31 protein-coding genes and 2 pseudogenes are annotated in these 43,069 nt (G+C 71.6%); 20 read left to right on the top strand and 13 right to left on the bottom strand.

Translation table 11 applies throughout. The features are described 5' to 3' along the window. Positions 1–80: 80 nt before the first annotated feature. Positions 81–332, top strand: coding sequence for a hypothetical protein (locus Q5425_RS26825; RefSeq protein ID WP_308675078.1), 252 nt, complete (start codon positions 81–83; stop codon positions 330–332). Positions 333–1,017: 685 nt separating this feature from the next. Here Q5425_RS26825 and Q5425_RS26820 read toward each other — a convergent pair. The 4 genes from Q5425_RS26820 to Q5425_RS26805 form a co-directional block, all read right to left on the bottom strand. Beyond that, the gene (locus tag Q5425_RS26820) at positions 1,018–1,266 is read right to left on the bottom strand and encodes a hypothetical protein (RefSeq protein WP_308675077.1); all 249 of its coding nucleotides are present in this window, start codon (positions 1,264–1,266) and stop codon (positions 1,018–1,020) included. Between the two features lie 331 nt (positions 1,267–1,597). After that, positions 1,598–2,590, bottom strand: a complete 993-nt coding sequence (locus Q5425_RS26815; protein ID WP_308675076.1) for a DUF6114 domain-containing protein — start codon at positions 2,588–2,590, stop codon at positions 1,598–1,600. A gap of 42 nt (positions 2,591–2,632) precedes the next feature. Then, a complete protein-coding gene (locus tag Q5425_RS26810) occupies positions 2,633–3,241 on the bottom strand; it encodes a DUF6230 family protein (protein ID WP_308675075.1) in 609 nt (202 codons plus the stop codon). Further along, positions 3,238–5,751, bottom strand: coding sequence for a hypothetical protein (locus tag Q5425_RS26805; protein WP_308675074.1), 2,514 nt, complete (start codon positions 5,749–5,751; stop codon positions 3,238–3,240). Before Q5425_RS26805 ends, Q5425_RS26810 begins: the two co-directional genes overlap by 4 nt. Positions 5,752–6,111: 360 nt before the next feature. Between Q5425_RS26805 and Q5425_RS26800 the strand changes: the two genes are divergently transcribed. Next, positions 6,112–6,585, top strand: coding sequence for a response regulator transcription factor (locus Q5425_RS26800; RefSeq protein WP_308675073.1), 474 nt, complete (start codon positions 6,112–6,114; stop codon positions 6,583–6,585). Here the strand turns inward: Q5425_RS26800 and Q5425_RS26795 are convergent. From Q5425_RS26795 to Q5425_RS26765, 7 genes are all read right to left on the bottom strand, one after another. After that, positions 6,569–8,398, bottom strand: coding sequence for an acyclic terpene utilization AtuA family protein (locus tag Q5425_RS26795; RefSeq protein ID WP_308675072.1), 1,830 nt, complete (start codon positions 8,396–8,398; stop codon positions 6,569–6,571). The genes Q5425_RS26800 and Q5425_RS26795 overlap by 17 nt on opposite strands. 62 nt (positions 8,399–8,460) lie before the next feature. Next, the gene (locus Q5425_RS26790) at positions 8,461–9,972 is read right to left on the bottom strand and encodes an alpha/beta fold hydrolase (RefSeq protein WP_308675071.1); all 1,512 of its coding nucleotides are present in this window, start codon (positions 9,970–9,972) and stop codon (positions 8,461–8,463) included. Then, a complete protein-coding gene (locus Q5425_RS26785; RefSeq protein WP_308675070.1) occupies positions 9,969–10,862 on the bottom strand; it encodes an alpha/beta fold hydrolase in 894 nt (297 codons plus the stop codon). The genes Q5425_RS26790 and Q5425_RS26785 overlap by 4 nt, the downstream gene beginning before the upstream one ends. Beyond that, on the bottom strand, positions 10,859–17,146 hold the full coding sequence (locus Q5425_RS26780; RefSeq protein ID WP_308675069.1) for a beta-ketoacyl synthase N-terminal-like domain-containing protein: 6,288 nt from the start codon (positions 17,144–17,146) through the stop codon (positions 10,859–10,861). The genes Q5425_RS26785 and Q5425_RS26780 overlap by 4 nt, the downstream gene beginning before the upstream one ends. Before the next feature lie 50 nt (positions 17,147–17,196). Continuing rightward, the gene (locus Q5425_RS26775; RefSeq protein ID WP_308675068.1) at positions 17,197–19,506 is read right to left on the bottom strand and encodes an SDR family NAD(P)-dependent oxidoreductase; all 2,310 of its coding nucleotides are present in this window, start codon (positions 19,504–19,506) and stop codon (positions 17,197–17,199) included. After that, the gene (locus Q5425_RS26770; RefSeq protein WP_308675067.1) at positions 19,503–23,069 is read right to left on the bottom strand and encodes a beta-ketoacyl synthase N-terminal-like domain-containing protein; all 3,567 of its coding nucleotides are present in this window, start codon (positions 23,067–23,069) and stop codon (positions 19,503–19,505) included. The genes Q5425_RS26775 and Q5425_RS26770 overlap by 4 nt, the downstream gene beginning before the upstream one ends. Positions 23,070–23,095: 26 nt before the next feature. Next, positions 23,096–24,751 (bottom strand): PfaD family polyunsaturated fatty acid/polyketide biosynthesis protein, encoded by a 1,656-nt coding sequence (locus Q5425_RS26765; RefSeq protein ID WP_308675066.1) that lies wholly within the window; start codon positions 24,749–24,751, stop codon positions 23,096–23,098. Between the two features lie 217 nt (positions 24,752–24,968). Here Q5425_RS26765 and Q5425_RS26760 point away from each other — a divergent pair, with 217 nt between their 5' ends. The 6 genes and pseudogenes from Q5425_RS26760 (at position 24,969) to Q5425_RS26735 (ending at position 29,439) form a co-directional block, all read left to right on the top strand. Next, positions 24,969–25,208 carry a hypothetical protein gene (locus Q5425_RS26760; protein WP_308675065.1) on the top strand — a complete coding sequence of 80 codons (240 nt, stop codon included), beginning with the start codon at positions 24,969–24,971 and terminating at the stop codon, positions 25,206–25,208. 312 nt (positions 25,209–25,520) lie between these two features. Then, positions 25,521–25,844 carry a hypothetical protein gene (locus Q5425_RS26755; protein ID WP_308675064.1) on the top strand — a complete coding sequence of 108 codons (324 nt, stop codon included), beginning with the start codon at positions 25,521–25,523 and terminating at the stop codon, positions 25,842–25,844. 582 nt (positions 25,845–26,426) lie between these two features. After that, positions 26,427–26,882: a hypothetical protein gene (locus Q5425_RS26750; protein WP_308675063.1), complete on the top strand. Its 456-nt coding sequence runs from the start codon at positions 26,427–26,429 to the stop codon at positions 26,880–26,882. Positions 26,883–27,544: 662 nt separating this feature from the next. Next, a pseudogene (locus Q5425_RS45820) lies at positions 27,545–28,194 on the top strand (hypothetical protein). A 41-nt stretch (positions 28,195–28,235) separates the two neighbouring features. Next, a pseudogene (locus Q5425_RS45815) lies at positions 28,236–28,730 on the top strand (GNAT family N-acetyltransferase); the annotation flags it as partial. A gap of 223 nt (positions 28,731–28,953) precedes the next feature. Then, positions 28,954–29,439, top strand: a complete 486-nt coding sequence (locus Q5425_RS26735; protein ID WP_308675060.1) for a hypothetical protein — start codon at positions 28,954–28,956, stop codon at positions 29,437–29,439. Positions 29,440–29,640: 201 nt separating this feature from the next. Here Q5425_RS26735 and Q5425_RS26730 read toward each other — a convergent pair whose 3' ends face one another. Beyond that, a complete protein-coding gene (locus Q5425_RS26730) occupies positions 29,641–29,847 on the bottom strand; it encodes a diguanylate cyclase domain-containing protein (RefSeq protein WP_308675059.1) in 207 nt (68 codons plus the stop codon). On the opposite strand from Q5425_RS26730, the gene Q5425_RS26725 reads away from it, so the two are divergent. The 5 genes from Q5425_RS26725 to Q5425_RS26705 all read left to right on the top strand — a co-directional run bounded on the left by Q5425_RS26725 (position 29,764) and on the right by Q5425_RS26705 (position 33,622). Continuing rightward, positions 29,764–30,351, top strand: a complete 588-nt coding sequence (locus Q5425_RS26725) for an FAD-dependent monooxygenase (RefSeq protein WP_308675058.1) — start codon at positions 29,764–29,766, stop codon at positions 30,349–30,351. The genes Q5425_RS26730 and Q5425_RS26725 overlap by 84 nt on opposite strands. Then, positions 30,348–31,358, top strand: coding sequence for an amidohydrolase family protein (locus Q5425_RS26720; RefSeq protein ID WP_308675057.1), 1,011 nt, complete (start codon positions 30,348–30,350; stop codon positions 31,356–31,358). Before Q5425_RS26725 ends, Q5425_RS26720 begins: the two co-directional genes overlap by 4 nt. 155 nt (positions 31,359–31,513) lie before the next feature. Then, positions 31,514–32,425, top strand: coding sequence for a cyclase family protein (locus tag Q5425_RS26715; protein WP_308675086.1), 912 nt, complete (start codon positions 31,514–31,516; stop codon positions 32,423–32,425). Between the two features lie 143 nt (positions 32,426–32,568). Continuing rightward, a complete protein-coding gene (locus Q5425_RS26710) occupies positions 32,569–33,360 on the top strand; it encodes a hypothetical protein (RefSeq protein ID WP_308675056.1) in 792 nt (263 codons plus the stop codon). A gap of 34 nt (positions 33,361–33,394) precedes the next feature. Further along, positions 33,395–33,622 (top strand): hypothetical protein, encoded by a 228-nt coding sequence (locus Q5425_RS26705; RefSeq protein ID WP_308675055.1) that lies wholly within the window; start codon positions 33,395–33,397, stop codon positions 33,620–33,622. Positions 33,623–33,691: 69 nt separating this feature from the next. On the opposite strand, the gene Q5425_RS26700 is transcribed toward Q5425_RS26705, so the two are convergent. After that, positions 33,692–34,039, bottom strand: a complete 348-nt coding sequence (locus Q5425_RS26700; protein ID WP_308675054.1) for a GNAT family N-acetyltransferase — start codon at positions 34,037–34,039, stop codon at positions 33,692–33,694. A 257-nt stretch (positions 34,040–34,296) separates the two neighbouring features. Between Q5425_RS26700 and Q5425_RS26695 the strand changes: the two genes are divergently transcribed. From Q5425_RS26695 to Q5425_RS26665, 7 genes are all read left to right on the top strand, one after another. Continuing rightward, positions 34,297–34,518: a hypothetical protein gene (locus tag Q5425_RS26695; protein WP_308675053.1), complete on the top strand. Its 222-nt coding sequence runs from the start codon at positions 34,297–34,299 to the stop codon at positions 34,516–34,518. An 89-nt stretch (positions 34,519–34,607) separates the two neighbouring features. Next, positions 34,608–34,805: a hypothetical protein gene (locus Q5425_RS26690; protein ID WP_308675052.1), complete on the top strand. Its 198-nt coding sequence runs from the start codon at positions 34,608–34,610 to the stop codon at positions 34,803–34,805. A 545-nt stretch (positions 34,806–35,350) separates the two neighbouring features. Continuing rightward, a complete protein-coding gene (locus Q5425_RS26685) occupies positions 35,351–37,189 on the top strand; it encodes a hypothetical protein (protein ID WP_308675051.1) in 1,839 nt (612 codons plus the stop codon). Between the two features lie 80 nt (positions 37,190–37,269). Then, positions 37,270–38,325 carry a rhamnogalacturonan acetylesterase gene (locus Q5425_RS26680; RefSeq protein WP_308675050.1) on the top strand — a complete coding sequence of 352 codons (1,056 nt, stop codon included), beginning with the start codon at positions 37,270–37,272 and terminating at the stop codon, positions 38,323–38,325. 33 nt (positions 38,326–38,358) lie between these two features. After that, positions 38,359–39,375: a GDSL-type esterase/lipase family protein gene (locus Q5425_RS26675; RefSeq protein ID WP_308675049.1), complete on the top strand. Its 1,017-nt coding sequence runs from the start codon at positions 38,359–38,361 to the stop codon at positions 39,373–39,375. Positions 39,376–39,400: 25 nt separating this feature from the next. Then, complete coding sequence (locus tag Q5425_RS26670) at positions 39,401–41,251, top strand: rhamnogalacturonan lyase (protein ID WP_308675048.1); 1,851 nt, start codon at positions 39,401–39,403, stop codon at positions 41,249–41,251. A gap of 24 nt (positions 41,252–41,275) precedes the next feature. Continuing rightward, a complete protein-coding gene (locus Q5425_RS26665) occupies positions 41,276–42,550 on the top strand; it encodes a ricin-type beta-trefoil lectin domain protein (RefSeq protein WP_308675047.1) in 1,275 nt (424 codons plus the stop codon). Positions 42,551–43,069: the final 519 nt, after the last annotated feature.

Here is a 43,069-nt window from a genome sequence, read left to right as displayed (position 1 = left end):
TGAGTACGAGACCATCATGACCTCACCGGCCAGTCAGGCCGCGTGACTGAACTGTCACCTATCGGTGCAGCAGACCCGTCTTGCATATCCGCGAAGAAGCGGAGAAAGAAGTCAAGAACGGCAAGCCGCTGAACCATCGGTTCGAGATGTCCGATGACGCTCTGGCTGACTACCTCGACGGATTCGCCGGAAGGTCGGACGGTGCGCCACTCCGCAACGGCGGAGTCGGCTGGTACGACGGCGAACGCGGTGTTACGGTCATTCAGCGAGGAGAGTTCTCGATGTCTGCCTTCAAGGAATCTATGGCAGATTTCATGAAACGACGTGGTTAGGTGGCTAGTGGTGAAAATAGTATGGCGAGACGGTCGCGTCGCGATCGACATGGCAGCCGACGAGGCTCTCCGCTTCGCAGCAGTTCTCGCCGAGGCCACCGCGGGCTTGTCCCGGGCGGAGTTCTACATCCGCACTGGGTGCGCGGTGGCTGACGTGGATGCGATAGCGGAGATGCTGTCCCGCTCGGCTCAGGAGTCCGCTGGGGACGTCGAAGCAACTCTACCCGAGGCGGACGAGCGTGCCGAAAATCCGCCGAGGCCACGACGATGATCGGGCCGGCTGTCCCCGCCGACTCCGCAGAGCCGGTGTCTTCGGGCGCGATCGGCCTGGACCGTGCGGATGAGTGTCCGCCACGGACGAGATCGCGGTTCTTGAGTCGACGGGATCCTGGGGTGGCCCGCGACCGACCGGATCCTGGTGAAGGAGCTCCCCAGCCGCTCGAAGGTATATGGCACGTCGACTCACCCGTCGGACGGGTGATCTTCGGTGACTCCAGCACCGACGCCGCGGGCGCGAGGTCCGTCGTGTTGTTCCGTTTCTTCGGCGACCGGTGTGAGTGAGTATCCCGAGGCAGCCGGGTTTGGCAGCGGTGAGCGTCGGGACCGTCGCTGCAGGCCGGCGAGTGGCTTCAATGTCTGGCCGGCCATCATGAGACCTGTCTGCACGCTGCCAGTGGTCCGGGGGCTACCTCGGATCGAATTGCCCATTGGCACCCCGCCCAGGGGTGGGCCGCGTGCGGGCCGATCGGGTCGAGCACCTTGGCGTCGGGGAGAGGGCGGCGATCTTCGCCACCGTGGCGGTGAACTGGCGGCGTGCGGTGGCGTCGACCAGCCGCCGACGGGCCCGGGGGTAGTAGACGGCGTCGAGCTCGGCGTAGTCCAGTTCGGCCGGGAACACCCGCGTGAACGGGCCGGGATGCGGCTGCTCCAGCACCCGCCGTACCCCAGCGTGCCACCCCCGACGGCGGCTCCGCAGGCCACGATGAGCTCCGGGTGCGGCCTCTCGCACTCGCGACGGCTCCCGCCACGGCCAGGCGCGGCTGTGCCGTCACACCCGCACGCGGGCGCAGCGACGGCCGCGCGCGGCACGGCCCCTCAGCAGTTCCTTCCCCCACAGGGAAGCCGCCCGATCGGCCAGCGGCGCCCCCGTTCCAGAACCACGTTGTCCGCGCCCGGCCGGAACGCGGCGATGCTGCCGCCCACACCCGAGCCGATGATCACCGCCCGTTGCCGTTCCTCCCGGACCGGCTCGGCCTCCCCGCGGCTCACGTGACCGTCAGCTTCGCGTGGGGGATGACCAGCCGGGCACGCTTGAGGTCGGTGTTGACGACGGTCACGTCGGTGAACGTGAGGTAGGGCAGCACCAGCGGTGGCGGGTGGGCGGGGGTGAAGTCGACCGGGATGCCGATGAGGCCGAGCAGGCTCAGGGTGCCGGTGAGCCGCAGGGTGAGCAGCTCGACCGGGTCACCGGTGGCAGTCGAGACGCTTCCGGGTGGCGCGGCGATGGTGCTGGTGTGGCCGTCGACCAGTTCGCTGGTCTGCCGCAGGCTCGTCATGTCGACGCGGTGGGCGGTGAACCTGAGCACCTCCACCGTGGCGTCCCCCATCCTGGTGGTGCCGATGCCCAGGTACTGCAGTCCGGCCAGGCTCAGGACCGAGGCCGTGAGCACCCACGCCCGGCCGGACGGCGGCCCGTGCGGAACCACGGCGGCGACCGCGGCGGGCCGGACATCTTCGTTCGGGACCGAGCGGGAAACGACCGGGACGGCGGCCAGTGCGCCGAAGACGAGGAGCGTGGCGCCCGCGGACCGGAACGCCGGCGGCGAAGAGCCCGGTTCACCGTCGTCGGGCCGGTCGGCGGACGAACCGGCGGACGGATCGGCGGGCGGCGCCCACGCCAGCGCCAGTGCCCCGCCCACGAGTCCCAGCACCGTGCCCACCACGAACCCGCCGAGGTTGGTACTGACCAGGGCGGCCAGGGACACCACGATCGCCGTCACCCCCGCCGCCACCCGGTACTGGGGCCGCGTCCACAGCGAGACCGCGCAGATCAGGAGCAGGGCGGCGATGAGCAGGGCCGACAGGCCGCCGATCGTCCGGATCGAAAGCACCACGTCACCCAGCCGGAAGGAGGCGTACGGCGGAAGCCCGATCGCGCCACAGGCGGGCAGCAGGAACATCCCGGCGCCGAAGGGCCGGTGGCGACGCCAGTCGCGGAACCTCCGCCAGGCCGCCCGGGCACGCCGTCCGCTGCTCATCGGAGGACGACCCGGCCGGGTGACCGCGGCGGGACCGGGGACTCAGAAGCACTCATTCTTGCCACTCCTCAACGACAGGGAAAGGTTCTTCAGCCGCAGGGTCTGCGCGTTGGTGCTCCAGGCGACCTGCCGCAGTTGGCCGATCGTGGCGGTGCCGGCCTGCATCCCGAACGCTCCCGGTTTGCCCTTGGCGTCGGCCGGACCCTGGGAAAGCTGACCGGCGTCGATGCCGATCTGGGTGTCGGTGAGGGTGAGGTCCCCGGTCAGCGAGGCGATGCCGAGAACGATGTCCGTGGCGGCCATGCCGCCCGGGCCACCCGAGGTGAGCACGAGGGTCGTGTCGCCGACGAGCGGCACCTTGGGCAGGAAGATCGACTGGCAGAAGTTGTCCAGCGTCGCTTTGCGGAAGGCCCCGACGGCGACGACGTGGGCGGCGCCGGAACCCCGGTCGACGTCGCCGTACAGGACGAAGCCCTCGCCCACCAGCTTGTCCGCGCTCACCTGGAACGAACTCCCCGACACCGCGAACGACGCCGCGAGCGCTCCTTGCGAAAGTCCCGTGACGAGCGCGACCGCGCCGGCCAGCGCCAGCCCGAGCACTCCGGCGAACCGGCCCCACCGGATCCGTCCTCGCGATTCCGAACGTTTCATTTCCTCGTCCTTTCCTCGGTGGTCCGGTCGGCCGGCGGCTTCGTCCCGGCGGCGACCGCCCGCATCCCGATGCGGGGCAGGTGATAGATGCGTCGGCCGTCCACCCACAGCCACGCTTGCCCGATCGCATAGCAGCCGTGGTCGTCGGTCCCGGCCTCGACGACGTCCAGTTCGACGGTGATCAGGTCGTCGGCGGGCACCACCTGGCCGCGGTACTTCCAGCTGACCGGACTGCCGGTCATGACCGGTTCGAACCGGGCGCCGGGCACGCCCGCCGTCCGCCCGGACACCACCAGGTAGTGCTGCAGCAGCAGGCAGATCGCCTCGACGCCCAGTGATCCGGGTTGCACCGGATCCTGGAAGAAGTGCGCCCGGAAGTACCATTCGCCGGGGTCGACGTCCTTCTCCGCCCGCAGCCGTCCCAGCCCGGCCGGACCGCCATCGGGCCAGTACCCGGTGATCCGGTCCAGCATCCGCAGCATCCGGCCCGGGGGGTCGAGCGCGGTGCGGTTCGCCTTCTCCCGCGCCCGCAGGTCCAGCACCGGACCACCCGATGCGGCCAGCCGTGCGCGGTCGGCGGGCGAAGGGGGCAGGCCGACCTGGTCGGCGAAGGCAGCCGGAGGGAAGAACCCGAACGTCGTCTCGAGGGTGAACAGGGGCGCGCCGTCGGCCGTGCACTCGACCGCGAACGATTCGACGATCATCTTGCCTTGTACGGCCACCGAAAGGAGTTCGACCTCGGTGCGCAGAATCCGGGTGTCCGGCCCGGCCTCGGCGAAGACCGTGCCCTCGCCGCCGAGGTTGCGGAACCTCAGGTCGTCGGTGCTGTGACCGGTCCCCCCGGCGTGGATGGCCAGCCAGCCGCAGGGCTGGAGCACGACCTCCATCAGGACGGAGAACGGCATGACCGGCGTGCCGTTCTGCTCGAAGTACCACGCCTCGGCGGGCACGTCGTACTCCGCGGTGATCCGCGAACCCGGACGTGCCGAACCGAAGGCACCGTCGACCGAGACCACCCGGCTGAGGAACTGGTACGGCGGTCCGGGCAGCCGGGGTGCTCGGAGCGCGCTGTCGAATTCGGCGAACTGCGGTCCGAGCGCCGTCGAGGGACGGCCCCAGGCCAAGGCCCGCACCGAGGCGAGATCCGTGCGCACGCCGTCGACCTCGGCAACCGGACCGGGATCGCGGTGGCCGGCCAAACCGCCGAGGGCGGCCGGGGGAACGAGGGTTCCGGTGGTCTGCTCGCGGGGTGGCCCGGTGAGGCGCCAGTGCTCCAGTGGCCAGTCGGGAACCAGCCGGAGCCCGACGCCGCTCGCGTGGAACGCCGCGACGCCGTCGACGCTGCACAGCACATCGGCGATCAGAGTGGGCACGGGATCGGCCACCACCGAGACGACGAAGACCTCGTAGGTGAGCAGGCGCGAGTCCGGTGTCGCCTGCGCCCGGCAGCGCAGCGGGGTCGGCCGGTGCGGCACGGGCTCGAACCGCCAGCCGTCCCGCTCCGCGGTGTGCCCGAGGCCGGCGAGGAAGAACGCCATCGCCTGGATGCCGCCTTCGAGCATGAGAGTGCCGGGCATACAGGGGTCGTTGTGGAAGTGCCCGGCGAAGAACCAGTCCTTCCCGGTGATCGGCGCCCGCGCCCGCAGGTAGCCCCTTCCCCAGGGGCCTCCCCGGGGGTCGAACTCGGGGATGTCGTGCAGGAACAGCAGTTCGCCGGCGGCGATGCGCGGAGTCCGCACGTGGCTGCGGGTGGCCCGCCAGCCGGGGCCGAAGCACGTCGCCGGATCACCGGCGGCGAACGCCCGCACGGCGTCCGGGCCGAAGCTGGCCGGTGCGCCGGTGACGGCCGGGGGATCGACCGGTGCCGCAGGGGGCGGACTGGCGGCCGGATCCCACTGCACCCCGGCACTCGCCGCGAGTTCGCGATCGGTGAAAAAGCCCGCCTGGCCGGAGCGGACACTCAGCCGGAGCTCTTGGCCGACGTAGCAGTCGTAGTGGAAGAACATCAGCCGGACGCCGTCGAGTTCGGCGTGGTCGTCGATGTGGATTTCGTAGCGGGCCGTCTCGCCCGGACGTGGCAGCTCGCCGTGGTGGGTCAGCTCGCAACCCAGCAACCGGTACACCCGGCCGTCTTCGATCGCCAGGTCGATCCCCATCCAGCTGATCAGCAGCAGGTCCGCCTGGCCCGCTTCGACGAGGATCCCGGTGGGCATCCGCCCGGCCGGGTCGAGGTACCAGCTGCCGGCGGTCACATCGGTCTCGGTGTGGATGACGCCGGCACCCAGGACCGCCGGTGCGGCGTCGATCCCGGTGACCCGGTCCACCAGCAGCATGGGCGGAGCGGGCAGCCTCGTCTGCCGCCGCCGGCCGTCCTGGGCCGCGAACCGCGGTCCGAACAGCGCGGAGATCCGGCCGGTGGCCAGGTACTCCAGCTGGGACCGGTCGAAGTGCGGACGCGGGCAAGCGCGGGGAACAGCGGAGGTCGCCGGCGAAACCTTCACATCGGCCATTTTTCCGCCTTTTTCGATATGGTCATCCGGGATCGGACCAGCGGGTCCGTGTTTGCTTTTGTCATGTTTACCGGCGGCTTGGCCGCATGAGCCGTGAAAGGCAATGCTACGCACATCGAGCCGTGCATTGAACCCCGCCGACGTGACCTGGCTGAGGACCACTCCATCTCCGCAATCAGCGCCTGAATCGGGGGAAGATCGCCGCAGCGTGATTACGGCGTGCGACGAGGTGCGTTCGCCCGATCGGCCCTTGGCGCTGTCCGCCACTTGTCCGTTACCTTGGATCGCCGCGACAGAACCGAACAATTGACGCAGTCCGTGTGGTGGTGAGGCAGGGCGAGCTGGGAAGAGGGTGACCTGATGGTCCGAAAAGAGCTGGAACCCTCTTCCGGGCGGCCGGGTGCCGACGATGGGACCGAGCCGTCGCCCGGTGAACTCGATGCCGCATTGCGGCTGGTCCGCGACCTGCTCGACTGGCAGATCGAGACGGCTCGTGAAGTCGAAGCGATCATGCTCAGGCTGCTGGAAGCGTCCTGGGACACCGCGCGCGGCCAAAGTTCGGCCACCGCCGCGAAATTGGTCGAAGTGCTGACGAGTCAGGAGTCGAAGGTGCTCCAGCTGATCTTTCTCGGCCGGAGCAACCGGCAGATCGCCAAAATGCTCGGGATAACCGAGAAGACGGCGAAGAACTACGTGCAGGCCGTCTTTCGAAAACTCCGCGTGCACAGCAGGACGGAGGCCGTCCTTGTTGCCGTGCGGAATCAGTGGTTCGAAGGCGATTCGAACATCGTCGAACCGCGGCCCGGCGAAACCGGCGCTAAGCCGGACCGCTGACCGCGGTCCGTTCCGGGGTGATGCGCAGCCGCGACGGCAGGAGCGAAAGCGGAATGTCGGCGTGGCGCGCTCGCAGGAATTCGCCCAGCCCCTTGCCCAGCTGGTCCAGTGACAGTCCTGAAGAACTGCTGGGGGCGAGGTAACCCCGCAGGACGAAGCAGAGAGCGCGGAGGTTCGGCAGTTCGTGGCGTTCGACCGCCACTTCCGCCGGGACGGGGAGCAGCTCGGTGAGCCGGTCCGCGGTGAGGAAGGACACCAGCCACGGGTAGGCGACGTCCTCGCTCACCCAGAGGCCGAGGTCGGCGTTGCCCGCCTTGTCACCGACGCGCGCGTGCACGACCTCGCCGAGCGGGCGCCGGGCGGTCGGGCCCCAGGACGACGGGCCGGCCGGTGGTGACGTGGCGGTGCCGCACGGCTGCCCGCCGAAGGGCTGCACGCCCGGCGGGGGAGCGATGTCCAGGACGCGGCCGTCGGCCAGCCTGACCTGGTGCCGCAGGCTGTCCTGGCGGACGGCGCCGGGCCAGTAGTCGATGCGGGGTTGTGGTGGGTTGACGAGCATCTGGGTGATGTCGATGTACAGGCCCGGCAGGCTGTTCAGCCAGTAGGAGTTGAGCTGGGCCAGGAAGTCTTCGATGTTCTTCGCGGCGGGCCCGGCCACGTGGACCTTCACCGGAACGGTGGCCTGCCACTGGTCCGCGGGGTCGTCGGCCGGCCGTCCGCAGGGGAACAGCCGCAGGTCGACGTGGTTGTCCCGGGCGGCGATCTCCGCCTGCCGCGTGAGCACCCGGACCTTCTCGTCGATCTGGAGCCCGGTCAGGAAGTACCACATCGAGCCGCGGTAACCGCGCTGGAAGTTGACGCCCACCCGGGTGGTCTCGGACGGCGCGCTGCCCTTCGCGCCGGTCACCCGCACCCGGTCCGGTCCGTCCGGGCTGACCGTCACCGAGTCGGTGTGCCAGGTGACGTCCGGATTGAGGTACCGGGGCCCCTGGATCTCGTAGACCAGCTGCGCGGTGACGGTGTCGACGGTGACGGCGCCCCCCTCGTCCGCCCGTTTGGTGATGACCGAGTCGCCGTTGCCGGCGATCTCGGCGATCGGGAACCCCGGCAGGACGTTGTCCGGCACCGTGGTGAAGCCGGAGAAGTTACCGCCGGTGGCCTGGGCCCCACACTCGATGATGTGCCCGGCGGCGACCGCGCCGGCGATCTCGTCCAGCTGGTCCCGCGCCCATTCGTGCCACCAGGCGGCCGCGCCGCTGACGAGCGAGGCGTCGGCGACGCGCCCGGTGACGACGATGTCGGCGCCGTGGTCCAGCGCGGTCTTGATGCCCCAGCCACCCAGGTAGGCGTCCGCGGCGAGCAGCTGCTTCGGGCTCTTGCCGATCGGATCGCCCGTTTCGACGTGACCCAGCTGCCCGTCGGCGATCAGCCGGCGCGCCTCCTCGAGCAGGTCGTCCCCCGTCACGCAGGCGACGTTCAGGCGGAGGCCGCGCTCGGCCACCGCCTGGCGGATCTTCCCGGCCATCGCGCAGGGCGCGTGCGCGCCGGCGTTGGTGACGACCTTCAGCTTCTTCTCGGCCAGCGCTTCCAGCTCGGGCAGCAGCTGCTGCAGGAACAGCGGCGAGAAGAACCGGCGGTGCTTCTCCGGCTCGTCGAGGAAGCGGGCCACCACCATCGACTCGACGAACTCGGTCATCGAGTCGCCGACCAGTACGTCGACGGGCTCGCCGTGCACGGCCTGCCGGAAGGCGGCGAACTTGTCCCCCATCCCGCCGGAAAAACTGGCGATGCGGACTGGACGGCGCGCGGGCATGGGATACCTCCTGGGGTGGTCGGTCCGGTGGCTGTCTGCCGCCGGTTCTGCGGGTGGCCGGCTCAGGTCAGGACGTAGCGGCCGGGGGCCGGCTCCGTGGCCGGGTGGCGGTCGTTGCCGAGCGGCGGGGGCGGGCGCTGTGGCCCGGCCCGCTCGGCCAGCCAGCGCGCCCAGGCCCGCCACCAGGTGTCGTGGTATTCGGTGGCGCCGGCCAGCCAGTCGGGCGCCTGCACGCCGTCCGGCCCGCCGGTCCAGTAGCTCGCCCCGGAGTCCGGAGGAGCCACGACGGCGGCGTTGTGACCGCCCGAGGCGAGGTGGAAGCGGACGTCGCCGGGCAGCAGCCGCACGGTCCGGTAGGCGGACGTCCACGGCACCAGGTGGTCGTCCCGCGCGGCGACCAGGAAGACGTCCTGGGTCACCCGGTCGAGCCGGAGCCGCCGCCCGGCGAGTTCGGCGGTCCCCTTGGCGAAGGCGTTGTCCAGGCACAGGTTTCGCAGCAGGTACTGCTGCGCGCGGTGCGGGACGTTCAGGGTGTCGCAGTTCCAGTACAGGAGGTCGTAGGCCGGCGGTCGTTCGCCCATCAGCCATCCGGCCTTCATCCGCGACCAGATCAGGTCGTCCGAGCGAAGCAGGCGGAAGAACATTTCGAGGTTCCGGCCGCTCATGACCCCCTGGGTGGCGGTGAGGGCTTCCACCAGCCGGAAACCGGGCCCTCGCAGGAACCAGCCGACACCACCCGCCCGGGTGAGGGCGGTGATGTCGGTGAAGTCGGCCAGGGTGTTCAGGGCGGTGATGCTCCGCAGCCTCGGGCGGTGGGCGTCGTCCAGCCAGGCGGCGAGCATCAACCCGATCAGGCCGCCGAGGCAGCCGCCGAAGAGGTTGACCTCCTCGGCGCCGGTGATGTCCCGGACGACGGCCATCGCGGGGAGCAGGGAGTCCCGGAGGTAGTCGTCGTAGCCGATGTGCCGCAGGGACGCGTCCGGGTTGCGGTAGCTGATCGTGAACACGGTGTGCCCGTGCTCGACGGCCCACTGCACGATGCTGCGCCCGGGGCTCAGGTCGGCGATGTAGAACTTGTTGACCCAGGGCGGGCAGCACAGGAGCGGGACGGCGTGCACGGTGGTGGTGCGAGGCTCGTACTGGATCAGTTCCATGAGGTGGTTGCGGAAGACGACCCGGCCGGGGGTGGTCGCCAGGTTGCGGCCGGCTTCGAACGCCCGCCGGTCCACCATCGCCGGGAGGCCTCGGTTGTGCCGCACGTCGGACAGCAGGTGCGCGGCCCCTTGCCGGAGGCTGCGCCCCCGTGTCCGCACCGCCTTCCGCAGGGCGGCCGGGTTGCCCGGCAACAGGTTGGGCGGTGCCAGGGCGTCGGCGAACATGCGGGCCAGGAACCGGGCGGCTTTCCGGTCGGCGGCGGGTAAGGGGAGCGCGTTCGCCGTCCGGTCGGCGATCCGCACGCCGGCTAGGTAGGTGTCACGCAGGGCGCGCAGAGCGGGGACCGACGTCCACGCCGGGTCGAGGAACCGCGGGTCCCGGGCCGCGGCGCGCAGCAGGGCAGCGGTATCGGCCGTCACGACTGCCCACCACCGTCCACAACAGACGGTGCGGTGGGCTCGTCACGGACGAAGGGGCTGAGCACGTCGACGAACTCGACGTGGCTGTCGAGGTAGCCGACGTGCCCGGCACTCATGAGGACGGCCAACCGCCCACGCGGGATCTTTCCGGCCGCGCGCACTCCTTGCCAGATCGGAAACACTTCGTCGGTCAATCCCCAGATCACCAAGGTGGGCATCGACAGTTCGCCCAGCCGGTCGTCGATCCGGTAGCGACGGCGCTGCCCGGCTGGGCCCACGCCCAGCCGGGCCAACCGGAAGGACGTCGAGAGCAGCGTCCGCGCCTGCGTCAGGCGGATCTGGTCGCGCCATTCCCGGAAGCTCACCAGCCAGGGCCGCCGCAGCTGAAGGCCGCTCACCAAGGCTCGCGGGACACCGCCACCGGGGAGGACGAGCGCGGCGGTCACCAGGTCGATGACCCAGTCGGGGGGCAGGGAGCCGAAGATGAGCAGCGGGCTCACGGCGCGGCCCAGGCCGGCGGAGTCCGAGAGCACCAGCCGGGTCACGCGCCCGGGGTGCTCCAGCGCGAACGTCGCCGCGATGAGCCCGCCGGCGGAGTGGCCGAGGACGATCGCCTCGTCGACGGACAGCGCGTCGAGGAACGCGCCGAGGAAGGCGACCTGGTTGTCGAGACCGGCCTTCTCCTGCGGGCTGGTGCCGCCGTAGCCGGGCAGCGAAAGGGCCAGGACCCGGTGGGTGGTGCGGAATTCCTCGACGATCCGCTGCCAGCTCCGGTAGGTGGTCACGTTGCCGTGCACCAGGAGGAGCACCGGTCCGGTCCCCTCGTCGAAGTAGGAGGTCGACAAGCCCTGCACCAGCACGTGGTGCTCGCTCAACGGATCGGTCTTCACAGTGCCTCCTCGGCCTTGCGGCGATTCCGGGTGCGCCCGGTTTTCCTCGGCGGCACCGGCCGCACCGTCATTCCGCGTACTTCACCCACGCATCGCCGGCCGACGTACAGCCGGGCATCGGCGGCCGGGGGATCCTGCCCGGTGATCTCCAGATCGAGGACGACCCGGCCGCCGGTCGGGAGCACCTCGCCGTGGTGGGTCCAGGTCAGCGTGCGTCCGCGAACCGGCGTCTCGAAGCGCTTGCCGGGGACTGCACCGGCTTTGCCGTCGAGCAGGAAGACTTGCAGGAGCTGAGCCACCGCCTCGAGCGCGAGACCGGGGGGCAGGACCGGGTCCTGGAAGACGTGCGCCTTGCACCACCAGTCGCCGGGGTCGACGTCCTTCTCGGCCCGGAGCCGGCCGAGCCCGGCGGCACCGCCGGCCGGCGAAACGCCGGTGACCCGGTCGATCATCAGCAGCATGGGCCCGGGCAACCGCGGCCGGCCGCCGAACAGGCGGGGCGGGCTGGTCCGCAGGTCGAGCACCGTGCTGTCGCCGGGATCCGGCGGCACCTGCGCCGGGGCCGTCGACGGCCACGTCGTGCTTCCGGCCGGCAGCAGCCCGATCGTGGTTTCGAGCGTCAGCAACGGTTCGTCGCCGACGTGGCAGGTGACCGCGAAGGCGCAGACGGTGGCGCCCGCTTGCTCGGTGACTCCGGTGAGGTGCGCGGCCGTCCGGACCACGCCGTCGGACGGGCGCAGCTCGCGGTGCACGGTGAGGGAGCCGCCGAGGTTCCGCAGCCGCGCTCCGGGGCCGGCTTTCCGCGCGAGGCCCAAGTGCCCGATGAGCCACGAACACGGCTGCACCCCGATCTCGGTCAAGACGGCCACCGGGGCAGCCCCGGCGCCGCCCCCGTCCCAGAACCACGCGCGCTCGGGCAGCGCGTACTCGGCGACGACGCTGCCGCCGTCGCTGCCGGACTGGGCGGAAACGTCCCGGATACCGGAGACGAACAAGTAGGGCGGCCCGGGCAGGCGAACCGCCGGGGAGCCGTCCCGCCGCGCGGGCGGTCCCCACGCTGCGGCCAGCAGACCCGCGTAGCCGAGCCGGTGCCCGTTCCGGTCGCGCGCGTCCGGCTCACCCACCAGACCGCCGAGGCGTTCGGGCGGGACGGGTTCGCCGGTCGGCTGGTTCGCCGGCGCGGCGAGCACGCGCCAGTGGTCGAGCGGCCAGTCGGGGGTGAGCCGCAGGCCGAGACGCCGGGCGTGGAACGCCTTGACGCCGTCGACCGTGCAGAGGACGTCGGCGAAAACGGCCGGGTGCGGGCCGGCCACGATCTCGGACACGAACAGCTCGTAGCTCAGCAGCCGGCTGCGCGGGGTGACCTGGCCCCGGCACCGCACCCGGAAGGTCTCACCGGGCACCGGTTCGAACCGCCAGCCGTCGCGGTCGAGGGTGTGGCCGCAAGCCGCGAGGTGGAACGCCATCGCCTGCAGGCAGGCCTCGAACATCAGCGTCCCCGGCATGTACGGGTCGCCGGTGAAGTGACCGGGGAAGAACCACTCTTGCGGGCTGACGGTGAACTCGGCCCGCAGGTAGCCACGCTTCCACGGGCCGCCGGTGGGGTCGAAGACGGGGATCCGGTGCAGCAGCTGCATGCGGCCGTCACCGGTGCGAGGCGTGCGGAGGTGGGCCCGGGTGCGCTCCCACCCCTCGCCGAAGCAGACGTCGGGCCTGCCCTCGGCGAAGGCCCGGACGTCGGCGAACCCGAAGGACGTCTTGGTCGTGACCGCGGGGGGAGACCACCGTCCGTCCGGCGGCTTCGCCCCGGCGGGGTGCCAGATCACTCCGCCGGAGGCGGCCAGCTCCTCGTCGGTGAAGTAGCCGGCCTGCCCGTTCTCCGCCGTGAGCAGGGTTTGCCCGCCGGTCTCGCACCGGCTGTGGAAGAAGAACAAGGGCACCCCGCCGTGCTCGCCGTGACCGTCGACGGAGATGTCGTACCGGGCGGTCGCCCCGGCGGCGGGCGGGCTGCCGTGGAAGGTGAGGTCCATGCCGAGCAAGCGGTACCCGCGGTCTTCGCCGACGTGGAGATCGGCGCCGAGCCAGCTGAGCAGCAGCCGGTCCGCCTGCCCGGCTTCGACCAGCAGGCCGGCGGGCATCCGGCCGCAGCCGTCCACGTACCAGGCGTCGTGGCGGATGTCGGTCTCGGTCCGGATGGTGCCCTGGCCCAGGGAGCAGGGTTCGCCGCCGATCTCCAGGACGCGGTCGGCGAGCAGCATCGGGGGTTCGGGCAAGCGCGTGTGCCGTGCCCGCTTCTCGACGGCGGCGAACCGCTCGCCCAGCACGGCCGCGACCCGGCCGGCACCCAGGCTTTCCAGCTGTGCCCGGCCGAGGGCGAAAGCGGATGCCGGACGATCCGGAACCGGCTGGTGTTCGTCCGGTGTCCCGGTGGACTCGCGCGCCGGGAGCCGAGGCGTGCTGTCGCGGGCCGGCAACGCCCGCAGCAGCGCAGGGGCCGTTTCCCCGGTTTTCCGGTGCACCGGCCGCTCAGGGGCAGATGCTGCCGGCTTCGCCGCCCGACCCGGTAGGGGTCCGGTGAACGGCGGCCGTGCCAGTGCCGACGTGACGAGGGGCGGGTGGGCCGGAGTGACCAGCGACCGGGGCTGCTCCGCGGCCGGACGCGCGGGCGCCGGCCGGTCCAGCACCGCCCCCGGGTCCGTGCAGACTCCGGCGGCGGCGAGCTCGGCGACCGCCTGGGCGAGCGCCGCGAGGGAGTCCTCGCCTCCTCCGGCCCCGTCCAGGGCGACGGCCACGTGATCCCGGCCGCGAAGGGTGGCCGAGATCCAGCCGGAGCACAGGTTGCGCGGGCCGTGTTCGACGAACACGCGGACGCCGTCGTCCCAGGATTTGCGGACCGTGGCGGCGAAGTCGATCCGGTCGAGGGTCAACGTGGTGAGAACGTCCGCCACCGACTCGGACGTGGGAACGTAGGCGTCGCCCGTTGTGCTCGTGTAAAAGCGCGTGGCCGGATCCGCCTGGACCGGACGGTGGTAGAGCCGCCGCAGCTCGGTTCGCGCCTCGTCCAGGACGCGGGCGTGCGCGGCGATGTCGTAATCGAGGGGGATGGCGGTCACCTCGCCGCCGAGGCGCCGGACCACCCGGGCACAGGCGTCCGCCGCGCCGCCGATGACGCACTGGGCGGGTGTGTTGACGACCAGCAGGAAAGCGGCTCGTTCGGCCTCGAGCGCGGCCTCGACCCGTTCGGCCGGGGCGGCGACCACCAGGTTGACCCAGCGCTCGTCCGCCAGCCCCAGGCGACGCCAGGCCCGGCGGGCGGTCCGCTGCGCGCCGACGAGCCCGTCGGTGTAGCACTCGGCCTCGACCAGCTCGGTGGCGAGCGCGGTGATGTTGCGCCACACCCGCAGCGCCACCATTGCGCCGGCCTCTCCGGAGGAGTAACCGAGCACCGCGTCCGGCCGGATCGAGAGCCGGTCGTGGGTCAGGCGGGTGTGCAGGTCCGCGAGCAGGGTCGCCGCCAGGTTCTTCCGCACGGGATCGGCCGGGCGGCCGGCGAACACGGGTTCGGCCAGCCGCGCGAGGTCGCCGCACCGCTGCCCGATCTCGTCGAGGAGCTCGGGGAACGCGAGCATGAGCGAACGGCCCATTCCCGGGTAGCAGGCCGATCCGTTGGTGTAGACGAACGCGACCCCGCCGTCGGCGGGCCGGTCCCGGAAAGCCAGTGCGGGCGGCCGTTCGCCCTGGCCGGCGAGCCACCGGTGGGCCGCCTCCCGGCGGGTGTGCAGGGCGTCCCCGGGCCGTTCGACGAGCGCGAGCCGGCAGGGCCCGGTCCCGGCCCGGTCGCCGGCGCGTACCGCCTCGGCGAGCTCCTGCCGGTTCCGGCCGGTGAACAGGTGGACCGCGTAGCCGCCGGCCGACCAGGCCACCGGAGTCACTGCCCGGACCCGGACTGTCGTGGCCGCGGCGCCCAGCGGGGCCACGGTGACGTCGGCGACCGGCGCGCGCAGCAAGGGAGCTACCGGCCCGGCGGGCTGGGGCACCGCCCGGTGCCGGACCGCCAGCGCCGCGGCGGCGACCGCGACGAGCCCCTCGGCGGCGTGCGCGCTGCCGAACCGGTCCACCGGGTCGAAGCCGGGAAGCGGACCGACGGCCGCGCCCGGTCCGACGCCGAGGCCCGGGCCGGTGTCGAGGGGCTCGGCCTCGTCGACCAGTGCGATCACGTCGGCACCGTCCCGTTCGGCGTCCGCACGGCGGCGCAGCACCAGGACCACCGCGGCGTCGCCCGGCTCTCGGCCGCGGCCGAGAGCGCGCAGGGCGGACTCGTGCACCGGTTCGCACGACAGGTCCACCGCGCCGACCACCACGGCGTCCGCTTCGCCTGCGCGCAGCGCGCGGCAGCCGAGCGCCAGGGCGACCGTTCCGGACGCTTCCTCCGCGAACACCGAAAAGCTGGGCCCGGCCAGGTCGAACTGGGAGTTCAGGCGGTTGGTGACGATGTTGGGCATCGCGCCGACCACGCCGGCGGCGGTGAGCGGCGGCCCGAACCCGTCCCGCGCGGCCGGATCCTCGGCGACCTCGTCGGTGGCGCCGCCCGCGGCCAGCCAGGACGGCACCCGCCAGCGTGCCGCGTGGCGCACCACCTCGGGGTCGCACCCCATTCCGACCAGGACCATCGTGCGGTCGCGGGGCAGGTCCCGCCCGTCCAGTGCCTCCCGGGCCGCGTCCAGCACCAGCAGCTGCTGCGCGAGCGTGTGTTCCAGGTCGGACGGTGGGAACCGGAGGCCTCGCAGCGGTGTCTCGACCGTTTCCCGCCGCGTCGACGGCGTCCGCTCGCCGAACAACCCCTCGGCGAAGTCCCGCACGCCCGACCCGGTGCCGACCCGGGCACCGATGGCCACGATGGCCACCTCGTCGTCTTGGGAGTCCGTCGTGGACTCGGAATCTCCCGGGTACGGCCCCGGATACGTCGGCGCGGCCGGGGGCAGGGCGTCGAGCACGAGGTGGGCGTTGGCGCCGCCGAACCCGAAGGTGCTCAAGCCCGCGCGCCGCCGGCCGTCCCACGGCTCGTGTTCGGCGAGCGGCCGCAGCGCGGTCCCGGTCAGCGCTTCGGCCGGGTCGCCGGCTCCCAGGGTGGCCGGCCGGACGCCGGCGTGCATCGCGCCGATCAGCTTCAGCAGGCCCGCCAGCCCCGCGACCGTCACCGGGTGACCGAGGTTCGACTTGACCGAACCGACCGGCAGGTCGCGGACCCCGGCGAAGACCTTCGCCGCGGTGCGGGCCTCGACGGCGTCGCCGAGAGCGGTTCCGGTGGCGTGGCACTCCAGCAGGGTCACCGAGGCCGGATCGAGCCCGGCGGCCCGGTAGGCGCCGAGGATCGCGCGTTCCTGGCCTTCCGGGCACGGCGCGAGCAGACCTTCCCCGCGTCCTCCGTTGGACAGCCCGATGCCCCGGATCACCGCGAAGATCGGTGCGTCGGCGCGAACGGCGTCGGCCAGCCGCATCAAGGCCACGCACGCGGCGCCCTCCGCCGGCACCAGCCCGTCCGCGTCGCGGGCGAACGGGCGGCTGCGCCCGCTGCGGCTGATCGCGCCGAGGACGCCGAATCCGGCGTGCACGAACAGGTCGTCGGCGCGGTTGACGGCGGCCGCCAGCATGACGTCGGCGGCGCCGTCGTGCAGCCGGTCCACGGCGATCTTGAGGGCGTACAGCGAAGAGGCGCAGGCGGCGTCCAGACCCATCGAGCCGGCGCCGAGGCCGAGTGCGCGGGCCGTCAGGTGTGCGGTGAGCCCGCAGGAGAACCGGTTGCGCGGGTCGGCAACAGCGTGGTCCGTCACCGCTCGCCGTAGGGGTTCGGGCAGGGCGCGGGCCCAGGTCCGTTCGGCGAACCGGCTCATCCCGGCCGTCGGGTAGCCGAGGACGCCGAGGACGAGGCCGGCCCGGGGCAGCGGCCCGGCCAGGCCGGCTTCCCGCAGCGCCTCGCGGCCGCAGTGCAGGATCCAGTGGACCAGCGGGTCGAGGGAGCCGATGTCTTCCGGGGTGACGGAGAAACCGCCCGGGTCCCACGCCGTGTCGAATCCGCGGACGTATCCGCCGAGCCGGATGGGGGCACCGGCGCCAGCGGGCTCGGGGAAGGGTTCTCCGGGAAGGGCATGGTCAAGGCGCCAGTAGCCTTCCGGCGAGGGCCCCAGGCTGACCCGTTTGCCCATGACGGTGCGCCACAAAGCTTCCGGCGTCAGCGCGCCGGGGAGGACACATCCGCGTCCCACGACGGCGATGGGTTCGAACATGGATGCTCCAAAGCGTCGGAGGGCAGGGACACGAGCGGACGCGAAAAGGCTCAGGGCCGGCGAATCAGGCTGACGCCGAGCAGCTCCAGGTGTGCCCGGCCGGCGGGATCGAGGAGCGCGATGTCGCAGACGGCGTGGTCGGGTCCGGTGCGGCGGCCCCGCACGGCGCAGCGGAGGGGTGCGGAGAGCGCTCCGCTCACCCGCAACCGGACGAACCGCACTGCCATGGGCAGGGTCGGCACCCCCAGCACCCGCTCGGCCCACAGCACACCGAGCTGGAAGCCACCGTCCACGGCAGCAGGGTCGGTGCCGGGATACCGGCCCGTCCAGCCGCGCTCCCGCACGCCCGTGACGGTCCCGTCCGCCCCCTCGGCCGACAAGCTCTCGACCGAGCTGAGCGTGCGGAACAGCGGGCCGTGGAAGAGGGCGTCGCTGTCGTACGGGTCGGCGTTGCCGGGCGGTGGCGCAGCGAGCGGTGACCAGTCGGTGTACTGCTCTCCGGCCACCGCGGTCGTCGTGCGCGCGGCCTGGCAAGGCCGGCCCTCCTCGTCGGAGATCCTCAGCTCCGCCCCGCCCGGCCGGTCCTCCACCACGCCGAGGGTGAGCCGGCGTACCTGGCCGGGTTCCACGGTCAGCGGCCGGAACACCCGCACGTCGGCGAGGGCGAGTTCCCCGCGGGCCGGCTCGAGCTCCCGGGCGGCGGCGAGGAACCGGTCCAGCGTCAGGGCCACCGGCACCACGGAGGCGCCGCCGATGGTGTGGTCGCGCAGTTGCGGGTGATCGTCCCAACCGAACCGGAGGGAAGTCCTCCGGCGCCGCCCCGGGCCGGGAAGGATTCGGGCGCCATTGGCCGCGACGAGCAGGCGCAGGCGGGGTGCACCCGCTCCCAGCGTCGCGACGACGGCGTGGCCGCCCGCCTCGACCGGCACCAGGCCGACGCCGCTGTCCCGGAAGTGCCCGGCCAGCTCCGGCGTGACCATCCCGGCCTGCCACGGGCCCCAGCCGATCGCCGTCACCGGACGCTCCGGGCGGCGCGCGGACTCGGCCGCCGCCACCTGGAAGAGCACTTCGTTGGCCATGGCGTAGTCGCTCTGGCCCGGGTTGCCGAACTGGGCGGCCACCGACGAGAACAAGTAGACGAACGACAGCGGATCCTCGGCGGTGGCGGCCAGCAGCGCGCGCAAGCCCCGCACCTTCACGTCGAAGACCCGGTCGAACATGTCGTCCGTCTTCTCCGCCACGGGTTTGTCGGCGAGGACGCCGGCCCCGTGCACGAGGCCGGTCACCGGTCCCCACTCCCGGCGGACGCGGGCCAGTGCCGCGCCGAGGGCGGCCGGGTCGCCGACGTCCACCGGCAGGTACCGGACGTCGCTGCCCGCTTCGGTCAGGGCGGCCATCGTGCGGCGCACCTCGCGCGCGGCGAGGATGCGTCGCGCCAGCGCCCCGACCTCGGACGGTGCGGGCACCGGTCCGCCGGCCCGCCGCCGGTCGGCCACGATCGCGTGCTTCACGGCCGTCTCGTCGCCGGCCGCCCGCACCGGCGGCGGCTCGTCGGTCAGCGGTGTCCGTCCGATGAGGACGATGCGGGGCCGGTGCGCCCGGGCGATCGCGCGCACGGCCTCGGCCGTGATGCCCCGCGCGCCGCCCGCCGCGACGATGACCGACTCGCGGCCGATGACCGGGACCCGGCCGGACGGGGTGCGCCACCGCGTCACCGGTGACGGCGCCGGCTCGGCTTCGACCACCAGTGTCGTGCGCCGCCCGTCGGCGTGCAGACCCACGTCCAGCAGGGCGCCGCCGTGGCACAGCTCGTCGGCGAGCGCGTCGGCGATCCGGCCGGGGTCGCGGCCGCCGCGCTCGCAGTCGATCGCCTTGACCGTGGCTTCCGGCCACTCCTTGGCGACCGTGCGGGCCAGCGCCGCCGGGCCGCCGAGCCAGGCGCGGTCGCCCTGCCGTCCCCCGAGGCCGAAGTCCCCGCCGGTGTCCTGGACGAAGGCGAACAGCCCCCCGTTCCGCGTGAACCGGGCGGCCGCCGCCCGGGCGGCGGCGAAAGCCTCGTGGTTGACCGCGATCGCCTCTTCCGGGCCGGCCACTTCGCGCAGCCCGCCGAGGAACACCACCCCGCCGGCGTCGGAGGGCACCTCGCGGGTGACGGCCGCGTCGACGCCGCGGGAGACGAGCCGTTCGACGAGCGCGGCCGCCACGCCGCCCCCGTCCTCGGTCACGAACAGCCGTCCGTCGCCGAGGCCCGACGGCGCCAGGCCCGACAGCTCGGCGGCCACCTCACGGACGGTGTAGCGCAGCAGCCGGCCGGACTGCCCTGACTCCGAGGCCACGGTCTCCGCGGCGGCCGTGCTCACCCGCCCACCTCCGCCGTCAGCCGCTCGGCGATCTCCCCGATCGTCTGCAGCCGGCCGAGCTCGGCGGGGTCGAGCGTCGGCAGGCCCTCGACGCGGTCGCGCAGGGCTGAGAGCACCTCGACCCGCTTGATCGAGTCGACGCCCAGGTCGGCCTGGAGGTGCATCTCCGGATTGAGGATGTCGACCGGATATCCCGTCTTGTCCGCGACGACCTGGAGGGTCAGCCCGATGAGCCGCTCGCTCGCCGATCCGTGGCCGTGCGCTCCGGCGTCGTCGGCGGGCACGTCGGGCTGCGAAGGCGGCTTCGTCCGTTCCGTTGACGCCACGGGCATCCTCGGTTCGTCCACGGCCGGGCCGGCTTCGCCGAAGCCGAAGTCCTCGACGGCCGGGAAGTCGCCGGTGAGCCCGGGTGGCGGTTCCATGGGCAGTGCGACCGGCTTCGCCGCGGCCGGGACGCCGTTCGGGGTCACCCCGTTCGCCGGGAAGTCCGCCGGCGGATCCGCCGGTAGCGAGCCGTCCTCGTGGTTCAGCGACCGGCCCACCGCCGAGAGGTAGGCCAGGTGGCTGTCGGCCGTCGTGCGCTGGTAGGAGGCCTGGGTCGCGGCGGCCAGTCGGTGGAGTTCACGCACGGTGTCCCACCACGCGGTCCGGTCGTCGGCGGAGCGGTCTGCGGGCTGTCCGGTCGGTCCGTTCGCTGGCTGTGGCATGACAGGGGATCCCTCCGGTGGGTGGGTGGTCATCTGGTCCGGCTCCGCGTCGGCAGCGGGGTAGCGCTTGCCGTAGTTGGTGCCGGAAATCCGCACGGTGGCGGGGGACTTCGGCGGCGCGGGCGGCCTTTCCGGTGCGTAGCCCTGCCACAGCGGCGCGAAGTTCACCGGCACGCCCCGGGCGACCAGCTTCGCGAGACCTTCCTGCAGGGAGGTGAGGCCGTTCTTGCCCCGCTGGTCCAGGGCGATCGCCGCGTGGGGACGGTGCCCGAGGTTCGCCCGCACGAGCCCGGTCAGGACCGACCCGGGACCGACCTCCACGAAGGTCCGGACGCCGTCGTCGTACATCGCGGACACCTGGTCGGCGAACCGCACCGCCGACACCGGCTGACGGACGATCCGGTCGGCGATCTCCCCGGACGCGGACGGGTACGCGGCGGCGTCGGAGTTCGCGTAGACCGGAACCTGCGGCGCGGTGAAGCTCAGGTGGCGGACGTGCGCGCCCCACGGACGGGTCGCGTCCCGGACGAGCGGGCTGTGGAAGGCTGCCGACACGCTCAGCGGGTGCGCGCGGACGTCGCGTTCGGCCAGCCGGCGTTCCAGTGCGGCGAGGGACCGCCGGCCCCCGGACACCACCACCTGCTCGGGTGCGTTGTGGTTCGCCAGCCAGAGATCGCGGACGCCCAGGGCGCGGATCACGCGCTCGACGACCTCGGCCGGGGCCGCCGCGGCGAGCATGCCGCCGGGTTCGCGGGCGGCGTCCCGCATCAGCTCCCCGCGCCGCCGCGCCAGGCGCACCAGGGATTCGTCGTCCATGACGCCGGCGGCGTGCAGCGCGGTCAGCTCCCCGAGGCTGTGCCCCGCCACGCAGCCCGGGCGAATCCCCACGGCGTCCAGCACGGCCAACAGCGCCGTGCTGTGCGTGGCCACCGCGGGCTGCGCCCATTCGGTGGCCGTCAGCTGCCCGGCCTGCGCGTCCCGTTCCTCGTCGTCGAAAGCCGGAGCGGGGAACACGATCCGGTGCAGCGGCCGGTCACCCATCTCGATGTCCGCGAGCCGGTCCCAGAGCAGGCGCGCCTGGGGGACGTGCAGGGCGAGGTCCGCGCCCATCCCCACGTACTGGCTTCCCTGGCCGGGGAACAGGAAGGCCAGGCGCCCAGTGTCCGCCGGGCCGGTGCCGTAGTGCGTCCCGTCCGGGGTGCCGAAGGACGTCTCCGGGGCGCTCCGCACGCGACCGGCGGCCTCCTCCGCCTTGCGCCCCAGCTCGTCGACATCGGCCGCGACGATCGCGAGCCGGCGGCCGGGAACGCTGCGCGCGGGGACCTCCTCCTGGGACTGACGCGCGATCGCCGCCAGCGAACGCCGGTCTTCGGCCAGGTCGCGGCAGGCGCCGAGCAGCTCCTCCGGCGAACCGGCCGTCAAGACCACCAGCTCCGTCGGAGCCGTGCGCGTCCGGTACGCCCGGCGTCCACCGTGAGCCGGGACGTACTCCTCGGCGGTGACGTGGAAGTTGGTGCCGCCGAAGCCGAAGCTCGACACCGACGCCCGCCGCGGGTGCGACGAGCCGCGGATCCAGGGCCGGGTCTCGGTGTTGACCCGGAAGGGGCTGCCGGTGAGCCCCAGGGCGGGGTTCGGGCGGGTGACCTTGATGGTCGGCGGGAGCACCTGGTGGTGCAGGGCGAGCACCGCCTTGAGCAGCCCGGCGGCCCCGGCGGTGGCCTTGGTGTGGCCGAACTGGGACTTGAGGGATCCCAGCGCACACCAGGGAACCGGCGATTCTTCGCCGAACACCCGGCGCAGCGCCGCCGTCTCGGCGGAGTCACCGGCCCGGGTTCCGGTGCCGTGCGCTTCCACCAGCTCGACGGTGCCGGGCGGGTACCCGGCCGCCTGGTACGCCCGCCGAAGCGCCCGGACCTGCCCCTCGGGCAGCGGGGTGTAGACGGCCGTGCCCCGCCCGTCGGAAGACGTGCCCACCCCGCGGAGGACGGCGTAGACGGCGTCACCGTCGCGCTCGGCGTCCGTGAGCCGCTTGAGGGCGAACAACACGACGCCCTCGCCGAGCACCATGCCGTCGGAGTCGGCCGAGAAGGGACGGCAGTCGCCGGTGGGGGACAAGGCAGGGGTCTTGCTGAAGCAGGTGTACCAGACGATGTCGTTGAGGGTGTCGACGCCGCCGGTGATGACCATGTCGGCCTGCCGCAGCCGCAGCTCGTTGACGGCCGAGGACACCGCGGCCAGCGACCCGGCGCAGGCCGCGTCGGTGATGAAGTTGGTGCCGTGGAAGTCGAACCGGTTGGCCACGCGGCCGGCCACGACGTTGCTGAGCAGGCCCGGCAGGCTGGCTTCCTGCCAGGGGACGTAGTGCTCGGCGATGCGGTCGCAGAGGGCGTCCACCTGCTGCGCCGGCAGGCCGCCCTCACGCAGGGCCTTGGCCCACACCGGACGCTGCAGGCGGTTGCCCATCGTGGTCAGCAGCTCCAGCGGTCCGGTGCCGAGGATGACGCTCACCCGTTCCCGGTCGTAGGTGGGTGGCCCGTGGCGTGCGAGGTCGTCCAGGAGCCGCTGCGCGGCGAGCAGGGTCAGCGTCTGGGAGGTGTCGGTGGCGGGCAGCGCGCTGGGCGGTAGGCCGTGGGCCAGCGGGTCGAAGTCAACGGGGTCGAGGAAGGCCCCGCGGTACCCGTAGGTCTTGTCCGGGGCGGCGGGGTCGGGGTCGTAGTAGTCGGAGACGAGCCAGTGCGTCCGGGGAACGTCGGTGACGAGGTCGCGGCCCTGGACCACCGTGCGCCAGAAGCCGTCGGTGTCGGCGGAGCCGGGCATCAGCGCGCTGATGCCGACGACCGCGATCGGCTCCTGCACGGGCGGTCCGGCGTTTTCCGGCGGGGTCACCGGACCCCGCCGCTCTCGGCGAGCCGCCGGGGAGTGAACCCGAAGCCGGCCGGTGTCACGGGCAGCCCGCAGGTGCGGGCCTGGTGCGCGCGGGTGATCACGGCTGCTCCTTCCAGCAGGTTGAGGGCGATCTGGACGACCGTCCGGTGTTCGAGCGCGGCGAGGAAGGACCCCGCCACCCACCGGTTGAACGCGCCCATGGCCGGGCCGCACCAGATCTGGTAGTCCGCCTTGCGGCCGGGATCGCCGGTGATGGCCCACCGGCTGGACCGGCCCAGGTACCAGCGGAACACCAGGGCCATCCGGTGCTTCGCGTCCGCCTCCGCCCGGGTCAGCTGGGCGGGATCGCGTTCGGCCCAGAACCGCGCGGTCTCCGCCCAGACCGCCTCCAGCGGCCGGCGGAAGACCTGCTCCTCCAGCTGCGCACGCCGCCGGGCGGGAATCTCCTCCAGCGATCCGTGGGCCTGGTACAGCTCGTGGAGCAGCCCGGCCCGGCTTGCGAACATGGTCCCGCGGCGCAGCACCTGGAGGCGGACGCCCATCTCGAACATGTCGGCGGCCGGAGCCATCGCGGTGTCGGTGAGATCGGCTCCGGCGAGCATCCGGCGGCCGTCGGCGGACATCCCCGACTCGACCGCGGCCTGGTTCACGGAACCGGTGAGGACGTAATCGGCGCCGAGGGCGAACGCGGTGGCGACCGCGGCGGGGGTGCCGAGGCCCCCGGCGGCGCCGACCCGGACGGCGCGGGGGTGGCCGTAGGATCCGGCCAGCCGGTCGCGCAGCGCACGGATCGCCGGCAGCATGATCCCCAGCGGGCGGTTGTCGGTGTGGCCGCCGCTGTCGGCCTCGACCGTGATGTCCTCGGCGACCGGGATGCGAGCCGCCAGCGCGGCTTCTCCCTCCGACAAGTCGCCGTCCGCCACCAGCCGGCGAAGCAGCGGCTCGGGGGGCGGGGACATGAACCGCTCGGCGGTCTCCGGCCGCGACACCTTGGCCAGCAGCCGGCGCGGTCGTTCCACCCCGCCCGATCGGCCGGCCCGCAGGCCGCGGGCCATGCACAGCACGAGGGGCGGCGTGAGGTCCATGTATGCCGACGCCGAGACGGCCGGGACACCCAGTTCGACGAGCAGCCGCGCGGTCCGCGCCTCCACGGCGGGTTCGTTCGGGGAGTGCAGGAGGTTGACCCCCCAGTTGTCCCGGCCGCGCAGCGACCGGCTCAGCCGTTCGACGGAGTCCCGCACCACCCGCTCGCGCAAGCCCCCGGCGCCGAAGAAACCCATGAGGTCCGCGCCGGCGAGCTTTTCGACCATTTCCGTCGTGGCGATTCCCGTCGACATTTCCCCGGCCAGGTAGGGGAAACGGGTGCGGTGCGCCGCGCAGAACTCCCGGCTTCCCAGCCATTCGGGATAAATGGCCGGAAGCACCCCCAGCAGCCCGGCCGGACCGGATCCGGCCCCGTGCGTCCCCCGGTCCCGAAGAGGGTCGGGAAGCAGCTGGGCGCCGCGCCGGCCGGTCGCCGGATCCACCAGCAGTCCGAGCGGCCGCCGGATTTCGGCGACCAACGCGGTGATCTCGTCCGGCGCAAAGCTCGCCGTGCTCTCGTGCGAGGTGCGGCCGGCGCCGTTCTGGGAGAGCGAGATCATCATCACCATGCCTGTTCGCTTCGCGTACTCGACGGCGTGTCAGGGGTTGTCGACTCACTCAAACATGGCTCATTCCCAGCCGACAGGAGCACTTGGGCCCGGGGAAAAATGCTCTGCCCCGACCGGGGAGGAAAGCCTTGACTTCGCCGCAGGACCTGGCGAATCTGACTGCGGTGGCAAGGAGAGGAGGCCGCCCTTCGCGGCGGCGATCGGAGCAGGTGAACCGGTGAACGAAGACGAATTGCTCGGCCGCATGGGAGAAATGGTGGGATTCAACCGCCACGGATCGCAGTATCGTGGTCGTCTGCTGGAGATCACCTGGAGTATCCGGGAACGGGATGACCGGGATGTCTACGTGACCGTGGAGTTACCGTGTACCTTGCTGAAATTGTTAGTTCCCCTGCGTGACGTGACCCACGTTGAGTCCAGTGGTCAGGCCGTCAGGTATGGCTTCCCCGTGCGGTGAAGGATATCGTTCCGTGGGTTCCGGCGGCGCGACATCGGGTTGGGAAATTTATGCCATCCACGCGAAAGGACATCGTATCTGCTGAAAGCTTCTGAGTGGGTCAATCGCGACCCCGAAGGGTGACACCTCCTTGGCGCCCGGCGAACTTGACTTGACAGGTATCTGCTGCACGGCGCCGGGGCCGATGACAAAGGGGCAGAAATGATGTCGTCGTCTCTGGATCGTGTCCTGCTCGCCAGGTTCCGGCGGATTCACGCCGGCCGTACCGGCCGACGGAGCCCGGTGGGCGGCCACCGCGGGCTCATGCTTCAAGTGGGTGAGGAGCTCACCTCCCGGTCACCGGACGCGATCCTCCGCATCGAGACAGCTGTGCTTTCCGACTTCCTGTGGCATGCCGACAGGTTCCTCCGGCCTCTCGCGCATCGATGGCCGCGCGTGGTCGCGCGAATCGTCACTCGCCTGATGCGCACCGCGTTCCGCGGCATCGTAGGACCGATGCGCTCGGGTGGCGACGCGGTCATCGACATCCCCCACTGCGCGTTTCTCGCCGGCGGCGGTCGTGACGCCTGCGTTGTCGTGTGCAAGCAGCCGACGGAAACGTACCTGCACGACTACCTCGCCTGCGATCCAGCCTGAACCCCAACTTCACGACCGGACGCTGCCGCATCGTTGTGGACACCGACGTGCCATCCGATTGACACGGCCTGGTACTGCACTGATATTCAGTGATGACCTTGTCGTCGACAGTGATTGGCGTGCGCTTCGGGCTGGGCCGATTCGTCGCCACCGTGGCACCGGCAAGCACGCGCTGAGCCACGGACGTGATCTGTGAAGGACTGCTCCATCGGTCGGGGCGGTGGTCGGCGTGATCGTGGCACCCGTGATCCCCGGCCCGTGGTCAGTCGAGTTGGCCTAAGGGGATCTGCGGTCAGCAGATTTGGCCTCGATGCCTCGCGGGCTGATGACGGAGGGGCGGCGAGCAACGAGTCCTCTCATCCGGCCCTCAGTCAGTGCTGCTCGAAGCACGTCGGTGCGCGATTCCCGTTGCACTGGTGGCAACGCCACCACCTCGGCCGCCGATGGCCTGGCCGACTACGAGCCGGCTGGAACGGTAGCAGCTTGTGGTTGATCGCTCGCGTCGACTAAACCGGCCGTGCATCCCGTGCGTGTTCCCGTCGCGGCCCCGGTTCGGGCCGCGACGATTGCAGGGGAGAAATGATGCGCAAGGACAAGGCGATGGTGAAGAGCGGCACGAGGAAGGTCGGCGCGGTCGTGGCCGCGGTGGCGTCGGTCGCCGGGATGGTCTTCGTGGCTGCGCCCGCCACGGCGGCCACGACCGACTACCCCGTCAGTTACTTCAGGTTGAAGTACGGGGAGAGCTACTACAACGGTACGGCTACCTTCACCAACCGGTCGGTCGACGTCATCGGAGCGTTCAAAGCCAGCAACTCCCGGCGGGTCTACGCACGAGCGTGGGCGGGTGGCACCTCACTGGACTTCAAGAGCACCAGCCTCTGGACCAACAGGGCCGGGGAGGCGCACCTTCCCCTCGATGCGAACCGTGTTGGCGGATCCGACGTTACCTGGGTCTACATGACGGACGAAAACGACACCCGCGTCGCAACACAGACCTGCTTCCGCGGCTCCACCAACTGCATTGACGGCCTGTTGTAGATCGATCGTCGGGGCGCCCCGCGGACCGAGAGAGTGAAGGGCTGCCGGCGAACAGTGGGCAACGCTGAAGCCGACACTCTGCACGTGATCACGAAGGGGCACCGAGTCCGCAGGTAGGTTCGGATGACTCGGCGACCGCCGTCCGGGCCTACCTGGCGGGCTCCAAAGGGGTAGCAGCATGGTCCGCACCACCGGCAGCGAACACCGTGTGAGGACGTCCCGGCGCTGCGCTGGAGTGCTATCGACAACCCGCCCGCACCGCCGACTTCCGGGTAGTCCGGCTCGGCCCGTGCCGCGCCAGCAGCGGTGCCCTGCCATCGTCGAGCCGAGCGAGGAGATCGCCGTGCTCGCGCACGCGGTAGAGCACGTCGTCGGCGATGAAGGTGAACTGGGTGACGTGCGAGCAATTCTCGACCTCGGTCGATGTGATCTAGCTTCGCCTGCGTTCGCACTGGTCAACGCCCTAACCGGTGACAGCACGTGCCGCGGCAAACGCATAACGCGGCGGACAACGTCGTGCGTAGTGACGTTGCAGTGCTCGGCTTGACAGCGCGCTCGTCGTCTCGCACTATTCGAACAAGTGTTCGATGATAGTTCTGGGTGCGCTCGTGGCTTCCCACACGGGTGTCTCCGGTGCGTGTTCGTGATGCTGGAGGTGCGTGGTGGCGGTGCCGGAGGCGGTGGCGGGGCTCGCGGCGATCCCCGGTGTCCGCACGGCCGCCCAGCTGCAGCAGCCGAACTCCGAGGCGCCGGCTACCGCCGGATCGTTGCCCGTGACGCCCGCCCTCGCCGAGCTGCTGCCGGGTGGCGGGCTGTGGCGCGGCACCACCGTGTCGGTCTTGAGGTCGGCCGCGCTGGTCCTGGCCTTGTTAGCCGAGGCGACGCGGCAGGGTTCGTGGGCGGCGATTGTCGGCATGCCGGACCTCGGCGTTGCCGCGGCTGCCGAGCTGGGTGTCGATCTGGACCGGTTCGCGCTGGTAGCAGCCCCCGGGGCCGAGCTGGTCGCGGTGGTGTCGGCGTTGATCGACCCCGCCGGCCGGCCGGGCGGGTCCGTCACCGGGGTGCGGTGCTGATCGCCGTCGGCGCGTGGCCCGCCGCCGATCTGGAGCATCGCCTCTCGCGACGCAAGTGGCGTGGCCTCACCGGAGATGGGTTCGGGCACCTCGAGTTCCGGGACGTCGTCGTATCGAGCCGAGGCCGGGGCGCCGCAGCACGTCCGCAGACAGTGGCGCTCGAGCTGCCGGGCGCAGGCGGTACCGCCGCTGCGGGGCGCCGTGCTGCGCCGCCGCGGCTGACCGAGGCCGCGGGATAAGCGGTGCGGTCCAGCGCCGCCGTTCCGCTGCACCTGACCCGATGATCGACGACCAGTCCGGCAGCGCCGTCCGATCGGGCGCGCGTGGCGAGTTCGGCGAGCTGATTCCGGTCCGGCCGGCGGCCGGCAAACCGGCCGTCTGCTTGCGCGGCCACCGGCTCGACCTCGATCTTTACGACAAGCTCGCGCCCTACGGCCATCGCTACCGGCTGCACGCCACGCTATGCGAGGTATGCCGGGCGGTAGAGGCCTGCGACCCGTCCGAGCGACGCCTCGCCGAATGGGCCCACCTCGACGTTACGAGCTGGCGAGCGTTCGACCCAGCGTTCAGGGAAAGACTGGTTCTCGTCGTCCGTCCGCCGGCAGGCGGGACGCTGGTCGGACAGCTGGAGCTTCATCTCGACGGCAGCCCGGTCGCCACCGCGACGCTCAGCATCTGCGTCCCGTGCCGGGCCGCCACCCTCGACTACGTCTACGTCATCGCGGGCTATCGACGCCTGGGCTATGGCCGCACGCTGGTCGCGGCTGCGATAGCCCGCGCGCCCGCTTACCGGTGGACGGCTCCGCTGCCGGACGGGCCGGTGGCTCAGTCGTTCCGGGCACGCATCGCCTTGCGTCGAGCCGGATCGTCGTGCATCCACCGCAATAGCGGTGACTTCAGGCGGTTCGCCAGGCCTGGCGAAACCGTGCACCTGCGGCCGGTGGGCCCGGCCGTTGGCCGGGCGCTGTCGGCTCCGGATACGGCGCACCGCGCTCTGGGTGTCGCTGGTCGCGGCCGCGGTGTTCGTGGCCGTGGTGCTGGTGACCGGTTTCGTGGCGCCGGGCTTCTTCCTGCGTCACGATCGATCACCCGACAATGCGGCGGCGAGCTCGCAGGCACCGTCCACCGGCGGGACGACGACGTCGAGGACACCGTTCTCCCGGAGCAGCCCCGCGCAGCTGCAGGCCGCTCGGCAGGTAGCCGAGGAGTTCCTGCGCCGTCTCAATGCCAACGCGATCGACGGCTCGGCCGGTGCGAAAGCCATGGCATGCCCCGGTTCGGAGTCTCTGCTCGGCGGCACACTACTCGCCGTGGAGCGGCCCACGCAGCTTGCGATTCCGACTCAGGGAGAGGTGCGCTTCCGCGACCCCGTGATAGAAGTCGACGTAGCCGGTGTGACGGACCAGCGGCCCGTCACCGGTTATGTCCGGCTGCAACCCTGGCAGGACCACCAGCCGTGTGTCCGTATCTTGGTCGTCCGGTAGTCGACGACGGTCCCACGCTGTTCGCCGGTCCGGGCGGCGCAGTCCGCCACCCACCGCGACTGCTCCAGGCTCACCTACCCGGTTGACAGCCGAGTCTGTTCCTCTCGGGTTGCCCGTCCGAGGGCTTCCGCCGTTCTTTTCGCGCCGCCCTCGGCGTGTCGCAAGAGGTCGACCGCACTGCCGCAGACGTACTGGCGTGCTCTACTCCACGGCGATTTGCTTCTTCACGGGGCCTTTGGCGGCGACGGTCCGGTCGCGGCCGCTGTCCTTGGCGCGGTAGACGGCGTCGTCGATGGCCAGTAGCAGGGTGCTGAGGTCGCGGCCGTGGTCGGGGAACATCGCGGCGCCGATCGAGGCGGTCAGGGTAATCACCGCCAGCTCGCCGGTGCGGCGGTCGGTCGCACCCACAGTGACCGCGGCTTCGCGGCACCGCTGCCGCAGCTGGTCGCGGCGACCCCGCCGGAGAACATGCAGCGCTGGGAACTGCGCGACCGCAAACCGGTCGGGCAGTGGTCGAAGGGCCGGGTCACCCTCGTCGGCGACGCCGCCCACCCCACCTCGCCCTACGCCGCCTACGGGGCGGGCATGGCGATCGAGGACGGCTACTTCCTCGGCCGTCGGCTCGCCGGCGTCGACCTGTCCGACCACCAGGCGGTGCGGCGCGCGCTCGAGGAGTTCGAAGAGCCACGCAAACCGCACACCGCACGGCAGGTCCAGCAGGCCTACCTCCTCGGGCAGGTGTTCCACCACGCGCCCCGGCCGCTGCGGTACGTGCGCGACCTGGTGCTGGACCACACCCCGCTGCTGCAGAAAGTGGTCGGCGAGTCCTCGCCGGGGGAGATCGTGAAGCAGATCGCCGAGATCGACAAGGCCGAGCAACGGTTCGCCGCGGCTGTGGGAGGGCAAGGATGAAGACTGTCGACGTGCACGCCCATCTGGGCATCCCGGCGGTCGACGAGCTGATCGCCGTCGAGCCGGGGCTGGCCCGGCAACGCGCGCTCGACGCGGCCAGTCTCGGACCGGAATCGGCGGCCTACAACGTGGAGCAGATCCGGTCACTGGCGGTTCGCCTGATCGATGTGGACACCCGGGTCGCCGCGATGGACAAGGCCGGTGTGGACGTCCAGGCGGTGTGCGCGGTGCCGTTGCCGCACGCCTGGGCGGGCCGTGACCTCGCCGAGCGCATCGCGGCGCTCACCAACGAGACGATCGCCGGGTTCTGCGCGAAGCGGCCGGACCGGTTCGTCGGTGTCGGCACCGTGTCGCTGCAGCATCCCGATCTCGCGGTGCGGCAGCTGCGGAGCGCGGTGGCGGACCTGCACCTGCGAGGCGTGCAGATCTCGACGGCGGCCGCGCCCGGCGTCGAACTCGACGACCCGTCGCTGGCGGAGTTTTGGGCGGCGGCCGAGGAACTCGGCGCGGCGGTGCTCATCCACCCGTGGGGCTGCACGCTGGGGGAGCGGCTGAACGCCTACTACCTGTTCAACACCGTCGGCAACCCGGTGGAGACGGCGCTGGCGCTGTCCCGGATCGCGTGCTCCGGTCGGCTGGAACGCCACCCCCGGTTGCGGATCTGGGCCGCGCACGGCGGTGGCTACCTGCCGACCTACCTGGGCCGCGCCGACCACGCGTGGTCGGTCCGCGGCGACGCCCGCACCACCGCCGAGCCGCCCGGCACCCAGCTGCGGCGCGTTTTCGTCGACTCGCTCGTCTACAGCACGCAGGGCCTGCGGCACCTGGTGGAGAACCTGGGCGCCTCCCAGGTGACGCTGGGCAGCGACTACCCGTTCGACATGGGCGTCGAAGACCCCGTCGACCGGCTCCTGGCGGCAGGTTTCGACGACGCTGTCGTCGCCGCGATCCGCGGCGGCAACGCCGAGCGACTGCTCGGCTCGATGCCCGGCTCAGGGGTCGCCTGATGCACGGCTACGACATCATCGGGAGTTCGGATCCGATCCGGAGGCCGCGATCGCCACGCCCGCGAAACGCGGCAGCACCTGGAACCGGTGGGTAACCGACGACGGCGTGGGCACGGTCGACTTCCTCGAGGAGCCGGCGCGCGGGCGCGGCGGCGCTGGTCCGCCGGGGGCGCTCGTTCAGCCTGTCGCTGCCGTTCGACGAGGACGGTCCGCAGTTCGGCTGGAAACGCCGGGTCAACCCGGTGCACACGATGATGTCGACCGGCATGGACACCGCGGAGCAGATGGGCCTGCCGCACGGCCTGTCCGTCGCCGACGACGCGGTCTTCATGCCGCTGCAGTGCAGCACCCAGTGGGATGGCCTCGGGCACGTGTTCGACCACGGTGTCGGCTGGAACGGCAGGCCCGGACGCGAGGTGGTCACCAGCGAAGGTGACTTCGCCACCGGGATCGAGCGGCTCGCCGCGCCGGTGATCGGCCGGGGAGTGCTGCTCGACGTGGGCCGGGCGCTGGGCGAGGACGGCGAGCTGGCCGACCGGTGTCCCATCACCGGCGCCGACCTGGACGAGCCGATCCGGCGCCAGGGCGGTACCTCGGCGGTCGGCCGGGGCTGGGGCTCCTACGCGGGCGGCCCGGCACCAGGCTTGTCGTTCGATACCCTGGCCTGGCTCCACCGCACGGAGATCGCCGCGGTCGCCACCGAGACGTGGGGGATGGAGGTCCGGCCCAACGAATGGCCGGACGCGGCCTTGTTCGCTCCGCTGCTGGAACCGCCCAGCGTGCGTGACTTCCTCACCTACGAGCGGTACCTGGCCGCGCTCGCCGGGTCCGTGCCCGACGAATGGTACGAGCAGCCGTTGTTCGGCCGGCGTCTCCTGCACCAACACCTGCAGCCAGGCAACGATTCCGAGCATCCAGCGCCGACCTTCTGGCCGGGCATCGACCTCAACCTCACCAGCGCGACTCTGGAGCCGCGCCGCCAAAGGACGCTCCTCATCGGCCTGAACGCAGCGGCGCGTGACGGTGAACCGCACCACGTTGTTCCCGGTAGCGCTGACGCTGGTTGATCTTCACAGACGGTGGGGCCCGTCGGATCGCGTCCAGCGGGGAGGGCTCGCGGGCCCCGTTGCTCTGGAGCTGGCAGGATGTGGTGCAGGGGAATCGTGTTTGTCGGATGCGCGTTCCCTTCCCGGCCTGAGGATTGGACGCAATGGGACGCTCGTCGGTGTTCACTTTCCAGTACATCGCCATCGACACGGAGGCTGGTGTCACGCCGGAGGAGTTCGAGACTTTCGTGCGTGGTGAAGGCGTTCACCTGCCCTTGTACCCGGGGTGGCGGTGGACTCTGCTGCGCGGGTTGCGTGGGGAGCGGACCGGGCAGTACCTGATGTTGTACGAGATCGAGAGCGCCGAGCAACGCGACCGCTACGTCACGGCCCGGGGTGAGCAGACCGAGCCGGCCCGGCTGTTCTGGGCGCGGCACCCGGAGGCGGAGGCGGTGCTGGCGCGGTGGCGGCGGCTGGGCACGTTCGGTGAGCTGCCGACGTTGTTCACCGACTACCGGTTGCTGGCCGACAATCCGCGGAGCACGGTCACGCCCGGCCCCCGCTACCGCGACCGCCCGGGGGAGGAGCCCGTCGCCCGGGTCGTCGGGATCCACAACCTGGCGTTGCGCGCCGGTGTGACCGAGGAGATGTTCGACCGCTTCATCGCCGAGAATCACCCTCGGATCGAGGACTACCCGGGCTGGCGGTTCCACGTGCTCAAGGGCGAGCGGGGCAACCGCCTCGACCAGTACGTGATGATGATGGAGATCGCGAGCCTGGACGCGCTGGACGTCTTCTACCCCGAGCCCGACATCGCCACCGGCGAGGCCGCACAGTTCGCGGCCGCCCACCGCGACACCAAGCAGATGTACGAGGAGTGGAAGCAGCTGGCTTCGTTCTCGGGCTCGCCGCAGATCTACACGGACTACCTCGCCGTCGCGGAGAACCCGGCGTAGCCCCGCACGACCGGGAGGGGCCGAGGACCAGGTGGTGGGTGCGAAGCCGCTCGACCAGGTGCTCGCCGATGCGCTGTACTGCGACCACATCGGCCGGGTCACCGTCGACCTCGGCCGGTGGCCTCGCCCGCGGGTGCAGGGTGGGTGGGTCACGACGACGGACCCGTCGACTTCGCCGACACGCATGCGGCGGACGATGTCTCGTGGTGATCAGTACAACGATGACGGGTCCGACGTCGATCGTGCAGAGCACTGCTGGTGACTTTTTCGCTGCAGTGGCAACGATTCGTACCGGCCGGCCCTGACGTGCTACGCCCGGTTGTGCCTCGTCTCAGTGATCAGTTCGTGCGGCTCGATGCACGCACGGCGGCGCCGCGCGGGGATACGGGATGCGGGTGCGGAAGGCTTGCGCGGTGCCGCCGTCGGGTAGCGGCGCGGTCCAGGTGTAGCCGGGCATGCGGGCGCGGGCGGCGGCGATGAGGGCGCGGCCGTAGCCGAGCCGGCGGTGCTCGGCGGCGACGTGCACGTAGTCGAGGACCGCGGTCCGGCAGGCCGGGCAGCAGGTATCGGTGACGCTCCCGACCGCATTGTTGTCGAGGCGGAGTTCGATACGACCGGTGAGCGTGCCCGCTGCGGGTGGGTGCGCAGCGAGGATGAGGCCTTGCTCGGGTGCCGGCATCGGGTGGGTGCTGGGCGGTGATGTCGAGGTGGGGCCATTCGCGGGAGCCGGGTCGGCTCCGGCTTCCAGAGCCGAGCGGGGGTGTTCCAGAACGCGGTCGCATTCCTCGATCGTCTTGAGCGGCGGCTACACGTCGTGTCCGAGGTGCCACCACGGCTGGGCTCCGCAACCTCCTCCGGCCGACGACCCCGGTCCGGCTGGAAATCACGTCCCGGCCTTCGAGCCCGGCGACACGATCCCCCCTGCGCCACGCCACCATGGACCTGGGGCCGAACATCTCACCCGCCCGGGCCTGGAGCGACCCGCCGGCCGGTGCCGCCTGCCTGCTCCTCGTCCTGGAGGACACCGATGTTCCCGCCGCCGAACCGGGACGGCACATGGTGGCCTTCTTCGACCCCGAGCCGGCCCGCATCGGCGAAGGCGAGCTGACCCCGGACCACCCGCGGTTCACGTACCTGCCGGATCACCGGGCCCGATGAGAGGAGCCCGGCTCGGGTGCGGCAGGACTGGCGGGCCGGCTGGCGGCGGCACGCGCCGATGCGCTGGTGGGACGGGAGCCGGAGCGGGCGTGCTCGATCGGATGCTGTCGGGTGCGGTGGACGCTCCGCTCGTGGCTTACCTGCACGGTCACGGTGGCATCGGCAAGTCTGCGTTGCTGTGCTACGCCGCTCAGCAGGCGGAGCCGGCCGGGCGGGCTGTCGTGCCGGTGGACGCCCGGTTGTCGGACGCCGATCCGTCCCCGCCGCGCTCGTCACCGGGGAGATGACGTCGCGCCGGCGGCAGTGAGCGTCTTCGGTGACGATCTCGGCCAGTTCGCTGACTCGGCGTTCGGTTCGTCCAGCGCACCCAACGCCACATTGGGCGCATGCTGAGCCGCCGTCAACGAACGACAGACGCGCGACGTGGCCGGGCACGGCCCGAGAGCGGGGGACACCACCGACAAGCCGGCGGTGGCGTCGGTGCGCCTTTTTCGCTTGCCGCGTCACGAGGACCGGGCCGACGCAAGCCGTAAGGGAGAGATTCACCCACTCGGGTCATGTCTCATTCTTTGATCACGGATTGACGGCCGGGTCAACGCACAGGACCATTTGGCCCATGCCCGATCTCGTCCGTCTGGTGCAGCGCCGTCACGTTGATCTGCGCCAGCAGGCCAGTGCGCTCTGTAGGACTTTCTGACGCTTCCCGCCTTCGGGCGGCATTCGGCTGCGCGCCGGCGGCTTCCGGGCCTGCGCGGCGAATCCGGTCTTCCCGCTGTTTTCGCGTGCTCGGAAACAGCGGGAAGAAGTCTGTTCTCAAAAAATGGGAGAATCAATGCTGTTGAAATCGCTTCGATGGCGAAAAGCGGCGCTGGGGGCCGCGGCGGCAACGCTCGCCGTCACCGCGGTGACCTACACCGGCTCGTCCACCAGCGCCTACGCCGACGTCCAGACCGTCACCGACGCGAAGACCGCGTCCGACGGCAAGCAGTACTGGGTGCAGAACCACCTGGTAACGAAGGACCTCGCGCGCTCGGAGAGCGGCACACCCAAGAAGTGGCTGCTCGTCTGGGCCGGCGACGAGAACATCGCCGACACGCTCGTGAAGGACGTGAAGAATCTGCCGGGCACGCTCGGCGGTGGCCTCAACAAGCTGAAGAATGCCCTGCCGGGGCCGGACTTCCTCGCCGTGATCGACGCGACGCAGGGTTCGCCGACCTACGGCAAGGTCGTCAACACCGCCACCGTCGGCCCGCTGGTCGAGAACGAGCCGCACCACATGCAGTACGTGTGGCACAGGGGCGACACGATTTACGCCGGAGCGTTGTTCGCCGCGGCGACGTACGCCTTCGACGTCAGCGCGCTGCCACAGCTGAAGCTCAAGGGCGTCAGCCTGCCGACCAACACGCTCGGAGGCTCGGTCCCGGACGCCTACTGGGTGCTCAAGGACGGCACCGCGTACGGCACGTACATGGGCGGCCCGGTCGTGCCCGGCCCGCACGCCTACGCCGACGGCTCCACCCAGGTCGGCAACGGCTTCGCGGGCAGCCCCGGCGAGGTCGTCCACTTCGGGCAGAACGCACAGGTGCTCTCCGAGTCCCCGGCGGCGACCCCGCAGGGCGACAACGCCAAGCTGTGCGACAACCTGCCGCAGCTGGGTAAGCCGACGTGCGCCAACCCGCACGGGGTCCAGGCCCGTGAGGACCTGAACACGCTCGTCACCAGCGACTACGCCGAGCCGCGCAACATCATCCTCGACCCGGTGAAGCAGCCGTCGCCGTACTTGCGCCGGCCGACCGTGCGGACCTGGGACATCTCCGACCGCAACCACCCGAAGCTGAAGTCGGTGTCGTACCTGCAGGACGGCCCGCGTGCCGATCCGGCCGACCCGCTGCACGCCGAAAGCCGGGCGGTCATGGAGACCACGGTGACGAACCTGCCGGGGCACAAGGGCGCGTTCGCCCAGACCATGCAGGGCGGCGCGGTGTTCTACACGCCGGACATCACCGCGGCCGAGCCGCACTGGATCGAGGTGTTCGACGACGGCGCCGCGAACAAGTCCATCTACGCCAGCAACGACTCGAACGGCGCCAGCTCCAACGGCGGGTGGATCCAGACGAGCCCGGACGACAAGTACCTCTACCGCGCGATCGTCGGGCGGCAGAAGGGCACCCTCTCGGCCGACGACCCCGGCACCACCGGCGGCGTCTACGTCCTCGACATCCAGAAGCTGGTCAACGCCGGCGACCGGATCGAGGACATCCAGGGCCGGGTCGACACCAAGGCGAAGGCGCAGCAGGGCGGGGGCGGCGACCTGCCGACCGTCGTCGGCGCGGCGCCGATCAACCCCGGCACGCCGGGCGCGGGCCCGCACTGGGGCGCCTACGACAACTGGGCGCTCGGCGGCGACGGCTTCTACCACGAAACCACGTCGCCGCAGCACCTCGCGGTGTCGAACTACTTCGTCGCTCGGTCCGGTTTGGACGGTGACCACAAGGTCAACCTGCTGAACCTCGGGCCGGACGGGAAGGTCTCGGTCGACCAGAACTTCCGGGACGAGTTCACCGGGCAGGTCGGCATCAACTTCAACCGCAAGTCGTGGCCCCACGGAGCCTTCGGCAACGCCAAGCCGCACTCCGAGCTGTTCGTGGTCGCGGACGCGGACATCAGGTAACGCGGTCGTGAGTGGTAAGGCGGGTTCTAACCCGCCTTACCACTCACGACCGGCCGCGGCAGACCACAAGGAGTGTGCATATGTCCCTCAGGCAGCGAGCGGTCATCCTCGCCGGCCTGGCCGCGGCCACCCTGGTTCCCGCGCCGGCGGTGGCCGCGGCCGTCCAGAAAGCGCTTCCAGCGCAGTGTTCCGGAACCGGCCCGATCAAGTGCCACTTCGCCGTCTCGCCGGGCAGCTACGACGTCACCGTGGGGCTCGGCAGCACCACGAAGGCGGCGAACACGTCGATTTCGGTGGAGGCGCGCAGGCAGGTCCTGAACGCCGTCGCGACGACCGCGGGCCAGGTCGTGCCCACCACCGTCACGGTCGACGTGCGCACCCCCGAGGGACAGCCCACCGGCCAGGGCGGCACCGGCACCGCGGGCCTCGACATCACGTTCGGCGGCAGCGCACCGGCCATCGGCTCGCTGACCGTGACGGCGGCCCCGGCCCCGCTGGTGACGTACCTGGCCGGGGACTCGACCGTCTGCGACCAGCCGGTGGCGCCTTACACCGGCTGGGGCCAGCTGCTGCCGGCGAGCGTGCGGGGCGGCGCGGTGATCGCGAACTACGGGGACTCCGGCGAAAGCTCGGGCAGCTTCCTGGCCGGTAGCGCGCTGTTCCCCCGGATGAAGCCGCTGATCAAGAGCGAGGACCTGGTGCTCATCCAGTTCGGGCACAACGACAAGCAGACGTCGGCGACGGCGTTCCGCGACAACCTCACCAAGATGGTCACCGGGGTGCGCGAGCGCGGCGGCGTCCCGGTGCTGGTGACGCCGCCGGTGCGGCGGCTGTTCAACGGCACCGAGCTGACGCCGACCGCGCTGCACGTCAACGGCGTCGGCGTGGACCTGCCCGCGTTGATCCGGGCGCTGGGCAAGAGCGCGAACGTGCCGGTGCTCGACCTGACGGCCAAGAGCAAGGCCCTGGTGGAGTCCCTCGGCCCGGCCGCGTCGCCGAAGCTGTACCTCACCCAGGCCACCGACGGCGTCACCGACAACACGCACTTCTCGGTGTACGGCGCGACGCAGATGGCGAACCTGGTCGTCCAGGGCGTCCGCGAACTGAACCTGGCGCTGGCGGGTTACCTGCGCTGACTCCGTCCACATCGGATACGAAAGGGGCAGACGATGCCGATCGGCACGAGGTCGCGGGCCGTCGCGCTCGCGGTGGCGGCGGTGGCCGCGGTGAGCACGGCGGTGCACCCGGCTGCGGCCGCCACCGGGGACGGCTCGCCGTCGGACTCGAACATCCGGTACTTCGGGCGGTGGGACACCCGTTCGGCGGGGGCGTACGTGTCCGAATGGGCCGGCGCGTACGTGGTCGTCGGCTTCACCGGGACCACGGTGAAGCTGCGCCAGCGGAACAGCATCGACCTGTTCACCAGCATCGACGGCGGCGCCTGGGTGCCGCGGACCGACGTCCGCGGCACGGTGGACCTGACCCCGGGCAAGCTGCCACCGGGCACGCACACGCTGCGGGTGTCCTACCGGCCCGTCGCCGGTTCGTACCACGGGGACGCGGTGTTCCAGGGCGTTGTCCTGGACGCCGGGGCCCGGACGGTGGTGCCGGGCGTGCCGTCCCGGATCCTCGAGTTCGTCGGGGATTCGATCACGGTGGGGCAGCGGTCGTCCCAGCAGGCGCTGACCGCGTACGGCTGGCTGACCGGCGAGAAACTGGGCGCCGGTCACACCCAGATCGCCGTCGGTGGTGCCTGCCTGTACCCGGCCCCGGACGGGTGCCTCGGCATGCGGGACCGGTTCCTCGCGACCGGCTTGGCCACCGGCTCGCCGGACTGGGACTTCTCCCGCTACCAGGCGAGTGACGTGGTGATCAACCTCGGCACCAACGACCTCTCCCACGGCGTCTCCGGTGACCGGTTCCAGAGCGCGTACCTCACGCTGCTGCAACGGGTCCGCGCGAAGTACCCGAACGCGACCATCCACGCGATGGAGAACTTCTACAAGCGGTACGCAGCCGAGACGAAGGCCGCGGTGAGCGCCCGGAACAGCGCCGGGGACAGCAAGGTGGAGTTCATCAACACCGAGGGCTGGATCGACAAGGCGACCGACACCGCGGACGGTACCCACCCCAACGACACCGGCCACCGGAAGATCGCGGCCCGGCTGGCCGCGGTCCTCGGCTGACCGATCAACCCAGAATGGAGTAGCCATGCCCAAGTTCGCCCTCAGCAGGCGGCTCGTCGTGGCCGCCGCGGCCGTGGCGGTGGCCGGTCTCGTACCGGCCCCGGCCACCGGCGCGGTCGTCGCGCCCGCGCCGCAGGCAGGCGCACCGCAGATCGACAAGCTCAACCGCGGGGTGGTCAGCGTCCACACCGCACAGGGCAACCGGGTCGGCTGGCGGCTGCTCGCCGGCGACCCGGCCGGGGTGGCGTTCACCGTCTACCGCGACGGCACCAAGGTGACGCCGGAGCCGCTGAGCGGGCCGACGAGCTTCCTGGACGCGGGTGCCCCCGCGGGGGCCCGGTACACCGTGCGCGCGGTGGTCGGGGGAGCCGAGGTGATGTCCGCCTTCGCCGCGGAGGACTCGCTCACGCTCGACAGCGTCCAAGGCGTCGCCGCGAGCACCCGGGACATCCCGATCCAGCCGCCCGCCGGGGGCACGACCCCGTCCGGGGAGAGCTACACCTACACCGCGAACGACGCGAGCGCCGGTGACCTGGACGGCGACGGCCAGTACGAGATCGTGCTGAAGTGGGATCCGACCAACGCCAAGGACAACTCCCAGTCCGGCTACACCGGCAACGTCTACCTCGACGCCTACCGGCTCGACGGCACGCGCCTGTGGCGGATCGACCTCGGGCGCAACATCCGGGCCGGTGCGCACTACACGCAGTTCCAGGTCTTCGACTACGACGGCGACGGCAAGGCCGAGGTCGCGATGAAGACCGCGGACGGCACCCGGTCGGGCACCGGCCAGGTCATCGGCAGCGCGAGCGCCGACTACCGCAACTCCAGCGGGTACGTCCTGTCCGGCCCGGAGTTCCTGACCGTGTTCGGCGGGCCGACCGGCGCCGCGCTGTCCACGGTGAACTACGACCCGCCGCGCGGCACGGTGTCCTCGTGGGGGGACAGCTACGGCAACCGGGTGGACCGGTTCCTGGCCGGCACGGCCTACCTGGACGGGTCCCGGCCGAGCCTGATCATGAGCCGCGGCTACTACACCCGCACGGTGATCGCGGCCTGGGACTTCCGCAACGGGGCGCTGACCGAGCGGTGGAAGTTCGACTCGAACTCCGCCGGCTCGCAGTACGCCGGCCAGGGCAACCACCAGCTGACCATCGCCGACGCCGACGGCGACGGCCGGGACGAGATCGTCTTCGGGGCCATGGCGATCGACGACAACGGCCAGCCGCTGTGGAACACCCGCAACGGCCACGGCGACGCCATGCACGTCGGCGACCTGATCCCGAGCCGGGCCGGGCTGGAAGAGTTCAAGGTGGACGAAGACAAGTCCAAGCCCGCCGCCTGGATGGCCGACGCGAGGACCGGCCAGATCATCTGGCAGAACGCCTCCTGCAACTGCGACAACGGACGTGGTGTCTCGGACGACATCTACGCCGGCAGCCCCGGTGCCGAGTCGTGGTCGTCCGCGGTGTCCGGGTTGCTGAACACCAGCGGGCAGAACATCGGGCGCAAGCCGTCGTCGGCGAACTTCGTCGTCTACTGGGACGGTGACGCCCAGCGCGAGCTGCTCGACGGCACGCACATCGACAAGTACGGCACCGGCGGCGACACCCGGCTGCTGACCGCGTCCGGCGTGCACGCGAACAACGGCACCAAGAACAACCCGGCCCTGCAGGCCGACCTGTTCGGCGACTGGCGCGAAGAGGTCATCTGGCCGACGTCGGACAACCGGGCGCTGCGAATCTACTCGACGACGGACTCGACGAGCATCTCGCACGTCTCGCTGATGCAGGACCGGCAGTACCGGGAGGCCGTGGCGTGGCAGAACACCGCCTACAACCAGCCGCCGCACCCCAGTTTCGCGCTGGCCCGCTGAGCCGCATCGAGAAAGGGAGGTCCTGTGGTCCGGAAGCTGAGAAGGGCACTGGTCGCCGTCGTCGTCGGGCTCGGGCTGGTGGTGCCCGCGGCGGGGACCTCCGCCGCCGACAACCCGTACCAGCGCGGGCCGGAGCCGACGACGTCGAGCGTCGCGGCCACGCGCGGCACCTTCGCGACCGCGGAGGTGAGCGTTCCGGCCGGCAACGGGTTCGGCGGCGGGAAGATCTACTACCCGACGGACACGAGCCAGGGCACGTTCGGCGCGATCGCGATCGTGCCGGGCTACACGGCCACCTGGGCGGCCGAAGGGGCCTGGATGGGGCCGTGGCTGGCCTCGTTCGGGTTCGTCGTCATCGGGATCGACACCCTCAGCCGCAACGACTGGGACACCGCCCGCGGCACCCAGCTGCTGGCGGCGCTGGACTACCTGACCCAGCGCAGCCCGGTGAGCAGCAGGGTGGACGCCGGGCGCCTCGCGGTGATGGGCCACTCGATGGGCGGCGGCGGGGCGATGTACGCGGCCTTGCACCGGCCTGCGCTGTGGGCCGCGGTCGGGCTGGCGCCGTTCAGCCCGTCGCAGAACCTGACCACCGACCGGGTCCCGACCCTGCTGCTGGCCGGGCAGAACGACGGGACGGTCAGCCCGTCGAGCGTCCAGACTCTTTACGACGGCATCCCCGCCGGGGTGGAGAAGGGCTACCTCGAGCTGGCCGGGGCCGGGCACGGGTTCCCGACGTCGTCGAACTCGGTGATGATGCGGCGGGTCGTCCCGTGGCTCAAGATCTTCGTCGACCACGACACCCGGTACAGCAAGTTCCTCTGCCCGACGCTGGCGGACACCACCGGCGTCTCGGGCTACCGCAGCACGTGCCCGCTCGACGTCCCCGGCGGCGACCCCGGTCCCGGTGACCAGACGTTCAGCCTGGTCGGGACCGGCTCCGGCAAGTGCGTCGACGTCCCGAACCTGTCCCAGGCGGACGGCACCGCGCTGGTCATCTGGGCCTGCAACGGCGGGACCAACCAGCGCTGGACCGCGACCTCGGCCGGTGAGCTGCGGGTGTACGGCGACACGAAGTGCATGGACGCCGGCACCGGGCAACCCGGGGCGGCCGTGACGATCGGCTCCTGCACCGGCGGCGCCGGTCAGAAGTGGACGGTCGGCGCAGGCGGCACGATCACCAACGCCCAGGCCGGTGCGTGCCTCGACGCATCCGGCGCCGGCACGGCCGACAACACGCCGGTCATCGTGTGGACCTGCACCGGCGGCTCGAACCAGGCCTGGACCCGCCAGGCGTGAGGCGGCGGTGAGTTCGCTGATCGACAACCGGACGGGAGATGATTCCCCTGTAGAAATCACTTTCTGCCGCTGCCCGCTGGAGATCAACTAGGGTGGGTCCCGCCTGGGGAACGGCGAGAGCGAGGAGCGAACCGTGCCCACGTTGACCGAGCTGCCTCAGTGGACGATCCGCACGTCCGGTGACCAGGCCACCTTCACGCACGTGCCGGCGGACCGGGAGCCTCCCCGGGTGTGGGGCGGGCGCGGGCTGGCCCTGCGCGAGGAGGACCTCCCCGCGTTCGCCAAGGCGCTCGGCGAGGTGATGAAGCTGCCGATCTACTGGACCGCACGGGCCAGGGCCGGCCGCCTGACCCTCGACGGCGACCCGGCGTGGTCGGCACCCCGCCACGACCCGGAGGACGGGTTCGTCTACGTGTGCGGGCCGTGCGACCCGCCCCGCGCCGAGCCGGGCTACCGGCCGGCCGGTTCGTTCACGTTGGCGCTGGCCGACGTCCGCGCGTTGCGGGTGCGGATCGCGGC

The organism is Amycolatopsis sp. A133 (assembly GCF_031082405.1).
Lineage (GTDB): Bacteria > Actinomycetota > Actinomycetes > Mycobacteriales > Pseudonocardiaceae > Amycolatopsis.
Note: the sequence above shows the minus strand (reverse complement) of the source record. Positions and strands in the feature narration are given on the sequence as shown.

Coding starts and splice junctions, on each gene's coding strand:
- Q5425_RS26815 (WP_308675076.1), bottom strand. CDS start 2,590: ATGAGCAGCGGACGGCGTGCCCGGGCGGCCTGGCGGAGGTTCCGCGAC.
- Q5425_RS26810 (WP_308675075.1), bottom strand. CDS start 3,241: ATGAAACGTTCGGAATCGCGAGGACGGATCCGGTGGGGCCGGTTCGCC.
- Q5425_RS26805 (WP_308675074.1), bottom strand. CDS start 5,751: ATGGCCGATGTGAAGGTTTCGCCGGCGACCTCCGCTGTTCCCCGCGCT.
- Q5425_RS26800 (WP_308675073.1), top strand. CDS start 6,112: ATGGTCCGAAAAGAGCTGGAACCCTCTTCCGGGCGGCCGGGTGCCGAC.
- Q5425_RS26795 (WP_308675072.1), bottom strand. CDS start 8,398: ATGCCCGCGCGCCGTCCAGTCCGCATCGCCAGTTTTTCCGGCGGGATG.
- Q5425_RS26780 (WP_308675069.1), bottom strand. CDS start 17,146: ATGTTCGAACCCATCGCCGTCGTGGGACGCGGATGTGTCCTCCCCGGC.
- Q5425_RS26765 (WP_308675066.1), bottom strand. CDS start 24,751: ATGGTGATGATGATCTCGCTCTCCCAGAACGGCGCCGGCCGCACCTCG.
- Q5425_RS26750 (WP_308675063.1), top strand. CDS start 26,427: ATGCGCAAGGACAAGGCGATGGTGAAGAGCGGCACGAGGAAGGTCGGC.
- Q5425_RS26720 (WP_308675057.1), top strand. CDS start 30,348: ATGAAGACTGTCGACGTGCACGCCCATCTGGGCATCCCGGCGGTCGAC.
- Q5425_RS26710 (WP_308675056.1), top strand. CDS start 32,569: ATGGGACGCTCGTCGGTGTTCACTTTCCAGTACATCGCCATCGACACG.
- Q5425_RS26700 (WP_308675054.1), bottom strand. CDS start 34,039: ATGCCGGCACCCGAGCAAGGCCTCATCCTCGCTGCGCACCCACCCGCA.
- Q5425_RS26695 (WP_308675053.1), top strand. CDS start 34,297: ATGGACCTGGGGCCGAACATCTCACCCGCCCGGGCCTGGAGCGACCCG.
- Q5425_RS26685 (WP_308675051.1), top strand. CDS start 35,351: ATGCTGTTGAAATCGCTTCGATGGCGAAAAGCGGCGCTGGGGGCCGCG.
- Q5425_RS26680 (WP_308675050.1), top strand. CDS start 37,270: ATGTCCCTCAGGCAGCGAGCGGTCATCCTCGCCGGCCTGGCCGCGGCC.
- Q5425_RS26675 (WP_308675049.1), top strand. CDS start 38,359: ATGCCGATCGGCACGAGGTCGCGGGCCGTCGCGCTCGCGGTGGCGGCG.
- Q5425_RS26670 (WP_308675048.1), top strand. CDS start 39,401: ATGCCCAAGTTCGCCCTCAGCAGGCGGCTCGTCGTGGCCGCCGCGGCC.